Origin of the sequence: Reyranella sp. (assembly GCF_004296935.1) — a bacterium.
GTDB lineage: Bacteria > Pseudomonadota > Alphaproteobacteria > Reyranellales > Reyranellaceae > Reyranella.
Genome location: NZ_SCVH01000059.1, coordinates 1 through 55370, shown reverse-complemented (window position 1 = coordinate 55370; position 55370 = coordinate 1). Strand labels below are relative to the sequence as shown.

Here is a 55370-nt window from a genome sequence, read left to right as displayed (position 1 = left end):
GGAGGGGCTGCCGATGATCCGGGCGGCCAACACCGGCGTATCCGCCGTGATCGATGCCTATGGCCGGATTCTTGCGGCGCTGGACATGATGCAGGAGGGCATCATCGATCATCGTCTCCCCGAGGCGCGCGAGCCCACGCCCTACGGTCGTTGGGGTGACGGGATCCTGGTGGCCGTTCTGGCGTTGCTGGGATGTGGACTGTTGGTCGGCAGGACATCGAACGATCGACCTCGACGCTAAACTATTTCGCGATTTCAAAGCCCTGAGGTTCAGCTTGCATTCTGTGTAAGAGGGGCTAATGTCATATGCAGCTTAGGCGTGTAGATATGCATTTTTGCACTGGTTGCGTTGCCGGTCCCGCGCATTTTTGGACGTGTTTTCTACCTCTGCTTCTCCCTGACGAAATCGCATCTAGAGGAACCTGGACCGATGGCAAGATCACATCCGGTTGACGTCCATGTCGGAGCGCGGATGCGCCAGCGGCGCACGCTTCTCGGGATGAGTCAGGAAAAGCTCGGGACCGCTGTCGGGCTCACATTTCAACAGATTCAGAAATACGAGCGCGGGTCCAACCGCATCGGTTCGAGCAGACTGTACGAATTCGCCAAGGTCCTGGACGTGCCGGTGTCGTACTTCTTCGACGAGATGCCGGCCAATGCACTGGCCGGCCGGCCGATGTCGGGTCGCGGCCGCAAGGGCTTCGGCGAGACCGGTACGCCGTTCGAGCAGGAAAAGGACCCCCTGATCAAGCGCGAGACCCTCGAGCTGGTGCGCGCCTACTACAAGATCCGCGAGGCCCGGGTGCGCAAGCGCATCTTCGAGATGGTCAAGGCCGTGGGTGCGGCCAGCCACGCCGAAGCCCTGGGTGGCCGCAAGGGACGCTGAGGGAGAAGGGGCTCCGGGGCCGAGGCAGTTGGGCACAGGCTGCCCCGCCGCGAACCTCTTGATTTTCGTCGATAATTGGAGTTTTTAGCGGCGCGGCCTCGATGGTCGATGCCGCCGCGGACGGATTTGGACGACTTGCCACCGCGAAAACAAAGGCTAAGCCGGACGTTGGCGGCCCTGCTGCCCTGCCCGGAGTCCAGTGTGAACTGTGGGAGGGCATTGTGGCGCTCAAGGATTATCTTTTTACCAGTGAATCGGTTTCCGAAGGCCATCCGGACAAGGTCAGCGACCAGATCTCGGACGCCATTCTCGACGCGTTCATCGCCAATGACATCAAGCTCGGCATCGCCGACGAGAGCCACGCCAACACCCGCCTGGGCTGCGAGACGCTGGTCACTACCAACAAGATCGTGATCGCCGGCGAAGGTCGCGCCTCGGCGCCCTTCATGAAGAAGTACGGCAAGCAGACCATCGTTAACCGCGAAGCGCTGACCGAGATTGCGCGCGGCGTCGTACGCGACATCGGCTACGACCAGGACGGCTTCAGCTACCACGGCGCCGACGTCGAGGTGCTGCTGCACGGCCAGTCGCCCGACATTGCGATGGGCGTCGATGCCAAGAAGAAGGGTGGCAATCTCGGCGAGCAGGAAGGTGCGGGCGACCAGGGCCTGATGTTCGGCTTCGCCTGCCGCGACTCGGAAGAATACGAGAAGGGCTCGTTCATGCCGGCCCCGATTTTCTTCTCGCACAAGATCCTCGAAGTGCTTAGCAAGGCCCGCCGTTCGGGCGAGCTTGGCGACTTGCAGCCGGATGCCAAGAGCCAGGTGACGGTGCGTTACGTCAACGGCAAGGCTGTCGGCGCCACCAAGGTCGTGGTCTCGACGCAGCACCGCGAAGCCACGGCGAAGGGCAAGAAGTACAACTCGGGCATGATCCGCGAGATGATCACGTCCTATGTCGAGAAGTCTCTGCCCAAGGGCTGGATGCCCAAGAAGACCGCCGACTTCTTCTGCAATCCGACCGGCAACTTCGTCGTCGGCGGTCCCGACGGCGACTGCGGCCTGACGGGCCGCAAGATCATCGTCGACACCTACGGCGGCTACGCCCCCCACGGTGGCGGCGCCTTCTCGGGCAAGGACCCGACCAAGGTCGATCGCTCCGCCGCCTATGCCGCCCGCTATCTCGCCAAGAACGTGGTGGCCGCGGGCCTCGCCGATCGCTGCCTGATCCAGGTCGCCTATGCGATCGGCGTTGCCGATCCGATGTCGCTCTATGTCGACACCCAGGGCACCGGCAAGGTCGACGAGCGCAAGCTGGAGAAGGTCCTCGCGGATATCTTCCCGCTGCGGCCGACCAACATCCGCCGCGGCCTGCAGCTCAACAAGCCGATCTACCAACGCACCGCGTCTTACGGCCATTTCGGCCGCAAGCCCGAGCGCGATGGCGGCTTCTCGTGGGAGCGCACGGATCTGGTGACCGAACTGAAGCGGGCGTTCGGCGCACGCTAGGCCCGACAACCGTTCGATACGGAAAAGCGCGCGGCGTTGCTGCCGCGCGCTTTTTCATGTGAGGAAATCCTCCTAAATAATTGATTCTACGAGAATTTTGGATATTCTCGGGAGGGATGGCTCCTCTGGAGAATGGCGGCTTCCAGCAATCGGTGTGGGATGGCGAACGCCGCCAGCCGATCGATTCCCTCATGCGGGCGCTGCTCTACATCGCCCAACAAGTCGGCCGGCCGGTCAGCGAGGCCGACATACGACGGCTGGCCGCCGTTCCCGCCTCAGGGCTCGACGAGGGCGCGTTCCTCACGGCCGGCACGCGACTGGGGCTGGAGGCCTATGCCGTCGATCTCGCGGCAAGGCGGCTGGACGACCTTCCCACGCCGTTCGCCTTGGTCGGCGCGTCCGACCAGCCCGCCCCCCACCAGCCTGCCCCCCACCAGCCTGCCTACGTCGTGGTGGCCGGCGCGCGGGACCAGTGGACCGTGCTCGACGTCGTCGAAGGGCGCGTCTGGCGTCTGGCGACCGACGAGGTGATGGCGCTGGGCGCACGGGCGCTCGTGATGCGTGAAGCGGGCGCCCACGAGCGACGCCAGGAATGGTACGCGCCGCTGTGGGCCCGTGTCCGGCCGGTCGTCCTGAAGCTCGCGGCGATGTCGTTGCTGATCAATGTCCTCGGCCTCGCCACGCCGCTCTTCATGATGCTGGTGTTCAACGCCGTGATCGGCCGCGACGTGATCGGTCAGGACGGGCGGCCGGACGCCGCGGCGATCATGATCATGCTCTCCGTCGGCATGCTGATTGCCTACGCCCTCGACTTCGCGTTGCGCGTCGCTCGTGGCTGGCTGTCGGCACGCACCGGTGCCCGTCTCGACACGATGATGAGCGGTGAGGTGCTGCATCATCTGGTGCAGCTTCCCTACCGCCACTTCGAGCGCACGCCGTCCGGGGTCATTGCCGAGCGGCTGCGCCAGCTCGACGTGTTGCGCGGCTTCTTCACCGGCCAGATGCCGGTGCTCGCCATCGACATTGCCTTCGTCGTGCTTTTCCTGGCCGCCACCTTCGTCATCAGCACCACGCTGGGCATCGTCACGATGCTGGCCATCCCGATGGTGATCGGGGTGTCGCTGGCCACCCATCGTGCCCAGCGCCGACTCTCTGACGAGAATTTCCAGGCCCTGGCCGCCAAGAGTTCGACATTGACCGAGACGGTCGCCAATGCCGCCACCATCAAGGCGCTGGGGCTCGAGGCCGAGGTCGAAAAGCGCTGGCAGGCGCGGGTCGAGCAGTCGGCCTGGACCAGCTTCCGCGCGAACAATCTGGCCAACATCGCTGCCAGTGCCTCGGGCGCGCTCCAGCTCATGGCGTTGCTGGCGATCATCGTCATCGGCGTGCGCGAGATCGTCGATCATCGCCTGACGGTGGGGGCGCTGATCGCCGTCAACATGCTGGTCGCGCGCGCCCTGCAGCCGATGCGCCAGCTGGTGGTGGCCTGGCATCAGCTTCAGGCGGTCGCCGCGGCGTTCCGGCGAATCGACGGGCTGATGCATGAAGCCGTCGAGAGTCCCGCCGGCGCACTGGCGCCGATGCCGCCGCTCCTGGGTGACGTCACCCTGGAGCGCGTCACCTATCGCCCCGACGATCATGTGCCCGCGGTCCTGCAGGACGCCGACCTCGACATCGCCGCCGGCGAGATCCTGGGAATCGTCGGGCCATCGGGGTCGGGCAAGACGACGATCGCCAATCTCGTGCAGGGACTGTTCCGGCCGTCGGGCGGCCGGGTGCTGGTCGACGGCACCGACATCTCGCACATCTCGCCGGCCCAGCTGCGCGCCCAGATCGGCTGCGTGCCGCAGGAGCTCCAGCTCTTCACCGGCTCGGTGCGGGAAAACATCGCCATGGGCGTCACCAACAAGGATCCCGGCCGGGTCGTGGCGGTGGCCAAGTTCGTCGGCGCGCACGATTTCATCCAGCGCCTGCCGGAGGGCTACAACACCGTGCTGGGCGAGCGCGGCCAGGGCCTGTCGATGGGTCAGCGCCAGCTTCTCTGCATCGCCCGCGCCCTGATCCGCAATCCGCGCATCCTCATTCTCGACGAGGCAACCAGCGCCCTCGACCCCGCCACCGAGGAGCAGCTCCTGCGCCAGCTCAAGGCCAACACGCGCGGCCGCACCGTCATCATGATCACCCACCGGCTGGCGCCGCTCGCCATCGCCGACCGGGTGGCGCTGGTGATGGACGGCCGCATCGAGCGCGTCGGCCCGCCGACCGAGGTCATGGCCTATGCCCGTATCCGCATGGCTGAGGCGAGCCGGGGCCGCGGCGCGTCGGGCACGGCGTCGGCGCAGTCCGCCGCCCGGGCGATGATTATTTGAGGGCGTCGCAGAAATAGTTGACATTTCAGCAGGTTTTGGCCACTATTTCTGTCAGGCTGGCGGGGAGTGCGCCGGCCTCTTTCGTTCGTTCCGGCAAGACCTGCCCGCGGCCGTCCGCGGGTTCGCGCTTAGGCGCTTGGTGCAGCCGCCCTGGGTCCTGACCCAGGGGGTTAGAGCAATCCATCCAGGCCCAAAGGGCTTCGTGCCGGCCGTGCCGGCGCCAACAGGAAAAAGAGCCACGCTTCGAACCGTGGACAGGCAATCGCGCGCCACCCGGACATAGGGCCGGGCACGGATCCGGGCCCACATTCGGGCCCAACACGCCCACGTTTCAGGTGGGCCCGTTGAGCCGGGTAAAATCCCGGATTTGTTGGCTTTCCGGCGGTTTGGAGAGCCAATTTCTGACAGTCGAGTTGGGCCAACTTTGAAAAGTTGGGCCCGCTGAATTCGCCTCTAGCGGCGGAGATCGACGACCAAAAGATCGCCGCGCTCGTTGCCGACGGCGAGCCTAAATCCATCGGGCGACCAGGCGAGGCAGGTGATGGCCGAGCCGTCGGCCATTTTGAGGACCACCGAGCGTCGGGTCTTGATGTCGCCGAGCTGCAGCTCGCCGGAATCGTAGCCGCCGGCCACGAACTCGGCGGTGGGGTGGGCCGCCACGACGCTCAAGAGGCCCGCGCCTTCCTCGCCGAACTGAAGCGGCGGCTTGCCTTCCGGTCCCTTGCCGGAGAAGGGCCAGGCGGTGAACACCGGCTGAGAGGAGGTGTAGAGAAAGCGCGCGTCGGCGGTCCAGCTGAGCGACTTCACCTTGGCCGGGTAGCCCTGCATGCGCATGTCGGTGGCCTGCGCCATGCGCCAGACATGGATGTCGTTTTCCTGGGTGCCGGTGGCGATGAACTTGCCGTCGGTGCTCCAGCGCAGCGCCACGTGGCTGCCGCGCCAGGCGAAGCGGCGCGGCGGCAGCGTCGCCTGACCGAGGCTCCACACCGTGACGCCGCCGTAGTGGGCGCAGGCGATGCGGCTGCCGTCCTTGCTGAAATCGAGGTCGGCCACCGTGCTCTGGTGCGGGCCGAACTCGCGGACGTCGCCGTCCTTGTTGACGACGACCGCGGCCTTGCCGACGGAGGCGGCGACCGCGCCGGCGGCGCGGTGCGCGGCCAGGTGCTCCACCCATTTGCCCTTCTGGTTGAAGAGCTCGGTCGCCGTGCCGTCGAGGCCGAGGCGTAGAAGGCGGCCGTCGTCGCCGCCGCTCACGAAGCCGTCGCCGGCCGGATCGGCGACCAGGGAGAGCACGGCGCCGCCATGAACGGGCGGCGGTGCGGCGGGGGCCGGTGCGGCGATGTCGGCGGGCAGCAGGCGCACCGAGCCATCGCCCAGCGCGAAGGCAACGGTCGTGCCGTCACGGCTGAAGGCGCAGGCGGCAACTGGGGCATCAGCCGCGATGGAACGGGCCGGCGGCAGGGTCTGGCGCCAGGCCGGGTTGGTGAGGTCGATCTTCACGCGATTACTTCAGGCAGTCTTCGAAGCCGCGCTTCAGGTTGTCGCCATCGAGGTTGCGGCCGATGAAGACGAGCTTGCTGGAACGTTTTTCGCCCGTCTGCCACGGGGAGCCCCAGTCGCTGTCCATCATCATGTGGACGCCCTGGTAGACGTAGCGCTTGGGGGCGCCATCGATGGCGAGGATGCCCTTGCTGCGGAAGATGTCGCCGCCGCGCAACTGCAGCAGCGCGCCCATCCACTTCTGGAACTTCTCGGGGTCGACCGGCCGGTCCGAGGTGATGGACAGGCTCTTCACCTCGTCCTCGTGATTGTGGTCGTGGCCGTGCTCGAGGAAGTCGGGCTCGAATTCGAGGATGCGCTTCAGGTCAAACGCGCCCTTGTCGAGGACTGCGGCAAGGTCGATCCGGCTCTTCTCGGTCCTGTGGATGCGCGCATAGGGATTGATGCTGCGGATCTTGCCCTCGACCTTGGCGAGGTCGTCGGCACTTACGAGGTCGGTCTTGTTGAGCAGGATCACGTCGGCGAACGCCACCTGCTCCTCGGCTTCGGAGCCCTGCTCGAGCTGGCCCTGGAAGTGCTTGGCGTCGACCACCGTCACGATGGCGTCGAGGCGGGTCCGGGCCTTGACGTCATCATCGGTGAAGAAGGTCTGCGCCACCGGGCCGGGATCGGCGAGGCCGGTGGTCTCGACCAGGATGCCGTCGAACTTGTCCTTGCGCTTCATCAGGCCTTCGATGATGCGGATCAAATCGCCGCGCACGGTGCAGCAGATGCAGCCGTTGTTCATCTCGAAGACTTCCTCGTCGGCATTGACCACGAGGTCGTTGTCGATGCCGAGTTCGCCGAATTCATTCACGATGACGGCGTATTTCTTGCCGTGCTGCTCGGAGAGGATGCGGTTGAGCAGGGTGGTCTTGCCGGCGCCGAGATAGCCGGTCAGCACGGTTACGGGCACTTGTGCTTGAGACATGAAATTCCTCGAGAATTGGCCCCTGAGATAGGGCCGCCGACCCTGTGAGTCTAGGGTCGCCGCTCTAGGGTCTTTCGCCGCGGATCAGCTTGGGCAGGTCGCCGACCAGGCCCATGGCGTGGCGGACGAAGAAGCGGCGCAGCGCCGGCACGCGGTTGACGGCGGCGAGGCCAAGGTCGCGCGCGAGGCGCAGCGGCTTGCTGTCGTTGGAGAACAGCCAGACCAGGAGGTCGGTGCCGGCGACCATGGCGAAATTGTCGGTCCGCCGCCATTGGGCGTAGCGCTCGAGCGTGTCGGCGGCACCGATGTCGAGGCCGAGACGCTTGCTGTCGGCCAGCACCTCGACGAGGGCTGCTATGTCACGCACGCCGAGATTGTAGCCTTGGCCGGCAATGGGATGGATGCCGTGGGCGGCATCGCCGACCAGGACAAGTCGCGTATCGGTGTAGCGCTCGGCATGGACGAGGCTGAGCGGATACGACCAGCGCGGTCCAACCGGTTCGGCGTGGCCGAGATGGTCGCCGAACCGTCGGGCGAACTCGGCCTGGAAGCGTGCCGGGTCGAGCTCGAGCAGGCGGCGCACGAGATCGGCGCGCTCGGTCCAGACGATCGACGAGCGATGCTCGCCGGCCGGCCCGTCCGTCATGGGCAGGATGGCAAAGGGGCCGCCTGGCAGGAATTTCTCCTGTGCGATGCCGCGGTGCGGTCGTTCGTGCCGGGCGACCAGCACGATCGCGATCTGGCCGTACGACCAGGACCGTGCGCCGATCCCGGCATCCTCGCGCATCGAGCCGAAGCGACCCTCGGCCGATGCCACCAGCCGCGCCGTCAGGCGGCGGCCGCTCCTGAGCGATAGGTCGGCCTGGTCCGCAGTGCGGCTGGTTTCAATTACTTCATCCGGTGCAACCAGCTCAACCTGCGGGCAATCTGCCAACTGTCGCAGCAATGCTGTGCGCAGAAAACGGTTCTCCACGATCCAGCCCATCGGCGCCGGATCGCGGGAGTCCGGCGCCGCCTCGCGGTGATCGAAATGGAGATGGAGCGGGCTTGCCCGGCCGTCGTGGCCGGCGTCGGAAATCCGGATATCGCGGATCGGCTCGGCCTGGCCGGCGACATCTTCCCAGACGCCCAGCGCCGCGAAGAGGCGCTGGCTGGTATAGGCGATCGCCGTCGTGCGGCCGTCGAAGCCGGCCTCGGTCAGGGACGTGAGCGGCATCCGGTCGATCAGGACCGTGCTGAGGCCAGCGTCGCCGGCGGCCAGTGCCAGCAGGCTGCCGTTGAGGCCGGCGCCTACGACCGCGAGATCGAAATGGGGGCTATCCATGGACCATAGATGGCAGCCGCCCCGGCACGCGGCAAGCCGGGCGACAGCCCTCTATGGTGGCTGAGGAAGGGTCGCTCAGAAGGCCTTGGCGATGCCGACGATGATGCGTCCCTGGCAGTTCAGGGTGTTGAGGCAGCCCTGGATGTCGACGTTGGTGTCGGTATAGGCGGCGGAGATGTCGAAGCCATAGACCGAGACCACGGCGCCGAGCTGCCAATCCCAGTAGTTGTTGGTGGGAATGCCGTAGTTGGCGAAGCGCTCGACGTACTGGTTGCCGACGTTTCCAAAGACCTTGAAGGCGATGTTCTCGTTGATCTTGATGAACGGCAGCGGGACGGTGACCTGGGCCCACTTGTACCAGGCGATACCGGAATTGGCGAAGAAGTTGGGGCTGTAGCGCACGGCGGCGCTGAGCTGGGCGACACCGAAGTCATAGCCGCCGACCAGGCCGAACTCGTTGAAGTCGTAGAACAGGTTGGAGGCCGCGCCGAGATAGTTGTAGCGGATGTAGCCCAGGTCGAAGGTGAGCTTGTCCTGCATTGTCTTGTATCTGAGGCCGGTCAGCAGATCGATCTCGGCGATGGCGCCGGTGTTGGGGAAGTAGACGTTGCTGCCCCAGGCGCCGACATAGGCGCTGAGCGGGATGGCCTCGCTCACGGTCGGGGTCTCGTAGCCGACGTTGACCTGGGCGGCGACCTGAAGCTGGGTCTGCGAAATGCCGCGATACGAATAATCGTTGAGGAAGGCGAAGCCGGCGGTGAAGTTGCCACCGAACGGCGCCTTCCATGTCTCCTTCTCGGTGGCCGGCGGAGTCGCCGGATCCGGCGTGCCTTGGGCAAAGGCAGAACCCGATGCACAGATTGTGAGCAGCGCAAAACCCAAAGTGGCAAATTTCTTAAGCAACACAACCACCCCCGATACTAGAAAGCTTCATTTCGCCACAAAGGCAGCAAGACCCGTGCCAGACGGCGGGTGGTCGATCGAGGGGCATTGGCATGAAGTTTGCTGCCCCTCGATTGAACTTTGGGGGCGGGCCTTCCGCCCGGTGGAGGACAGCCGAAATGAAAATGGTCATGGCAATATTCAAGCCGTTCAAACTCGACGAGGTCCGGGATGCGCTGACTTCGCTCGGCATCCAGGGATTGACGGTGAGCGAGGTCAAGGGGTTCGGTCGGCAGAAAGGTCAGACCGAGATCTATCGCGGCGCCGAGTACGCCGTGAGCTTCCTGCCGAAGGTCAAGATCGAAGTGGTGATCGACGACACCATGGTCGAGCGCGCGGTCGAGACGATCCGCAAGGCGGCCGGTACCGGCAAGATCGGTGACGGCAAGATCTTCGTCCTGTCGATCGAGCAGGCGATCCGCATCCGCACCGGCGAGTCCGGCGCGGAAGCGCTGTGATCCCGCGCACCAACTCAAACAACTCAAGACCCGAGGGAAGAACGATGAGACTCAAGTTCAATACGGTGATTGCGGGCCTGGGGGCGGCCGGCACACTGCTCCTCCCGGCCCTGGTATTGGCCGCCGACGAAAAGCCCAAGCTCGATACCGGCGACACCGCCTGGATGCTGACCTCGACGGCGCTCGTGCTGATGATGACCATTCCGGGTCTCGCGTTGTTCTACGGCGGCATGGTGCGCAAGAAGAACGTGCTCGCCACGGTCATGCAGAGCTTCGCCATCACCTGCATGATCTCGGTGCTCTGGCTGATCGTGGGCTACAGTCTCGCCTTCACGTCGGGCAGCACCATCGTCGGCGGACTGAGCCGGGTCTTCCTGAGGGGACTGACGCTCGACGGTGTCCATGAGCTCGCCAAGACCATCCCGGAATCGGTGTTCATCTGCTTCCAGCTGACCTTCGCCATCATCACGCCGGCCCTGATCGCCGGTGCCTTCGCCGAGCGCATGAAGTTCTCGGCGATGATGTGGTTCATGGCGCTGTGGTCGCTGATCGTCTACGCGCCAGTCGCCCATTGGGTGTGGGGCGGCGGCTTCCTCGGCGACTGGGGCGTGCTCGACTATGCCGGCGGCACCGTCGTGCACATCAACGCCGGCGTCGCCGGTCTGGTGTGTGCTCTCGTCATCGGCAAGCGCAAGGGTTTCGGTACCGAGAACATGGCGCCGCACAACCTGGTCTACTCGGTGATCGGTGCCTCGCTGCTGTGGGTCGGCTGGTTCGGCTTCAATGCCGGCTCGGCGGTCGGCGCCAGCGGCAATGCCGGCATGGCGATGGCCGTGACGCAGTTCGCCACGGCGGCTGCGGCGCTCGCCTGGATGTTCGCCGAGTGGGTGACGCGCGGCAAGCCGTCGGTGCTCGGCATCATCTCCGGCGCGGTTGCCGGTCTGGTCGCCATCACCCCGGCCTCGGGCTTCGTCACGCCGATGGGCTCGCTGGTCATCGGCATCGTCGCCGGTCTGGTCTGCTTCTGGGGCGCCACCGGCCTCAAGAAGGCGATGGGCTATGACGACTCGCTCGACGCCTTCGGCGTTCACGGCATCGGCGGCTTCGTCGGCGCGATCCTGACCGGCGTCTTCGCCGTCGAGGTGATCGGCGGCGAGGGCAAGAAGGGCCTGATCGACGGCAACGCCGGCCAGGTCCTGACCCAGCTCTGGGGTACCCTGGTCGTCATCGCCTGGTGCGCGATCGGGACCTTCATCATCCTCAAGGTCGTTGACGCGCTGATCGGCCTGCGCGTGACCAACGAAGAGGAAATCGAGGGTCTCGACATCAATCTCCACGGAGAGACGGTCCACTAAGCCTCTCCAGCGATCGTCGGGAACCCGCCTCCTCCCTGGTTCCCTCTCTCCTGCCGCTCCGTGTCGCGGCAGGAACCTGAGGCCCGGCGACCAGTTCGCCGGGCCTCTTTTGTGCCCGAATTTGACGGCGCCGACGACAGACGCCAGTCTATGCGGACAAGCCGAAAAGGCAGGAGGGAAGCGTATGAAGCTCGTGTCCGCCATCATCAAGCCGTTCAAGCTCGACGAGGTGCGCGACGCCTTGACCGGCGTCGGCGTCTCAGGCCTGACGGTCAGCGAAGTGAAAGGTTTCGGCCGGCAGAAGGGCCAAACCGAGATTTATCGTGGCGCCGAGTATCTCGTGAGTTTTTTGCCCAAGGTCAAAGTCGAGATCGTGGTCGACGACGCCCAGGTCGAGCGGGCCATCGAGGCCATCCAGAAGGCCGCGCATACCGGCAAGATCGGCGATGGCAAGATATTCGTCACTGCGGTCGAACAGGCCCTGCGCATCCGCACGGGTGAATCGGGGTCCAACGCGCTCTAGGTTTCAAGCAAGACAACTCGCAAATAAAAAGACGACACGGGGGAAACGATGCTGAAGGCGATTGCGCGCACGAGTGCGCTGGCGATGCTTGTCGTGTCGGCAAGCACGGTGGCATGGGCCGCGGACAAGCCGCAAATCGATACCGGCGATACTGCCTGGCTGCTGGTGGCCACGGCGCTGGTGCTGATGATGAACATCCCGGGCCTGGCGCTGTTCTACGCCGGCATGGTGCGCAAGAAGAACGTGCTGGCGACGTCCGTGCAGGCCTTTGCCGTCGCCGCCCTGGTGACCGTGCTCTGGTTCATGGTCGGCTATTCGCTGGCCTTCACCGACGGCGGCGCCCTGAACGGCTTCATCGGATCGCTGTCGCGGGCCTTCGGCGCGGGGCTTCAGGGCAGCGTCCATGAACTTGCCAAGACGGTGCCGGAGAATGTTTTCCTGATGTACCAGGCGACTTTCGCCGTCATCACGCCGGCGATCATCGCCGGTGCCTTTGCCGAGCGCATGAAATTCTCGGCCATGCTGTGGTTCATGGCCCTGTGGTTGCTGTTCGTCTATGTCCCGGTGGCGCATTGGGTGTGGGGCGGTGGCTTTCTCGGGACCGCGGGCGTGCTCGATTTCGCCGGCGGCCTGGTGGTCCATCTCAACGCCGGCGTCGCCGGTCTCGTCTGCTGTATCGTGATCGGCAAGCGCCATGGTTACGGCACAGAATACATGGCGCCGCACAACCTGGTGCTCACCCTGGTCGGCACCTCGCTGCTCTGGGTCGGCTGGTTCGGCTTCAATGCCGGCTCGGCGTTGTCGTCGGGTGAACTGGCTGGCAGCGCCATGCTCAACACCCACATCTCCGCCGCCATGGCGGCGCTGGTCTGGATGGCGATCGAATGGGCGAGCCGTGGCAAGCCCTCGGTGCTGGGGATCCTGACGGGCGCCGTGGCCGGCCTCGGCACCATCACGCCTGCCGCGGGTTACGTCGAACCCTGGGCCGCCCTGGTAATCGGGGCCGCCGCCGGCGCGGTCTGCTACTGGGCCTCGGTGGTCCTCAAGACCCGGCTCGGCTACGACGATTCGCTCGACGTCTTTGGTGTGCACGGCGTCGGCGGCATCCTGGGCTCGATCCTGGTCGGCGTGTTCGCCACCCGGGCCATCAACGACGTTGCCAAGGGCCAGCCGGTCGGCCTCGTGGACGGGAACGCCAACCAGATCCTGACCCAGCTCTACGGTGTGGTAGCCGTCACCGTGTTCTGCGCGGTGGCCACCTGGGTGATCCTGAAGATCGTCGATGCCATGGTCGGGCTTCGGGTGACCCGTGACGAGGAAGTCGAGGGCCTCGACACCGCCTTGCATGGGGAGCGGGTGCAATAGCCGTCCCCTAGCGCTAGTAGCTTTGGCGGGGCCCGATCCCAACTCTTATGTTGTATGAGGAAAATGGCCTATTCCATTGTTGTTATTGGCTAATTTGTTTCATACAATGAGCCAATAGCAAGCCCGGCCGGACCCCCTCCGGCGGGCGGCGTTGCTTTGCTTCGGCCGGCTGCGGCCCAGTGGATGGCTAAGAATGTTCAATCCGCGCCTGACGGAGACGTTGACCGATTTTCCGTTCGCACGGCTGAACGCGCTGATCGCGCCCATTACACCCCCGGCGCACCTGTCGATGATCAACATGTCGGTCGGGGAGCCGCAGGGCGCCATGCCGGCCTTTGCCCGACAGATCGTGATGGACGAGGTCGATGGCTGGAACAGGTATCCGCCCAACCAGGGGCTGCCCGACCTCAATCTCGCGATTTGCGAGTGGCTGACGCGGCGCTACAAGCTGCCCAAGGGCCTGCTCAACCCCGATCTGCACGTCCATCCGACGGCCGGCAGCAAGGAAGGTGTTTACGTCATCGCCACCGTCGCCACGCCGCAGGAGAAGGGCGGCGGCAAGCCGGTCGTGGCGCTGCCCAACCCGTTCTACCAGGCCTATCTCGGCGGCGCGGTCCTCTCGGGTGGCGAGCCGCTGCTGGTCAACGCCAATGCCGAGAACGGCTTCCTGCCAGAGTTCGACAAGATCGATGAAGCGACGTGGAAGCGCATGTCGGTCGTATATCTCTGCTCGCCGGCCAATCCGCAGGGCGCCATCGCCAGCATGGACTACCTGCAGAAGCTGCTTCGGCTCTGCCGCAAGCATGACGCCGTTCTGGCGCTCGACGAGTGCTATGCCGAGATCTACACCGGCCAGCCGCCGGTGGGTGGCCTCGAGGCGGCGCTGGCGATGGATGAGACGGGGGGCAAGGATCCGTTTCGCAACCTCGCCGTCTTCCATTCTCTTTCCAAGCGATCCAACGCCGCCGGCCTGCGCTCGGGTTTCATGGCGGGCGATCCCAAGCTGGTCGCGATGATGCTGCGCTGGCGCACCTATGGCGGGCCGCAGATTCCCTTCGCCGTCCAGAAGGCATCGGCCGCGCTGTGGCGCGAGGAGACGCATCCCCTCGAAACGCGCGCGTGGTACGCCCGGAACTTCCGCGTCGCTGAGCAGATCCTGCACAACCGCTTCAGCTACTACACGCCGGGCGGCGGCTTCTTCCTGTGGCTCGATGTCGGAGACGGCGAGGAGGCCACGCGGAAATTGTGGGGCGAGGCGCACCTCAAGGTGCTGCCGGGCGCCTACGCCTGCCGCGAGACCAACGGCGTGAACACCGCGCACCGCTATATCCGCGTGGCGCTGGTGCATGACGAGAAGACGACGCGCGAGGGGATGACCCGCCTCGCCGCGGTACTGTAGGGAGTGCCAGCAGCGCGATGGCCATGATCGGCGTCACCTCCACGATGCCCCGCAAGACGGCGATCCTGCCGGAAGGCGGGCGTGACTTCCTGCGCCGCCGCATGATGGAACTGGTGGGCGCCGGCGTTGCGGCGTCGGGCGTCGTGCTGCTGCTGGCGTTGTTCACCTACAGCCCTGGCGATCCGTCGCTCAACCACGCCACCGGCCGCGCGCCGCACAATCTCGTGGGCGTGCCCGGCGCGTACATCTCGGACCTTCTGCTGCAGACCTTCGGCCTAGCCATCATCCTGGTGCCGGTGGCGCTGATCACGTGGGGCGTCCGGATGTTGCGTACCCACCATCTCGGCTTCTTCGGGTTGCGCCTGTCGCTGCTGCTGCTGGCACTGCTGATGATGAGCGTAGCCTGTGTCGGGCTGGGCGATGTCGGGGGTGCTGCCACGCACGCCGGGCCCGGCGGCCTGGTCGGGCTCGCCCTCGTCGGCCGTTTCCGCGAACTGGTCCTTACCCATTCAAGTGGCGGCAGCCTGGCCCTGATCGAGCCTGCCTGCGCGGCGCTTGCCTTCATTGCCATGGCGCCGGCGCTCGGCATGAACCGCACCGACCTGCCCCTGATCTTCCGCATCCTGCGGGCGCCCTTCCTGTGGTGCATGTGGCTGGTCCGGGCCGGGATCGCCTTGTGGCGCGGCAAACCGCAAGTGCTGGACGACAACGCCGACCTGCCGGCACCGCCGATCGGCTATGCCGAGATTCCGGGCGAGATCGACGCCAGCCAGTACGATCCCAGTCGGTTCGAGGCGCGCGTCGAGCAGATTCCCGACGAGGGTACGCCGATGCCACCGCGCGACTCACTGCTGGTCGACGCGCCCTACGCCCCGATCGAGCGGTCGGCGCCGGAGATTCCCGACTCGCCCGTACCACTCGATCCGCAGGCGCCGCATGTCGCCGGCGGCTCGGCCGACTCGGTGCGTGAGCGCACTTTGTTCGACCGGCTGGCCGGCTTGCGGATCGAGCCGTTCCTGGCCCGCCGCAATGTCCAGGCAACGGAGCCGGTCGAAACCGAGCCGCAGATCGGTGTGCCGCCGGAAGTCGTGGAGGTGGCGGCCCCGGCACCTGAGTACCAGCCGGTGGCGGGGTCGCCTGTCGATTCCATCGACGACGACAATCCCTTCACGCCCGACGCCTTGCCGGTGGAGCAGCCGCCTGCAGTGGCGGCCGCCCCCGGCGTAAAAATCGTCCCGCGCAAGGCGGGTGGCCTCACCCAGGGCAAGCGCGCCGCCAAGGCCGGCCAGCGCGAACTCGACCTCGCGGTCGGCGAATACAAGCTGCCACCGCTCGACATCCTGTCGCTGCCGTCGCGTGTCACCGCCCAGCCCAAGATCGACGAGGAGGCACTCGAGCAGAACGCGCGTTTGCTCGAGACGGTGCTCGATGATTTCGGCGTCAGGGGACAGATCGTGAAGGTGCGGCCGGGGCCGGTCGTGACGCTCTACGAACTCGAGCCGGCGCCGGGCACCAAGTCGAGCCGGGTCATTGGCCTGGCCGACGACATCGCCCGCTCGATGAGCGCCGTCTCCGCGCGCGTCGCCACCGTGCCGGGCCGCAACGTCATTGGCATCGAACTGCCCAACGCCAAGCGCGAGACGGTGTTCCTGCGCGAGCTGCTGTCGACCCGTCACTACGAGGACAACCGCCTCGGCCTGCCTTTGGCATTGGGCAAGGACATCGGTGGCGATCCCGTCATCGCCGACTTGGCCCGCATGCCGCATCTGCTGATCGGCGGCACCACCGGGTCGGGCAAGTCGGTGGCCGTCAACACCATGATCCTGTCGCTGCTCTACCGGCTGACGCCCAATCAGTGCCGCTTCATCATGATCGATCCCAAGATGCTGGAACTCAGCGTCTACCAGGACATCCCGCACTTGCTGACGCCTGTCGTCACCGAACCACGCAAGGCCATTGTCGCCCTGAAGTGGGTGGTGCGCGAGATGGAAGACCGCTACCGCGCCATGAGCGCGGTCGGCGTGCGCAACATCGCGGGCTACAACGAGAAACTGATCGAAACAGCGCGCAAGGGCACTTCGCTCACCCGCAAGGTCCAGACCGGCATCGATCCCGAGACGCGCAAGCCGACCTTCGAAGACGAGGAGATGGACCTCACGCCGCTGCCGTTCATCGTCGTCATCATCGACGAAATGGCCGACCTGATGCTGGTCGCCGGCAAGGAGATCGAGGCCACCGTGCAGCGCCTCGCCCAGATGGCGCGCGCCGCCGGCATCCACGTCGTCATGGCGACGCAGCGGCCGTCGGTCGACGTCATCACTGGCACCATCAAGGCCAACTTCCCCACCCGCATTTCCTTCCAGGTAACGTCCAAGATCGACAGCCGCACCATCCTGGGCGAGCAGGGCGGCGAGCAGCTGCTGGGCCAGGGCGACATGTTGTACATGGCGGGCGGCGGCAAGATTGCGCGCGTGCACGGGCCGTTCGTCAGTGATGGCGAAGTCGAGGAGGTGGTACGCCACCTGCGCGCCCAGGGGGCGCCGGCCTACATCGAGTCGGTGACCGACGATCCCGACGCCGACGCCGAGGGGTTGGGCCTGCCGGGTGACGGCGAAGAAGGCGAGAGCGATCAGCTCTACGACCAGGCGATCGCCCTCGTGGCGCGCGAGCGCAAGTGCAGCACCAGCTTCATCCAGCGCTACCTGCAGATCGGCTACAATCGTGCCGCCCGTATCGTCGAGCGCATGGAGCGCGAGGGTGTCGTGAGTTCGGCCAACCACGTCGGCAAGCGTGAGGTCCTGGCGCGCGACATCGACGATCAGGAACGTTGACGGCATGCCCGCCATCCTTGCCGCCTCGATCGCCTTCGCGCTGATCTTTGGCAGCACCTTGCTCGGCATGTTCCTGCGTTCGCGGGTGCCGGACCACCACCTGGCCGGCGATTCGAAGGACGTCATCAGGCTGGCAACGGCGCTGATCGCCACCATGTCCGCGGTCGTGCTGGCGCTGCTGTTCGCCTCGACGCGGGGATCGTTCGAGCAGACCAGTGCCACCGTTACCCGCCTGACCGCCGACATCATCGAGCTCGATCACGTCCTCGACGAATATGGCCCTGAGGCCCTCCCTCTCAGGAAGGCGTTGCGCGCCAGCATCGTCCCGACGATCGATTCGATCTGGCGTGAGACTGCCGGCAAGACGAAGGCGGAGCATCCCTACGCGGGCGGTCAGTCCGTTCTCTATGGCGTTCGCACGTTGGTGCCGCACAACCCCATCCAGACCTCGTTGCAGGCCCGGGCAATTCAGCTCAGCACCGACATATCGCAGATCCGCCTGATTCTATTCGCCCAGCCGGCCGATTCGATCTCAAGACCCTTCATGACGGCGCTCGTCCTGTGGCTCGCCTTCATCTTCGGCAGTTTCAGCATGTCGGCGGCGCCCAACCGCACGATGGTTACAATCCTGTTCATCTGCGGCCTGTCGGCTTCCACTGCGATCTTCCTGATTCTGGAACTGGGTCAGCCATTCGACGGCTTGATGCAGATCTCCAATGCGGGACTGCGTGAAGCCCTGGCACCGTTGCCCGCTCCGCGCTGACGGCAACGTGCCCGAATTCGCCGGAGCAGGCCGGGGCCGGCAGTTGCGGCAAGGCCGGAATCCATTACTTTCACGCAATATCGGCGGGAGATCGCCGCGGAACTGGGGACGATGACCGACCAAATTCAGCCGGCAAAGGTGCCAACGGCGGGTGTGCACAGCCGGCGCCGCATCCCGCTGGTCTGGATCGTTCCGATCCTCACCGGCCTGATTGCGGCGTGGCTCGCCTGGGACACGTTTTCCAAGCGCGGGCCGACGATCACCATCGCCTTCGAAACTGCGGCAGGCCTGACGGCCGGCCAGTCCCAGCTCAAGTACAGGAACGTTGTAATGGGGACGGTGAAGACCATCGCCGTTGCGCCTGATCTTTCCAGGGTGCTGGTGACGGTGGAAACCGTTCGCGAGGCCGAGGAACTGCTGACCGACAAGACGATCTTCTGGGTGGTGAAGCCGCAGCTCTTCGCCGGCAACGTCACCGGCCTCGACACGCTGCTGTCGGGCTCCTACATCGGCATGCGACCGACGACCGAGAAGGGCAAGCCGCAGCGCAGCTTCGTCGGCAATCACGACCCGCCGGTCCTCCAGGCCTCGGCCAAAGGCACCACGTTCAAGCTCGCGACCAAGCGGCTCGGTTCGATCAGCCTGGGTTCGCCGATTTTCTTCCGCGACCTCGAGGCCGGCACCGTGCTCGGCTGGGATGTCGGTGACCTCGCCAGCGACGTCGTCATCCATGCCTTCGTGCGCGACCCCTATGACAAGTACGTGCATGAGGATTCGTCCTTCTGGAACGCCTCGGGCCTACAGGTCAAGCTCACCGCCAGCGGCCTCGACGTGCAGTTCGAATCGCTCAGGGCCCTGTTGCTGGGCGGCATCGCCTTCGATACGCCGACCCACCCGAAATCCCCGGTCGCGGCGTCGCATTACCGCTTCCCGCTCTACGCCAGCATGGAAGTGGCGAAGTCGGCGGGCTTCGGCCGGCAGCTACAGATGGTGTCGAATTTCGAGGGCTCCGTCGCCGGGCTGGCGGTCGGCGCCGACGTGACGCTGTACGGGCTCAAGATTGGCGAAGTCACCGACGTCCGCCTCGTTTACGAACCCAAGAAGGATCGCATCGTGGCTCCGGTGCACTATCGCGTCGAGGCCGACCGCGTCATCGGCATCTCGGCCACTCAAGGGATGCCGCCGGGCGTGCTCGCCGAGGAAATGGTCAAGCGCGGGCTGCGGGCGACGCTGCAGGCACCCAGCCTGATCACCGGCCAGAAGATCGTCGCCCTCGAGATGATGCCGGACGCACCGCCGGCGGACCTCGGCCGCGACGGCGACGTCTACATCGTACCGGCCTACGAGGTCGGCGGTTTCGACAGCATCACCCGCTCGGCCAACGAACTCCTGTCAAAGATCAACCGCATCGACTTCGACCGCATTGGCCGCAGCATCTCGGGCGCCGCCCAGGGCCTCGACGACACGATCAACGGGCCGCAGCTCAAGAAGACGCTGGCGGCGCTGGAGGCAGCGATGATCGATGTCCAGGACATCGCGCGCAAACTCGACAAGGATGCGTCGCCCGCCCTCAAGCGTCTGCCGGAGATCGCTGCCCAATTCCAGGATGCGATCACCAAGGCCAACCGCCTGATCGGCTCGGTCGACCAGGGCTATGGCGGCAGCTCCAAGTTCCACCGCGACCTCGACCGCCTGATCCCGCAGCTCACCGATACGGCGCGCTCGATCCGCGCGCTCGCCGACCTGCTGTCACGTCACCCCGAAGCCCTGATCAAGGGCCGCACCAACACGGGCAAGGAATGAAATCGATCGGACTCGGCCGCCGCCGCCTCGGTGTTCTGGCACTCCCAGCCCTCGGGCTTCCTGTCCTGGCGGCCTGCGGCGCGTCGCCCGAGCCCAGTCTCTACACGCTCGCCGTGCGCTCCGGTCCAAGCCTGCCCAAAGGTCCGCGCGTCGTTCAGCTCCGCGACATCGGCCTGCCGGGCTATCTCGACCGCAAGGAGATCGTGCGCTCCTCGGAAGACTACAAGCTCGACGTCCGCGCCAATGCCTGGTGGGGCGAGCCGATGGGCGCCATGCTGGGCCGCGTGCTGGTCATCGAGCTCTCGCAGCGCCTGCCCAACTCCAAGGTCTACAGCGAGAGCGGCGCGATCACGAGCGATCCCAACGCCGTAGTCGGCGTCGACATCCAGCGCCTCGATGCCGACAAGGCAGGCGCCGTCATCCTGCTGGCCCAGGTCGCGGTGCAGTTCAACCGCCCGACCCGTTCGGTGGCCCGCAACTTCGCCATCACCAAGTCCGTCCCGACACCCGACAATGCGGGTCATGTGGCCGCCACCAGCGACGCCGTCGCCGAGCTCGCCGACGGGATCGCGGCACTGCTGCAGACCTAGATGGCTGCGGTCCAGAAGGATGGACCGGTGACCCGGCCGCAGCTCCGCGAGTGCCCGGGCTGCGGCCTGTTCCAGATCGTGCCGGCGCTCGGCCCGGACTTGCGCTCGACCTGTGGCCGGTGCGGCACGCTGCTGCGTGCGACCCGGGCGGCTCCGCTGGACCATTGCCTGGCCCTCACGGCAGCGGCCCTGGTGCTGCTCGCGGTCCTGTGGCTCGCCATGCTGATGCAAGTCTCGACGGCCGGAATCGTCCACGAGACGACACTGAATTCCGGACCGCTCGAGCTCATCGAGCGCGGCCTGTGGCCGTTGGCGCTGGCCGTTGCCTTTACCACCGCCTTTGCCCCCCTGGTCCGACTCACCAGCATCCTCTACGTGCTGATCGGCCTCAAGCTGCCGACGCCGCCGCCCAACCTGCGCGGCATCTTCCGGGTTGCCCGCTACCTCAAGACCTGGGCGATGCTCGAAGTGCTGCTGTTGGGCGTGTTCGTCGCCTACACCAAGCTGGGCGACCTGGTTCACATCGAGGTCGGCCCGGCGGTCTACGCGCTCGGGCTCTACTCCATCGTCATCGTCTGGGCCGAGACGACGCTCGATCCCGATGCCGTGTGGGAGCAGATCGAGCGCCGCGGCCAGACCCACGCGCCGATGCCGGCCCCGGTCGCCGAAGCGGCGCTCCTCGACTTCCGGCCGGGCGCCATCGGTTGCCATAGCTGCGGCCTGGTCTCGGTCCCAGCGGATCATGACCGCCGCTGTCCACGCTGCGGTGCGGCCCTGCACGAGCGCAAGCCGAACAGCCTCAACCGCACCTGGGCCCTGGTGATCGCCAGCGCGGTGCTCTACTTCCCGGCCAACATCTATCCCGTGCTCACTGTGATGCAGGGCGGCGGTGGCCAGCCCAGCACCATCCTGGGCGGCGTCGAGGAGCTGTTCGACTCCAGGATGTACCCGCTGGCGCTGCTGGTCTTCTTCGCCAGCATCCTGGTACCGATGTTCAAGCTGATCGGCCTCGCGGTCATGCTGGGTGCCACCATGATCGTGACGACTGAGGCCGGTGCGGCCGTGCTGCTGCGCCAGCGCACGGCCCTCTACCACGTCGTCGCCTGGATCGGGCGCTGGTCGATGGTCGACATCTTCATGGAGTCGCTGCTGGGCGCTCTGGTCCAGTTCGGCCGGGTGGTCACCATCGAGCCCGGCATGGGCGCGCTCGCCTTCTGCGCCGTGGTCTTTCTCACCATCTTCGCCGCCGAAGCCTTCGATCCACGCCTGATGTGGGACGCGGCCCAACGCAACGCCCATCGTCCCTACGCCTTGCGGCGGGCAACTGCGCTATGGCCTCCGGTGAAAGACAAGGTCCTCAGTTGAGTCTGTAGGCGAGGCCGAGCCGGATCTGGTGGACGTTGCGGAACGTGCCGTACTGTTCGTAGGTGTCCAGCTCGTAGCCGGCCGACATCTTGAGATGCTCGGTGATCGGTCGGCCGAAGCCGACATAGGTCTTGTTCTGGCGCAGGCCAGCCTCGCGCCCGGTGCCGTCGACCTTGAGGTTGATGTAAATCTCGTCCGAGAAAGCGAACTCCCACGGCGACTCGCCGATCGGAATGCGAATGCCCGCGAGCACCCGCGTCCGGACCAGCAAGGCGGTGTTCTCGAAGAACAGTTCCTCGCCGCGCAGGCGGCCGGCGAAGGCGATCTTGCCGAAGTGGTTACGGTACAGGAGATCCTGGAACGGGCCGCGCAGTGTGCGCAGCTGCGCCGGATAGCGCTGATACTGCACATAGCCCGCCGCGGCGGCCCAATTGGGTGAGAACGCATACTCGAAGCCCGGTCTTACCTCCAAGGTGCGTAGGCGGCTGATGTCGCGGTCGATCTTCAGTTCCGTATTGAGATGGAACGACCATTGCGGGTCGATCTGATATTCGACGCTGACCGCATTGGTGAGCCAGAGGTCGTTGTTGGGTGTCGTCTGTACCGGTTGATGCTGCCGATGCTGCGCCACGGCGGGAGCCGCGAATGCCAGGGCGGCCAGCAGCGCCGCCAGGAAGCAGTTTGGTCTTGGTCCCACGGCGATACTATAGCCGACACCGCCGGCCGCGGGTGTGGTCGCTCAGTGCAACCGCATGCGGCGGATGACCCGGGAGAAGGCGACGACATGTTCGTCGAAGGCCTGGGGTGTCACGATCAGCCGCAGTGCGGGCAACTGCGCGATGCGGCTGCGGCCCAGCTGGGTCATCACGATGCCGCTGCGCCGTTCCTCGACCAGCAGAAGTGACTTCAGGCGGTCGATGTCGTCGGGCCGGAGACTGTCGAGATTGGTGACGCCGTAGGCGATGCGCCGTAAGGTGATCGCTTCGTTGGGGCTGAGTTCGACCGGTCGATTTTCCATGGCCAACTCCATGCTCCGTGGGTATCCATCAGGTCATGCCGGTTGCTGGCGCGCAAGCCCCCGGCGATCACCAGAAATTCAGCTCAATGCAGGGAACCTTTTCGTCATGTCGCGAATTCCGGCGCTTCTGATCTCTCTGCTGGTTCTCGTGCCGGCGCCTGCGACGCAGGCCCAGGGCAAGCCCTTTGGCGGCTATCCCAACGCCGACATGCAGTACTGCGCCCGGCTGAGCGAGCTTTATATCCGCTATGTCGGACGTTCCGAGGCCGGCCCCCGCACGCCCGTGACGCCCGATGCCGTCGGCGGCACCGCCCTTGCCCAGTGCAAGCACGAAGGCACCGTTGCAGAGGCCATCCCGGTGCTCGAGCGCAAGCTGCTCAACGCCAGGTTCACGTTGCCGCCGCGGAACTAGGGCGCCTCAGGGCTTCCAGCGCAGGAAGTTCGCGATCAGGCGCAGGCCGGTCGCCTGGCTCTTCTCGGGATGGAACTGCGTGCCGGCGAGATTGTCACGGCCGACCATGGCGGTGACCGGCCCGCCGTAGTCGACGACCGCCAGCACCGTCTCGGGCCGGCTCGCCTGGAGCTGGAAGGAATGCACGAAATAGGCATGGTCGCGTTCGGCGATCCCTTGCAGCAGCGGGTGCTCCTTGAGTTCGCGCAGCTCGTTCCAGCCCATGTGCGGGATTTTCAGATGATCCTTGCCCCCTTGCCCCTTGGGCTCGATGCGCACGACGTCGCCCGCGATCCAGTCGAGGCCGGCATGCACGCCATATTCCACGCCGCGCGTGGCCATCAGCTGCATGCCGACGCAGATGCCGAGGAAGGGTTTGGCGCGCTCGATCACTTCACGCTGCAGCGCCTCGACCATGCCCGGCACGGCGTAGAGACCGGCGCGGCAGTCGGCGAAAGCGCCGACGCCCGGCAGCACGATGCGGTCGGCCTCGGTCACATCGCGCGGGTTCGACGTCACCAGCACGCGCTCGTGCGTGCCGGCCTCGCGGGCGGCGCGCTCGAAGGCTTTGGCGGCGGAGCGGAGATTGCCCGAACCGTAATCGACGATGGCGACGGTCATGGTTGTCGCCTAGAGGACGCCCTTGGTGCTGGGCACCGCTGTCGCCTGCCGCGGGTCGATCTCGACGGCAACGCGCAGTGCCCGGGCGATGCCCTTGAAACAGCTCTCGACGATGTGGTGGTTGTTGTCGCCGTAGTGGTTCCACACATGCAGCGTGAGGCCGCCCAGCTGGGCGAAGGCCTGGAACCACTCCTTGAACAGCTCGGTGTCCATGGTGCCGAGCTTGGGCTTGGAGAAATTCACCTTCCAGATCAGGTACGGCCGGTTCGAGGCATCGAGCGCCACCTCGGTCAGCGTCTCGTCCATCGGGATTACGGCGCTGCCGTAGCGGCGGATGCCGGCGCGGTCGCCCAGCGCCTTGGCCAGGCACTCGCCCAGCACGATGCCCGAATCCTCGGTCGTGTGGTGATAGTCGATGTGCAGGTCGCCTTCGGCGCGCAGCGTGATGTCGATCAGGCTGTGGCGCGAGAGCTGCTCCAGCATGTGATCGAGAAAGCCGATGCCGGTCTTGATGTCGTACTTGCCGGTGCCGTCGAGATTGATGGCGGCGGAGATCCGGGTCTCCTTGGTGGCACGGCTGACGGACGCGCGCCGCCCGCCGCTGCCGGGTGTCTTCAGGGTTTCGAGGGTCGAGGCCATATAAAGGTCATACAGGAAGGCGGGCGGCGCGGTCGAGCGCGACGCGCGTCAGAATGACGCCCGCCAGCACGATCAGGCCGCCCAGCACACGGGCTGCGGTCAGCGGATCGCCGAAAAACGCCGCCGACAGGCCCACCCCGGCCACCGGGATCAGGTACATGTAGACCATGACCCGGCTCACCCCGAGGCGCTCGAGCCCGGCCGTCAGGCCCAGGAAGGCCACCCCCACCGGGAAGATGGCGGTGTAGAGCCAGAAACCCAGCAGCCGGTCGTCCAGCCGCCCGAACTCGCCCAGCGAGTCGAAAGCGAGCGAAATCGGCAGCAGCACCAGCGAGCCGAACAGGGTCGTCCAGGCCATCACGCGAAGTGCGCCCAGCCGGAGGTTGTAGGGCGCGCACTGCTCGACATAGAGGGCCCAGGCGAAGGCCGAGAGCATCCAGAGCAGCGTGCCGTCGAGGCTGCCGAAGGAGAGGGTAAAGGCCGAGAGCGAATTGTTCACCACCAGCACGACGCCCGCGAAGGCGAGCACGATGCCGGCCCAGCCCAGCACCGGGAGCCGCCGCCCGCCGAACCAGGCCAGGATGGCGGCGAAGGCTGTCGTCGTCGTCATCACGATCGAGCCGACGCTGGGCGCGCTACGCGCCATGGCTAGCCCCCAGCAGGCCTGGAACAGTGTGACGCCCACCAGCGACAGCAGCAGCATCGACAGCCAGTCGCGCCGCGGCAGCGCCATGGGCTTGCGCATCAGCGCCATGACCGCAAACAGGAACAGGGCCGCGACCAGGTAGCGTGAGGCGCTGTAGAGAAGCGGGCTCATCACCTGCAGCACGTCCTTGGCGAAGGGATAGCTCGATCCCATCAGCATGGCCGTGCCGAACATCAGGACGTCGCCAGTGGTGCGTGATCCCCTCACTGCTTCGGCGCGGTAGAAGCCTTTTGCGCGCCCCAGAAGCCGAACAGCGTGCCGGCGACACGGCGGATCTGGATCTCCTCCGAGCCCTCGGTGATGCGGTAGCGGCGGTGGTGGCGGTAGATGTGCTCGAACGGCGTGTGGCGCGAATAGCCGATGCCGCCATGCACCTGCATGGCGCGGTCGGCGGCGTCGCACACGAGGCGATTGGCGCGGTAGTTCGACATCGCCACCCATTCCGAGACGCTCATATGGTGCTCTCGGTCGAGATGCCACGCCGTCTTGCGGACGAGCCCGCGCGTCATCTCGGCCTCGGTGTGCAGCTCCGCCAGCGGAAACTGGATCGCCTGGTTGGTCGCCAGCGCCTTGCCGAACACCTTGCGGTTCTTGGCGTAAGCCACCGACATGTCGATGCAGTATTGCGCCGCGCCGAGGCTCGAGGCGGCCTGGCGGATGCGGTTCTCGTGCACGAAGGTCTGCGCCACGTCGAGGCCGCGGCCTTCCTCGCCCAGCATGGTCGAACCCGGCACCGTCACGTCGGTGAGCGAGACCTCGGCATGGTCCGACGGCATGTTGAAGGTCCACCACATGTATTCGATCTTGAAGCCCGGCGTCTTCACCGGCACCAGGAACGCCGAGATGCCGCGCGCATCGCCCGCCTTGCCCGAGGTGCGGGCAAACACCAGGTCGACCGTGGCGGTGTGCATGCCGGTGTTGAACCGCTTCATGCCGTTGATCGTCCAGTCGCTGCCCTTCCTGACCGCCACCGTTTCCATGAAGGTGGCGTCGGAGCCGTGCAGCGGCTCGGTGAGGCCGAAGCCGATGCGCTCCGTACCCTTGAACATGCCTTCGATGTAGCGGTCCTTCTGCTCCTGCGTGCCGAAGCGGTGCAGCAGCAGCGCCACCGGGAAGTTGCCGACGATCGAGCTCTCGTTCTGCAGGTCGTTGTGCAGCCCCAGCCCCTTGTGCGCGAGATGCTCGCGGATCAGTGCCATGGCGAGGTTCGACCCGTCCTTGCCGCCCAGCGCCTTGGGCAGCCCGAAGCGCAGGTGCCCGGCCTTATCGGCGCGGCGCTTCATCTCGGCCAGAAGCTCTTCCCACTCGTGGCGCGGCTGGCCGTCATTGTCCCAGTCGGTGCGGGCATGCTCGCGGCGATGGTCGAAGAAGCGGATGTTGTCGTCCTGCTGCTCGAGCGGCCGGATCTCGCGCTCGATGAAGGTGTCGAGTTCGGCGATGTAGGCCGCGATGTCGGCGGGAATATTGAAATCCATGGCGCGCTTCCTCGGTAAACGGTCATTCACCGGCCACCATAAAGCGTTCTTTCCCTCGGACAATGGCAGCTGTCCGCCGGACGCGGGGGGTCAAAACTAGCGTCGAGGCCCGACGCGGGCCCTCAAGCCGACGGCGGAGGCATGGTCGGCTGAACTCGCGGCAGCATCCAAGCCCCGCCGCAGTTCCACCTCGGGCGAGTAAACGCGGTCGTCGTCGGCCGGCCTTTCGCCGGCGCGGCCGGCCCGCCAGCGCCGCAGTCTCGCGGCACCCTCCCAGGCGAGGAGGCTCCCGAGCAGGGCAAGGAACATCCAGACCAGGATCGACATCGTTTGGGCTCCCCCGCTTCCGGCCAGCATAACAGCTCGCCGGCAGCCTGTGCGATAAAGGCGGATGGACATCGACCCGGCGATCGCAAAGTCCCTCGGCTTCCCCAAGCCGGCCTACACGGTGGTCGAGCGCGAGCGCCGCTGGCTCTGCCGCGAGGTGCCGTTTGAGCGGATCGTGCGGACCGAGACCATCGTCGATCTGTACGTGACCGGCACACGGTTGCGTCTTCGGGAGGCGCGTCCCCACAACGGCGATCCGGCAATGCTGCGGTTCAGTCGAAAGGCCGACGTCGATCCGAAGACAAGGCTGATCACCTCGATCTACCTGCCAGAGCACGAGTTCGCTGTCCTCGCTGCAGCACTTCCGGGCCTCAGGATCAGGAAGCTGCGCCACCGATTGAAAGCGCCTCGCGGGGTCGTGCTGTCGGTCGACGAGTTCCAGGGTGCACTCGCGGGGCTCAGGATGGTCGAAGCCGAATTCGATACGCCAGAGCGGATGGCCTCATTCCCCATGCCCGACTTTGCCATCCGCGAAGTGACGGACGATCCGCGCTTCAGTGGCGGCCACCTCGTCGAACATGGCCTGCCCGAGGATTTGTAGCCGGGCGAGGGGCCTTACGCCGCCGGCAGATCCACTCGGAACCTGCTCCCGCCACCCTCCGCCGCGAGGCACACCGCATCGCCGCCGTGGCGGCGCGCGATGTCGAGCACCAGGGCGAGGCCGAGGCCGCTGCCGCGGCCGGACTCGGCGCCGCCGGCCAGGCGATAGAAGGGCTCGAAGATGCGCTGCCGCTCGGCCTCGGGCACGCCGGGGCCGTGGTCGGTGACGTTCAGCACCGCGCGGCTGCCTTCGTGAGCGACGGACACCGAGATCGGACCTCTGCCGTCCTCGCTGCCGCCGTAGCGCCGGGCGTTCTCGACCAGGTTGCGCACCAGCCGGCGCAGCAGGGTGCGGTCGCCCGACACGATGACGGACTCGCCGGTCGCCTCGAGGTCGTAATGCGAGGCCTCCTCGGCCGCCAGCGCCAGCAGATCGACCGGCTCGCGGCGTTCCAGGGTGGGCAGGGCTTCGAGCCGGCTCGCCAGCAGGATCTGCTCGATCAGCTGGTCGAGCTCAGCCACGTCCTGTTTGAGCGAGTCGCGCGTCTTGGGATCGGCATTCTCGCCCAGCAGCGCGGCGGCGACGGCGATGCGGGCAAGCGGCGTGCGCAGCTCGTGGCTGGCGTTGGCCAGCAGCAGGCGGTGCGCCGCCACCAGCTCCTCGATGCGCTGGGCGGAGCGGTTGAAGCTTTCGGCCAGGGCGGCCACCTCGTCGCGGCCCTCGACCTTGACGCGGGCGCCGAGGTCGCCCCCACCCAGCTGCTCGACGCCGGCGCGCAGGCGTTCGAGGCGGCGCCCCAGCCCGCGCACGACGGGGAAGGCGCCGACGGCGACGGCGATGGCGACCAGCGCCAGGGCGGCGGCGATCCAGAAGGTCGGGTTGGGCCGCTCACGGACCTGGCGCGCCACCAGCCAGCGGCCGTCGGGAAGTTGCAGCGTGAAGTTCGGCCCGCCGGGGCCGCGCCGCCAGCCGGCGCGGGCGCGTTCGATGCTGAAGCGCGGCGGCACCTTGCCGGCCATGGCGATCATCTCGCCGTCGGCGCGGTAGAGCGCGATGTCGAAGCGGAGCTTGCGGTGCAGCGCCTCGACGGCCTTCTGCTGCTCGGCCTTGGCGGCATCGGCGTCCGGCAGCAGCGCGCCGGTGAGCTCGGCCGCGACGTCGAGATACTGCGGCGTGCGGTTGTCGTCGTCGGCCAGCCGCCACAACAGCGCCGCCGCGCCCACGAACACCGCCAGCACGACCAGGATGGTGACGTAGAACTGGAGGTAGAGGCGGTTCATGGAATTAGCGAGCCCGCCGCCAATGAGACGTAAGACCATGACCCCCTTCGCCCCCTCCGGAGGCACTTCCCCCGCTTCGCGGGGGCAGAGAAGAATCAAACTCCTCCCCCGCTTGCGGGGGAGGTGCCGCGTCATACGCGGCGGAGGGGGTCATGACCCTCATCGATCCTGGTCCTTCGCGAACACATACCCGGTGCCGCGCAAGGTCAAAATCCGGCGTGGCTTCTTTGGGTCGTCCTCGATGGCGGCGCGAATGCGGCTGATGTGGACGTCGACGGATCGGTCGAAGGCTTCGAGCTTCTCGCCTTTCAGGAGGTCCATCAGCGCGTCGCGCGACAGCACCCGGCCAGCGCGTTCGGCCAGCACCAGCAGGATGGTGAACTGGTACGAGGTGATCGTGCGTTCCTCGCCGTCGACCCGCACGACGCGGGCGCCCTTGTCGATCTCCAGGCGCCCGAAGCGCAAGGTCTCGGACGGCGCTCCGCCCGTGCCCTTGCGGCGCAGGATGGCGCGCAGCCGGGCCTGCAGCTCGCGCGGCTCGAACGGCTTGGCAAGATAATCGTCGGCGCCGATTTCCAGGCCCACGACCTTGTCCATGGGCTCGCCGCGCGCCGTCAGCATCAGGATGGGCACGTCGCTCGACGCGCGCAGCTTGCGGCAGAGGTCGAGGCCGTCGGCGTCGGGCAGCATGAGGTCGAGGATGACGGCGTCGAAGGTCTCGCGCTTCAGGAGCGCCTCGCCCTCGCGGCCGGTGCCGGCGACTGTCACACGAAAGCCCGCTCCGCCGAGATAGTCGGAGACCATCCCGGCGAGGCGGTTGTCGTCGTCGATCATCAGGATGCGCTCGGCCATCGCTTCAGTATCGGTCGGTCGCGGCCCTGATGTCACTCCTTAGCCCTTGCCCATTAGCCCTTACGAGGGCCGTGGCTGCGCTCGTTCCACTTCTTGAAGAAGGCCTGGCGCTGCTCGGCGTTCAGCACGTTGCCGGCGTCGATCAGGGCTTTGGTAAAGCGCCTGGAACCGTCGTCCATCAGCTTGATCTGCTGGGCGCGGATCTGCTCGACCTTGGCGGCGTCGATGGTAGGGGCGCTCATGGCCTCGGTCAGGGCCTTGCGGACTTCGGCGCGCTGCGTGTGCATGCCCTTCATGTCGCCGAACGCCGCCTGGAGGATCTCTGTGATCTTCTTCTTCTGGTCGGCGGTGGCGGTGGTGCCGTCGAGCGCCTTGTCCACGCGCTTCTCGATGCGCTGCTGGAACTTGGCCGGATCCATGCCCGCGCCGTCGGCGCGGGCGAAGGCGGTGCCGCCGGCGGTCATCGCGAGGCTGCCGGCGACGAGGGCCACCATCGCCGTCTTGATGCTGAGGGTCGTCATGTCTGTCTCCATCTGTTTCGGGTCACGTCCCCGTTCCAGCGATATGGCGGGCCACGGTTTCGCCGTCGTCTCGCCGCCGTAAAGTTGTGTAAAGTTGGCGGCCATGACGATTCTGATGACCGAGCGGCTCGCCTTGCGGCCGCTGCTGCCGGACGATGCCGAGGCCTATCTCGCGATCCGCCATCATCCCGAGGTGGTGAAATGGGTGCCGAAGCCCCTGCCGGGCGTGATCGAGCGTTTCGCGGTCTCGTGGGAGGAACGCCGCTACGCGCCGTGGGGTGTCTTCGAGGGCGGCCGGCTGATCGGCCATGGCGGGCTGAATTACGTGCCCGAATTCGGCGAGACCGAGGTGCTGTGGGCGCTCCATCCCGACGCCTGGGGCAAGGGCTATGCGACCGAGGTGGCGCGGGCGTCGCTCGACTACGGCTTCGAGACGCTGGGGCTGGGGCTGATCTTCGCCATCGCCCTGCCCGACAATGTGGCGTCGCAGGCGGTGATGAAGCGCATCGGCCTCACCTATCGCAAGCGCGTGGCCTACCGGGGGTTCAAGGACATCGTCTGGTACGACAAGTCCCGCGATTAGTGGACAGTCGGATTAGTGGACAGTCCGGCCGGTTTCAGGTGTCCAGAATTCCCATCGATTCGGCATGCACTTTCGCATCGCCCGCCGCCAAAACCGAGCCGTCGGAATTCATGTCCAGTTCCTTGCCGCGCCAGTCGGTGATCAGCCCGCCAGCCCCCTTGATGACGGGCACGAGCGCGGCGAAATCGTAAAGCTTCAGGCTCGCCTCGACCACCAGGTCGACATGGCCGGACGCCAGCAGCCCGTAGGCGTAGCAATCGCCGCCCCAGCGGAAGAGCTTCACCTTCTTCGTGAGCTTCTCGTGCGGCGCCTCGTAGGCGCCGGGAAACATGATCGGCGCGGTCGAATACATGTAGGCGCGGTCGAGGGACGGGCAGACACGGACGGAGATCGGCTGGCCGTTGAAGGTCGAGCGCTGGCCATCGACGCCCAGCCAGCGCTCCTTCAGGATCGGCTGGTCGATGATGCCCAGCACGGGCTTGCCGCGATGGAGCAGCGCCACCAGCGTGCCGAAGATCGGCAGGCCGGTGATGAAGGCCTTGGTGCCGTCGATCGGATCCAGCACCCAGACATATTCGGCGTCGGTCCTGACGGCGCCATGCTCCTCGCCGAACACGCCGTGCTCGGGCACGTGGCGCTGGAGCAGATCGCGCATCGCCGTCTCGGCCTCGCGGTCGGCAATGGTGACCGGACTGTTGTCGGTCTTGTCGTCGATCGCGACAGGGGTGCGGAAATAGCGGGCCGCGATCGGCCGCGCGGCGTCGGCCAGGGCGTTGGCCAGTTGGACGAAGCGGGGCTCGACCACCTAGGCCAACGACTTAGGGCAGCGGCTTGGGTGTGTCGGCCATGGTGCGCAGGTAGGCGATTACGTCGGCCCGCTCCTGCTCCTTGGGAAGGCCGGCGAAGGCCATCTTGGTGCCCTTCACGTAGGCGGTGGGCTTGAGGATCATGCGGTTGATGTCCTCGTAGCTCCAGTCACCGCCCTTGGCCTGCAGGGCCGAGGAGTAGCTGAAGCCCGCATGGCTCGCCACCTTGCGGCCGACGATGTCCCACAGGTTCGGGCCCACCTTGTTGGCGCCGCCCTTGTCGGTGGTGTGGCAGGTGAAGCACTGCTTCATGAAGATCGCCTTGCCCGCGTCGACATTGGCGCCGGCGAGCTTGGGACCGATCGGGCTGACTTCGACCGGGGCGGCCGCCGCTGTCTGGGTCGGCGCTTCGTCGACGACGGCGAGCGCCGGCTTGTCGAGCTTGTGCGGATGAACCACGGCGTTGGAAACCTTGCCAACCACCATCGCGAAGAGGGCGGAGGCCAGAATGCAGCCCGCAACCGTGTTGAAATTGGCCATAGTCGGATCCCGGAACGGCAGTTTTTACGGACGTTGCTGTAGCATGCCCGCAGCGTCGTCAGTAGTATCCGATCGCCGCATCGGGCTCGCGCGGCGGAACGTCGCAAGTCTCGGATTTTGCGAGGTTTTTCGCCTGTCGGCGGGCGGTGGATCGGGACTAATCGGAACATTGAGGGAGAGTTCGGGACATGGCGAAGGCGCGGAGCAGCAAGGGCAGGGCCAGCAACATCATCGCCTTCCAGGGCGAGCCGGGGGCGAACTCGGACATGGCCTGCCGCGCGGCCTTTCCCTACATGACGACCCTGCCCTGTCCGACCTTCGAGACCGCCATGGCGGCGGTCCAGGCCGGCCGGGCGGAACTGGCCATTATCCCGGTCGAGAACTCGATCGCCGGTCGGGTCGCCGACCTGCACAGCCTGCTGCCACACACCCGGCTCAAGATCGTGGCCGAGCATTTCCAGCGGGTCGAGCATTGTCTGGTGGCCCTGCCGGGCGCCTCGCTCAAGACCATCCGCACGGTCAAAAGCCACGTTCAGGCCTTGGCCCAATGCCGCAATTTCCTGAAGAAGCACCGCTTTCAGCCACTGGTCCATGCCGATACGGCGGGGGCCGCGCGCGAGATCGCCGAAATCGGCGACAAGAGCGTCGGCGCCATCGCGTCCTCGCTGGCGGCTCGCATCTATAATCTCAAGGTTCTGGCCAAGAACATCGAGGACGCCGATCACAACACCACGCGCATGCTGGTGTTCTCGCGCGAGGAGGCCACTCCCGACTGGCGCACCGTGCACTGCATGACCGCCTTCCTGTTCCGGGTGAAGAGTGTGCCGGCCGCGCTCTACAAGGCGCTGGGCGGCTTCGCCACCAACGGCGTCAATATCGTGAAGCTGGAGAGCTATCTCTCGGGTGCGCGCTTCGAGCAGGCGGAGTTCTATGCCGAGGTCGAAGGCCATCCCGAGCAGCGCAGCCTGCAGCTCGCCTTCGAGGAACTCGGGTTCTTCTCCGAGGAGTTCAAGCCGCTGGGCACGTTTCCGGTCAATCCGTTCCGGCGCAAAGGCTGGGAAGCCCCCACGCGTCCCGGCACCTGAACGAGGCAATCCATGTCGCAGCAGTCCGTCCGCATCGCTCCGTCCATCCTCAGCGCCGACTTCGCCGCGCTCGGCGCCGAGATCGCCGCGGTGAGCGCGGCCGGGGCCGACTGGATCCATGTCGACGTGATGGACGGCCACTTCGTTCCCAACATCACCATCGGCCCGATGGTCGTGAAGGCGCTCCGCAAGCACAGCAAGCTGCCGTTCGACGTGCATCTCATGATCTCGCCGGTCGATCCGATGGTGCCGGCCTATGTCGATGCCGGGGCCGATGTGATCTCGTTCCACCCCGAGGCCGGGGCGCACGTCCATCGCACCATCCAGCTCATCAAGAGCCACGGCAAGAAAGCCGGCTGCGTGCTCAATCCCGCGACGCCGCTTTCGACCATCGAGCATGTGCTGGGCGATCTCGATCTCGTGCTGGTGATGAGCGTCAATCCCGGCTTCGGTGGCCAGGCTTTCATCGACAGCCAGCTCGCGAAGATCGCGGCGCTGCGCAAGGCGATCGATACGCTGGGCAAACCGATCGATCTCGAAGTCGACGGTGGCGTCAATCCCGAGACGGCCAGGCGCTGCATCAAGGCAGGCGCCGACGTCCTCGTGGCCGGCACCGCGGTCTTCAGCGGCGGGCCGGACCGCTATGCCGCCAACATCAAGGCGCTGCGCTCATGACCGACATCATCCTGCATCACTACGCCCTGTCGCCTTTTGCGGAGAAGGTGCGCATTGGCCTCGGCCTCAAGCAGGCGGCGTGGAAGTCTGTCGACATTCCCAACGTCATGCCCAAGCCTGACCTGATGCCGCTCACCGGCGGCTATCGCAAGACGCCGGTGATGCAGATCGGCGCCGACATCTACTGCGACACCCAGCTCATCATGCTGGAACTCGACAGGCGCCTGCCGTCACCCGCGTTCCAGCCCAAGGGCCGCGAAGGCGAGGCACGAGCGATCACCATGTGGGCGGATCGGCTGATCTTCTCGCCGGCGGTCGGCGTGGTCATGAGCCAGGTCGCCGACAAGTTCGGCGAGGCTTTCAAGAAGGACCGCAGCGAATTTTCCGGCCGCTTGTTCGACCCCGAAAGGATGCGCGCGGCGCTGCCGTTCGTGCGTGACCAGACGTATGCGCTGCTGTCGCTGGCCGAGACGATGTTGGCCGACGGCCGCACGTTCCTGCTGGGTGGCGAGCCGAGCCTGGCGGATTGCGCGCTCTACAATCCGGTGTGGTTCATCCGCCAGCATCTCGGCCCGGCGGCCGCACCGCTTGACCGGCTTCCGAAGATCGCCACCTGGATGGAACACATGGGCGTGCTGGGCCATGGCAAGCGCGCTGACATCGAGGCAAGCGACGCCCTCGAAATCGCCAAGGCGGCGACTCCCGGCAAGACGAGTGTCGACGGCAGCGATCCCAGCGGGCTGAAGGCCGGTCAGAAACTGTCGGTGACGCCGGATGACACGGGCAAGGTGCCGGTTGCGGGAACGCTGGTCGGGCTCGCGGCCGACCGTATTTCGCTCGCGCGCCATGACGAGCGCGTGGGTGACGTCGTCGTCCATTTCCCGCGAGCAGGCTTCATCGTCCAGGCGCTATAGCGAAACCTCGCCCTTCAGCACCGGCACGCAGCCGCCACCCACGGCAGCCCGGATGCCATCGGCTGCCCGATGCGCCGAGGCACGCAGCAGGCTGGGTCGGCCCATTTCGACGCCTTGTACGATGTCGTAGCGTCGCGCCTGTTCATCGGTCAGGGACAGCAGCAGGGCGGCAAGCGGCGTCGCGGCACTTCCCGTGGCGGCGTCTTCGACAGTGCCCGACAGCGGCGAGAACATGCGGGCGCGCAGGCGCGTTTTATTTTTGGCCTGGCCGTCATGTGCGTAGAGATAGAGTGGCAGGCGCCGCGGTCCGAGTGCGGGAAACGCCGCGTGGGCGTCGCGAAAGCGCGCGAGATCGGGAGCCGCGCGGGTGAGCCCATCGGGCGTCACCTCCGCCACAACGAAGGAGTTTCCGACCGACGCCATGACCGGCCGATGCGTGGCGAGGAGAATCTCCTCAGGTGCCAGGCCGACGCAACCAGCCAGCAGGCCAGCCGGCATTTCGGGTCCGAGCGTCAAGGGCTGAGGCGCCGCAATCGTCACGATATCGCTCTCGACCTTGACCTCGACCAGTCCGGCGATTTCCTCGAAGCGCAGCACGCCTTCCTTGGCCCGGCCACGGCCGGCCAGGACCCAGCCGGTGCCGACATTGGGATGGCCGGCGAACGGCATTTCGGCGCTGCGGTTGAAGATGCGCACGCGCGCCGTGTTGGCCGGATCGGCCGGGGGCAGGACGAAGGTCGTCTCGCTCAGATTGAACTCGGTGGCGAGCGACTGCATCTCGCCGTCCGACAGGCCCTGCGCGTCGGGAAAGACGGCGAGCGGATTGCCGCCGAAGCGCCGGTCGGTGAAGACGTCGACCGTGACGTACTCGTAGGTCTTCATCGCTAGACGACCTCGACGCCGATCTCACCCGCAATGCGGCGCAAGGCGGCAACGGAGCGCGCGGTGGCGTTGCGGCCGTCGTCGGGGCAATGCGTCTCGATGCTGGCGAGCACTTCGGGGACTTCCACGCCGCGCAGCAGTCGCCTGAGCTCGTCGGCCCAGGGAATGTCCCCGTCACCCAGCGGGACCGTTCTTTTCGCCGTCATGTCGCGGTCCTTGAGATGGATGGCATCGACATGCACGGCAAGCGGCGCGATGTCGGCGTCGCTCGGCGGCAAGCCCATCGACCAGCCGTTGGCGATGTCGACCAGGGGCTTGATGACCCTCGGCATCGGTGCCGGGAAATCGCTGAAGAAGGTGGCAAGTTCGGCCACCGAACCGACGTTGCAGACGGGCTCGTTCTCGATTTCCAGGTCGACGCTGTAGTTGCCGGCAAGGTCGGCCAGGCGTTCGAACCGGGCCACGAGATCGGAAGGCCGGTAGCCCGGATAGCGCAGATGCGTGAACACGCGCAGCTTGCGCGCCTTGAGCACGATCGCCACGTCGAAGGCGTGGACCAGCGGATCGTCGCCTGGGCAGGTCGCGGGGTCGAAGGCGAAGTCGACCTTGCCGTTGGCGGCTTCCTTGCCGGGCATGGGCCATTTCAGCAGCGGCGAGACGAAGGTCGGGACGCTGAGGCCCGCCTGCTCGATGGTTCGGGCGACCGCTGCGACCTCGGCCAGCGTCATGCCCATGAGGCTGCGGCCGCCGAGCGTCCGCATGTCGAGCCGGCGGACGTCGTTCTCGGCACAGAACGAGAGCATTTCGTCGAGGGTGGGGCCGATTTCATCGCCGATCACGGCAAGCGCAAGACGGGGCAAGGTCATGCCGCCACCCTACTATCGGGCGCCGTCTTTGGCTAAGGTCCTGTTGGCGATCGAGGGAGGCGGCATGAGCGACGAAGCGGCGATTTTCGTGGGCGCGAGCGATGCCGATCAGTATCTCCTGCTGAAGTACGGCAACCGGCATGGGCTGATTGCCGGCGCGACCGGCACCGGCAAGACCGTGACCCTGCAGACCATCGCCGAGGGCTTCTCCGCCTATGGGGTGCCGGTGTTCATGGCCGACGTGAAGGGCGATCTGTCCGGCGTCAGCCAGCCGGGCGGCGATAATCCGCGGGCGGTCGAGCGCGCCAGGCAGATGCAGATCGAGGGCTATGCCGGCCGTGCCTTCCCGACGGCCTACTGGGACCTGTTCGGCGAGAAGGGCCATCCGATCCGCACGACGGTGAGCGAGGTCGGACCGGTGCTGATGGCGCGCCTGCTTCAGCTCAACGAAACCCAGGAAGGCGTGCTCAACATCGCCTTCAAGGTCGCCGACGAACAAGGCCTGCTGCTGCTCGACTTCAAGGACCTTCAGGCCCTGCTGCAATGGCTGGCGGAGAATGCCGGCCAGCTCACCAACGAGTTCGGCAATGTGAGCAGGCAGTCGGTCGGCACCATCCAGCGCCAGCTCCTGATGCTCGACCAGCAGGGCGGCGAGGGCTTCTTCGGCGAGCCGGCACTCGATCTCACCGACATGATCCGCTGCGATGCCGCGGGCCTCGGCACGATCAACATCCTGGCCGCCGACAGGCTGATGCAGAGCCCGCGGCTCTACGGCACGTTTCTGCTCTGGCTCCTCTCCGAGCTGTTCGAGGCGTTGCCCGAGGTGGGGGACCTCGACAAGCCCAGGTTCGTTTTCTTCTTCGACGAGGCCCATCTGCTGTTCGACGACGCGCCCAAGGCCCTGCTCGAGCGCATCGAGCAGGTGGTGCGGCTGATCCGGTCCAAGGGGGTCGGCATCTATTTCATCACCCAGAACCCGCTCGATATCCCTGAGTCGGTGCTGGGCCAGCTCGGCAACCGCGTGCAGCATGCATTGCGCGCCTTCACGCCCCGGGACCAGAAGGCGGTGAAGGTCGCGGCCGAGACCTTCCGCCCGAACCGGAAGTTCGACGTCGCCCAGGCGATCACCGAACTGGGCGTCGGCGAGGCGCTGCTGTCGTTCCTCGATACCAAGGGCGTGCCGACCCCGGTCGAGCGCTGCCTGATCGCGCCGCCCCAGGGCCGCATCGGACCGGCAAAGGACGCCGAGCGGATGGCGGTCATGTCGGCGAGCCCCCTTGCCGGCAAGTACGACAAGGCCATCGACCGGGCGTCTGCCTACGAGGTGCTGACCGGCCGCGTCTCCGGCATCCAGACCACACCGGCGGCCCCGGCCAACGGTACGCCCCGCCGGCGCGGCCAGTACGGCTCCGTGCCTCAAACGGCGCCGGCGCCATCGCCATCGCCATCGCCGTCTGGTCCATGGGGTGGTCGCCCGGAGGCGCCGCCGCCGGATCCCGAGGCACCGCGCGTAGAACCCCGGCTCAAGAAAGCGCAATCGCCGGCACCCCCTCCGGCGCCGAAGGCTCCCGCCGGGCGTCAGCGCGACTCCATCGGCGTGACCGTGGCCAAGGCCGCCAGTCGCAGCATGGCCACCATCGCCGCGCGCGAAGCCGCCAAGGCGGTGTTCGGCAAGGGCAAGGCCGCCAGCATCGGCGCCAGCGTCGGTGGCGCCGTGTTGCGGGGCGTCCTGGGCTCGATCCTGCGGTAGAAGTCTCAGACCAGCCGGTCGAGTTCCTTGACGATGGCGTCGCCCATTTCCTGGGTGCCGACCTTCTTGATGCCGTCGGTCTTGCCGCCGACCAGCAGGTCGCCGGTGCGGTAACCCGCCGCCAGCACGTTCTCGACCGCCTTCTCGACAATATCGGCATCCTTGCCGAGGTCGAAGGAGTAGCGAAGCATCATGGCGTAGCTGAGCGTCTGCGCGATCGGATTGGCGAGGCCCTTGCCCGCGATGTCGGGCGCGCTGCCATGAATGGGTTCGTAGAGCGCCTTGCGCCGTCCCGTCGCATCGGGTGCACCAAGCGAGGCCGACGGCAGAAGGCCGAGCGACCCGGTCAGCATCGACGCTTCGTCCGAGAGAATGTCGCCGAACAGGTTGTCGGTGACGATGACGTCGAAGTCCTTGGGCGCGCGCAGGAGCTGCATGGCGAGCGCGTCGGCATACATGTGGCTGAGCGCTACGTCGCTATAGCTTTCCTTGTGGAGCTTGGTCGCTTCCTCGCGCCACAGCACGCCGGTGTACATCACGTTGGCTTTCTCGGCCGAGAGCACCTTGTTCTTGCGCTTGCGCGCCAGCTCGAAGGCGACGGCGCAGACGCGGCGGATTTCGGGGGCCGTGTAGCGCTGGGTGTCGAAGGCCTCGACCTCGCCCTGGGCGTTGGTGTGGCGGCCGCGTGGCTCGCCGAAATACACGCCGCTCGTCAGCTCGCGGATGATCATGATGTCGAGACCTTTGACGATCTCGGGCTTGAGCGAACTGGCATCGACCAGCGCATCGAACACCTTGGCCGGGCGCAGGTTGGCGAACAGGTCCATTTCCTTGCGCAGGCGCAAGAGGCCACGCTCGGGTTTCTTGCTGAAGTCGGCCGTGTCCCACTTCGGGCCGCCGACTGAGCCGAACAGCACGGCATCGGCCTCGAGTGCCGACTTCATGGCGTCGTCACTGAGCGGCACGCCATGCTTGTCGAGAGCGGCGCCGCCCACCAGGTCTTCCTTGATGTCGAAACCAACCGCACGCTTCTTGCCCATCCAGGCGATGATCTTGCGGACTTCGTTCATCACTTCCGGACCGATGCCGTCACCGGGCAGCACCAGCAGATTGCGATTGGACGCCATGTTGTCAGGTCTTCCGATCAGGTTTGGAGTGGTCAATCAAAACAAAGCCTCATCCTGAGGAGCGCCGTCTTCGGCGCGTCTCGAAGGAGGGGCAACAAACGCGGTGCTCGTGCCCATCCTTCGAGACGGCCGCTGCGCGGCCTCCTCAGGATGAGGTGGAATTCTTCAGGCCGCGGCGTGGAGCCAGGGCTGGGAGTCCTTCTGGCGGCTTTCGAAGTCGTCGATCGACGACTTCTTCTCCAGCGTGAGGCCGATGTCGTCGAGGCCTTCCATCAGGCACTTCTTGCGGAAGGCGTCGATCTCGAAATGGACCGTGCCGCCGTCCGGGCCCTTGATCTCCTGCTTCTCGAGGTCGACCTCGATGATGGCGTTCGAGCCGCGGCTCGCATCGTCCATCAGCTTGGCGATGATCTCTTTGGAGACCTTGATCGGCAGGATGCCGTTCTTGAAGCAGTTGTTGTAGAAGATGTCGGCGAAGTCCTCGGAGATGATGCAGCGGATGCCGAAGTCGAGCAGCGCCCAGGGGGCATGCTCGCGGCTCGAGCCGCAGCCGAAGTTGGGGCCGGCCACGAGGATCTTGGCGTTCTGGTAGGCCGGCTGGTCGAGGATGAAGTCCTTCTTCTGGCCGTCGGCCGTCCAGCGCATCTCGTAGAACAGCCCTTCCTTCAGGCCGGTGCGCTTGATGGTCTTCAGGAACTGCTTGGGGATGATCATGTCGGTGTCGACATTGACCATCGGCAGTGGTGCTGCAACGCCGCGGAGCGTCGTGAATTTTTCCATAAGTCCCTCTTGCGGAAACGCCGAAATAAACGGGCTTTCGGGGAGGCCGTCAAGCACGGCGGGGCTATCCCATATAGCCTTCCTCTGCCCCCGCGTAGCGGGGGAAGTGCCCTCGCAGGGGGCGAAGGGGGTCAGAAGCATCACCTCTGAACGCCCCCTCCGGCCTACGGCCACCTCCCCCGCAAGCGGGGGAGGAGAAGAGGGTCAGCGGGTTTTGATGACCAAAGTGCCGGCGATCATGTCGTGCAGGCCGCGCTTGCGGTCGGTGAAGGCGATCATGATGAAGCCGATGCACAGGATGATGGCCGAGATGATCTTGGCGAAGTAGCGGCCGGTCGCGTTCAGGAAGCTCAGCCGCTGGCCCTGGTCGGTCACGACGCGGAGGCCCATTGCCATCTTGCCCACGGTGGCACCGCGCTCGGAGCTCTCGAGCAGGGCGAAGTAGAGCCAACCGATGACAAGGGAAACGAGGTTGGCCACAGGATTGTAGCTCTCCATGTCCGTCGCGAAGACATTGAAGCCAACGACGCTGCCCACGACGCCCATGGCGAGGCTGAGCAGGATGGCGTCGATGATGTAGGCGACGAGGCGGATCCAGAAGCCGCCGTAGCCCACCTGGACGGAGCCTGCCGGACGGGCGTCCCAGACGGGCGGCGGTGGGGCGGCGGGACCTGAATTCGGAACGCTCATGACGTTTCTCCCTGGAGGTGGGCGGACCAATCCTACCACAGGGACTTTGCCGCTTCCTGCCCCGAAAAGAAATCGGGCGGTGCATTGCTGCACCGCCCGCGATCTTGCAGAGGCGCCGACGTCTACTGGAAGTCGCGCACGTCGGCCAAGGTTCCCTTGATGGCCGCTGCCGCCGCCATTGCCGGGCTCACCAGATGCGTGCGGCCACCGCGGCCCTGACGGCCTTCGAAGTTGCGGTTCGAGGTCGAGGCGCAGCGCTGGCCGGGATCGAGCCGGTCGGCGTTCATGGCCAGGCACATCGAGCAGCCCTGGATGCGCCACTCGAAGCCTGCCTCGAGGAAGATCTTGTCGAGGCCTTCCTTCTCGGCCTCGGCCTTCACCAGACCGGAGCCAGGCACCACCATGGCCGAAACATTCGACGCGACCTTGCGGCCGCGGGCGATCTCGGCGGCGGCACGCAGGTCTTCGATGCGGCCGTTGGTGCACGAGCCGATGAACACGCGGTCGATCGGCACGTCGACGAGCTTGGTGCCCGGAGTCAGGCCCATGTAGGCGAGCGAGCGCGCCCAGGCCTCGCGGCGGTTCTCGTCCGGTGCATTGGCCGGATCGGGCACCATGTCGGTGATCGGCAACGCGTCCTGCGGGCTGGTGCCCCAGGTGACCATCGGCGGGATATCCGAGGCGAGCAGGTCGAGCTGGCTATCGAACACCGCATTCTTGTCGGAGGGCAGACGACGCCACTGGCCCAGCGCCAGGTCCCACGCACCGCCCTTGGGCGCGTACGGCCGGCCGTAGAGGTACTTGAAGGTCGTTTCGTCCGGCGCGATCAGCCCGGCGCGCGCGCCCGCCTCGATCGACATGTTGCAGACCGTCATGCGGCCTTCCATCGTGAGTTCACGGATGGCGCGGCCGGCATATTCGATCACGTAGCCGGTGCCACCGGCGGTGCCGAGGCGGCCGATGATGGCAAGGATCGCGTCCTTCGCCGTGACGCCGAGCGGCAGGCTGCCCTCGATGGCGACGCGCATGTTCTTGGCGGGCTTCTGGATCAGCGTTTGCGTCGCCAGCACATGCTCGACTTCCGATGTGCCGATGCCGAAGGCCAGCGCGCCGAAGGCGCCGTGGGTCGAGGTGTGGCTGTCGCCGCACACGATGGTCATGCCGGGCAAGGTCAGGCCCTGCTCCGGGCCGATCACATGCACGATGCCGCGACGCGGATCATTCATGCCGAAATAGGGCACGTGGAACTCGGCGACATTCTGCTCGAGCGTCTCGATCTGGATTCGCGATTCCTCATCCACATCGCCTGCACTGACCGGCAGGGTCGACGTGTTGTGGTCGGCCACGGCGACCGTGGCGTCGGGCCGGCGCACGGACCGGCCGGTCATCCGCAGGCCCTCGAAGGCCTGCGGGCTGGTCACTTCGTGCACCAGGTGCCGGTCGACATAGATCACGCAGGTGCCGTCGTCCTGGCGATCGACGACATGGCCATCCCAGATCTTCTCGAACAGGGTGCGCGGCTTGGGCGGCTCAGGTGGCGGCGTGGCCGCCTTCTTGCGGAACGCCATGCTGCACCTACTTCTTGCCGCCGCCCTTGGCGGCACGGACGTTGCCTTCGGACTTGGGCTTTTCCTTCTTGATCCTCTCGCGGCGCGGACGCTTGATCGCCTCCTCGGCCTGGACGGCCAGCAGTTCGCGCTGGGCCTCGGTGTCCTCGGCGATGCGGCTCGCCTTGCCGCGCAGATCGCGCAGGTAATAGAGCTTGGCGCGACGCACGACGCCCTTGCGGACGACCTCGATCTCCCAGATGCCCGGCCCATAGAGCGGGAACACGCGCTCCACGCCTTCGCCGAAGCTGATCTTGCGCACCGTGAACGAGGAGTTCACGCCGGCATTCTTGCGCCCGATGCACAGGCCTTCATAGACCTGGATGCGCTCGCGGTTGCCTTCCTGCACCTTGACGTGCACCTTGAGCGTATCGCCCGGCTCGAAGCGCGGCACCGGCCGCTCGGCCTGCACCTTGTCCATCGTCGTCTGGCCGACCATATCGAGAATGTTCATCGCATCCATCCTTTCGTCACTTCTCTTCAGTTTCCGTCGCGGTCCGGCGCCGGGCCCATAAATCGGGCCGCCGCCGCCGCGTAATCTCTCGTCGTTCCTTCATCCGCCACTCGGCGACCTTGCCGTGGTGGCCCGAGACCAGGATCTCCGGCACCTGCCGTTCGATCCCATCGGGCCCGGTCCACGAGGCCGGCCTTGTGTAGTGCGGGTATTCCAGCAGTCCGTCCTCGAAACTCTCCTCGTTCGCCGATGCCGGCTCGCCCATCACCCCGGGCAGCAGCCGCACGCAGCAATCCAACACCGCCATGGCCGCGATCTCGCCGCCCGAAAGCACGAAATCTCCGACCGAAATCTCCTCCAGCGCGTGGCCCTCGATGACGCGCTCATCCACGCCTTCGAACCGTCCACACACCAGCAGCACGCCCGGACCCGCCGCCAGTTCCCGCCCGCGCGCCTGGTTGAACGGCGCGCCCCTGGGCGAGAGCAGTATCTTCGGCACTCCCGGAACGGCGACCGCCTCGATCGCCGCCGACAGCACGTCGGGCTTCATCACCATGCCGGCGCCGCCCCCGAAGGGCGCATCGTCGACAGTACGATGGCGGTCCTTGGCGAACCGCCGGATATCGACGGCCGACAAGTCCCACACGCCGTCGCTCAACGCCTTGCCCGCCAGGCTTTCACCCAGGGGTCCCGGAAACATCTCCGGGAAGAGCGAGAGCGCCGTCGCGCGCCACACGTTCCTCTACGCCTCCTTCGCTTCACCGCCCGGCAGCACGCCTGCCGGCGGATCGACCACAACCTTGCCGCCCTCGACGTCGACCTCGGGCACCGCCTCGGCGGTGAAGGGCAGCATCACCGAACTCCGCGATGCGCTGCCTCCCGAGACCTCCATCGTCCGCCCGGCGCCGAAATCGTGGAAGGCGATCACCTTGCCCCAATCCCGACCATCCTGGCCGACGGCCGCGAGGCCTATGATGTCGGCCTCGTACCACTCCCGCTCGTCCGTGGCGGGCAGGCGCTCGCGCTCCACATAGAGCCGCAAACCCCGCAATGCCTCGGCCGCCGTCCGATCGGCTACGCCCTCGATCCGGGCCAGCACCGCGTCCTTCACGGTGCTCAAAGCCTCGACCCGGTACTGCTTCCGTCCCGTCTCGTCCGACAGCGGGCCATAGGAGGCGATCGCCATCGGGTCGTCCGTGTAACTTCTGATGCGTACCAGGCCGCGCACACCGTGCGGCGCCGCGACGACGCCCAACAGGATGCGGCCCTTGGTCATCAGAAGATCCTCATCAGGTGGCCGCGGCCTCCTTGGCGGGCTCGGCCGGTGCCGCGGCGGCAGTCGCTGCTGCTGCGGCCTTCATGCGCTCCTGCGTCTTGGCGCGGGGCTGCGGCTTCTTGCTCTGCTCGCGGCGCTCGCGCGGCTTCATCAGCTCGGCGGTCGCCAGGAAGCGGGCGACGCGGTCCGACGGCTGGGCGCCGACCTTGAGCCAATGGGCAATGCGCTCCTGGTCGAGCGTGATGCGCTGCTCGTGCTCGCGCGGCAGCAGCGGATTGTAGGTCCCGAGCTTCTCGATGAAGCGGCCGTCACGCGGGCTGCGCGAGTCGGCGACCACGATGTGGAAGAACGGCCGCTTCTTGGCGCCGTGCCGGGTCATGCGAATGGCTAGCATACTTTCGATCCTCTCTTTCGATACGTCCGAGTCACTTGTTCCTTGATAGCTTCAGCGCGGAAAGCCCGGGGGCTGCATCATGCCCCCGAGTCCGCGCATGAATTCTTTTTCGCCGAGCTTGTTGACGCGCTTCATCATCTTCAGCATGTCGGCGTGCTGCTTGAGCAGCTTGTTGACGTCCTGCACCTGCACGCCGGATCCCTTGGCGATGCGCTTCTTGCGCGAGGCATGGATGACGTCCGGGTTGCGGCGTTCCTTGGGCGTCATCGACAGAATGACAGCCTCCTGGCGCTTGAGCTGGCCCTCGTCGATCTTGGCCTTGGACATCGCGGCCTTGGCCTGCATGGCGCCCGGCAGCATGCCCATCAGCCCCGACAACCCGCCCATCTTGCGCAGCTGGCGCAGCTGGTTGAGCAGGTCGTCCATGTCGAACTGGCCCTTGCGGACGCGGGCGGCGAGCTTCTCGGCGTCTTCCTTGTCGATCGTCTCGGCGGCGCGCTCGACCAGCGAGACGATGTCGCCCATGCCGAGGATGCGGCTGGCGATGCGGTCGGGATGGAACGGTTCCAGCGCATCGAACTTTTCGCCGACGCCGATCAGCTTGACCGGCCGGCCGGTGACCGCGCGCATGGAGAGTGCCGCACCGCCGCGGGCATCGCCGTCGACGCGGGTCAGCACGATGCCGGTGACGGCCAGCCGTTCGTTGAAGGCCTTGGCGACGTTGACGGCATCCTGGCCGGTCATGGCGTCGGCGACGAGCAGCGTCTCCTTGGGTTTCGCAAGCGCGCTGATGTCGGCCACTTCCTTCATCAACTCTTCGTCGATGGAGAGGCGGCCGGCGGTGTCGAGGATCAGGACGTCGAAGCCTTCGCGCCGCGCCGTCTCGAGCGCGCGCCGGGTGATGGCCAGCGGCATCTCGAGCGGCACGATCGGCAGCGTCGGCACGCCGGTCTGCTCGCCCAGCACCTTGAGCTGCTGCTGGGCGGCCGGGCGGCGGGTGTCGAGCGAGGCCATCATGACCCGGCGCTTGACCGAGAAGGAGCCGCCGAATTCGGCGGCCATGCCCTGCGGGCCCTGGCTGAGGCGGTAGCCGATCTTGGCGCTGGAGGTCGTCTTGCCCGAGCCCTGCAGGCCCACCATCAGGATGACGACCGGGGGGATGGCATTGAGGTCGAGGTCGGCCACTGTGCCGCCCAGCATCTCGACCAGGTGATCGTTGACGATCTTGATGACCATCTGGCCCGGCGTGACCGAGCGGATGACATCGGCGCCGACGGCCTTGGGACGGACCGAATCGATGAAGTCCCGGACGACGGGCAGCGCCACGTCGGCTTCGAGCAGGGCGGTGCGAACCTCGCGCAGGGCCGCGTCGACATCGGCCTCGGAGAGCGCACCACGCCCCCGCAGCTTGTCGAATACGTCGCCCAGACGTTTGCTCAGACCTTCAAACATGCCCGTCCCAGAACTCCTTTTGCCCAAACGACAATCGCGCCGATGCGCGAACCTTCGCGGATCAGCGGAGCTCCCCTCTCAGGCAACCAAGGTGGGGGAACCGGTAGAAATCGGCACGACCGATTGAGCGGCCGGGGTATAAGGCCTGCCGGCCGAGGAGTCAAAAGACTTGCCGACTGACCCTAACTCATTGATTTATAACACTTCCGGGTCGATCGGCGGCCGCGAGATCCTGCTCTTCCTGGCGGCCCTGCCTCTGTTTGGGGGCCCCGTGCTCTGGCTGCTGCCCGATCGCAGCCTGTTGCCGCTGATCGGAGCCTTCTTCGGCGTCGGCCTCGCCGCCGTGCTGGTGGCGGTGGCGCCGCTCGGACGGGCCGCCCTGCCGGCGCTGGGCTTTCGGAGGGTTGGCTGGCGGCCGGTGGTCTTCGGCACGCTCGGCACCACGGCTTTGTCGGTCGCCGTCAGCCAGTTCGGGCTCGAACCCCAGGGCGTTAAACAGGCGATGAAGATCGCCCAGGAGCCGGCGGCGTTCCTGCTCAGCCTCGCCTTGCTCGCCGGCCTGGCGCCGCTGGTCGAGGAACTCGTCTTCCGCGGCCTGCTCTATGGCTGGCTCGCAAGCCGCTGGGGAGCGGGTATCGCCTTCACCGTGAGTTCTCTGGTCTTCGCCGCGGCCCATGTCGAGCCCGCGCATGCCCTCCTGGTGCTGCCGCTCGGCCTGCTGTTCGGCTGGCTGCGCTGGCGTACCGCCTCGCTGTGGCCATCGCTGGCGGCGCATATGGCGAACAACGGGCTGGCGGTCGCCGCCGCCGCCTATCTCCAGGCTTGAGGAAATGAGAGTTGACATTTCAGCAGGTTTTAGCCTATATTTCTGACAGGCTGGCGGGGATTGCGCCGGCCTCTTTCGTTCGTTCCGGCAAGACCTGCCCGCGGCCGCCCGCGGGTTCGCGCTAAAGCGCTTGGTGCAGCCGCCGCGGGTCCTGACCCGCGGACCCATCAACCTCTGACCCCCCTCCGTCCCCTCCGGGGACACCTCCCCCGCAGACGGGGGAGGAGTTTGTGTCACCCCTTCTTCTCCTCCCCCGTCTGCGGGGGAGGTGCCCCGTCTTTCGGGGCGGAGGGGGCGGACTCCGGGCCCAACTTCGGGCCCAACACTCCCACGTTTCAGGTGGGCCCGCCGGGACGGGTAAAATCCCGTATTCATTGGCTTTCCGGCGCGCGGAGAGCCGATATTCTGTCGGTCGAGTTGGGCCAGTTTTGAAAAGTTGGGCCAGCAGGGACGAGGCTAGGACGCGAGCTTGCGGTCGACGAAATCGAGCCGGTCCTGGCCCCAGAAGATCTCGCCGTCGATGACGAACGAGGGTGCGCCGAAGACGTTCTCGGCGATCGCGTGCCTGGTGTAGGCCTCGCGCTTCTCGGCCATCTCGGGCGCCTCGCTCGCCTTGATCACCGCATCGGCATCGAGGCCGCAGCCGGCGATGATCTGCTTCAGGGTTGCGGGATCGCCGGGGTTCTTCTCCTCGGCCCAGATCGCGGCCATCACCGCGTGCGCGACCTTGATCGCGTCGGCCATGCGGCCCTGCTCGCGCAAGGCGATGACGCATTTGGCCGCCGGCACCTCGTTGCAGGGAAAGAACTTGGGCTCGAGCGTGAGCTTGACGCCGCTCTGCTCGCGCCACCGCTTCAGCTCCATCATGCGATAGGCTTGGCGCTGCGGCGCGCGCTTGGGCAGCGGCAGGCCGCCCGATACGGAAAACACCGACCCGAAATCGACCGGCCAGATCGTGATGCTGGCACCGTACTTCTTGGCCATCGCCTCGAAGCGCTTGGACCCGAGATAGGTCCAGGGTGAATTGAGCGAGACGTAGTAGTCGACATGCTTGGCCATGGAAATTCCTCCGCCGGCCGACTGTGGCGCAATGGCAGGCGACAGCAAAGTCCCGATGCGCCATCCTGATCACGTGTCGGAACGAGCCATCGCGATCACCGGCGGCGACGCTGCCTACTTCGGCCTCATGAGCGAGTGCATCGGCTCGCTGCGGGCGACGGCCGAGGGCCGCGCGCTGGCTCTCGGCGTCCTCGATTGCGGCCTGACCGAGGAGCAGCGGGACTGGTGCCGCGGGCAGGGCGCCGAGCTCGTCGTGCCGCAATGGGATTTCGATTTTCCCGGCCGCGACGGGCTCAAGGACGGCTACAAGGCGCTGACCGCACGGCCGTTCCTGCCGCGCTATTTCCCGGGCTTCGATCTCTATCTCTGGATCGACGGCGATTGCTGGGTCCAGCAGGGCGACGCCATCGCGCTGTTCCTGGCCGCCGCGCGCACCGGCAAGCTCGCCGTGGCGCCGGAGATCCATCGCTCCATGCGGCACTATCGCCACGCCTGGAAGGAATTCTCGACGATCAACGGCGCGGCCTTCGAATCCTGCTTCGACCGGGAGACAGCGGACAGGCTGGTGCGCTATCCGCTGATCAATGCCGGCGTCTTTGCGCTGCCCGCCGATGCGCCACATTGGCGGGGGTGGGCTGACCTGCTGGGCGAGGCGTTGCAGCGCTCCACCGACATGACCGACCAGATCACGCTCAACGTGCTGGTCTACGACAGGGGCTTCGACTGCGAGCCGCTGCCGAGCCGCTGCAACTGGCCGGTCCATCATGCCACCCCGGCCTGGGATGCCGGGCGCGGCCTGTTTGTCGAACCGGCCATGCCCTACGAGGCGCTCGGCATCCTGCATCTGACGATCTACACCAAGCGCCTGGCCACGCTGGACGTGCGCGAGATCGGCGGACCCCATGCCGGGCAGGTCCGGCCGCGCTCGTTGCGCTGGCCCGGTCGAACGGCCATATAGCGGCGCATGAGCAGGCTGCCGTTCTTGAAGATGCACGGGCTGGGCAACGACTTCGTGGTGCTCGACGCACGCACGACGCCGCTCGACCTGTCGCTGCAGCGCCGGCGCGCCATCGCCGACCGGCGCCTGGGCGTGGGCTGTGACCAACTCATCGTGCTGGAAGCGCCGACCGAGGATGACGCCGACGTCTTCATGCGCATCTTCAATCCCGACGGCGGCGAGGCCGGCGCCTGCGGCAACGCCACGCGCTGCGTCGCCTCCGTCGTGATGGACGAGCGCAAGACCGACCAGGTCACGGTGCAGACGATCTCCGGCCTGCTCGAATCGCAGAAGACCGGGATGGGGAGCAACGGGTTGCCGGTGATCTCCGTCGACATGGGCCTGGCCCGGCTCGACTGGCGCGAGATCCCGGTACGCGAAGCCTGCGACACCAATCACATGCCGGTGGGCCTGGGGCCGCTGCAGGACCCCGTCGGCACCAACATGGGCAACCCGCACGCCACCTTCTTCGTCGACGACCTCGCCGAGATTCCGATCACCGAACTCGGCCCCAAGCTCGAGCACGACCGCTTCTTCCCCGAGCGCGCCAACATCGGCGTCGTTCAGCCCCTGGGCGAGGGCAGGTTGCGGTTGCGCGTCTGGGAACGCGGCGCCGGCCTCACGCTCGCCTGCGGGTCGGGCGCCTGCGCCGCTGTCGTCGCCGCCAGCCGCCGCGGCCTGGTGGACCGCAAGGCAGAGGTGATCGTCGATGGTGGCACGCTCACCATGGAATGGCTGCGCGATGGCCACGTGCTCATGACCGGCGGTATCGCGGTCGCCTTCAAGGGCGAGCTCGACGCCTCGCTGCTCGCCTGAGGGACCATCGTGAGCGATACGATGGAAACCGAAAAGAAGGGTTGGCTCTCGCGCCTGCGTTCCGGGCTTTCCAAGTCGACCAAGCGCGTCACCGAAAGCATCACCGGCCTCTTCACCAAGAAGAAGCTGGATCAGGAGACCCTGAACGAACTCGAGGACGCGTTGATCCAGGCCGATCTCGGCGTCAGCGTCGCCGCCCGCCTGGTCGGGAAGCTCGGCAAGGAGCGCTTCGGCAAGGAAGTGACCGACGAGGAAGTGCGCGCGGCCTTCGCCGACGACATCGCCGAGATCCTGCAGCCGGTCGCGACGTCGCTGGTCATCGACGTCGCGCGCAAGCCGCATGTCGTGCTGGTGGTCGGCGTCAACGGCAGCGGCAAGACCACGACCATTGCCAAGCTCGCCAACCTCTACAAGCGCGAGGGGCACAAGGTCATGCTGGCGGCGGGCGACACGTTCCGCGCCGCTGCCGTCGAGCAACTCAAGGTGTGGGGCGAGCGCGCCGGTGTGCCGGTGATCGCCAAGGACACCGGCGCCGACGCGGCGGGCCTTGCTTTCGAGGCGCTGGAGCGCGCGAAGGCCGAGGGCTGCGACGTGCTGCTGATCGACACCGCCGGCCGTCTGCACAACAAGACCAACCTGATGGACGAGCTCGCCAAGATCGTGCGCGTGATCCGCAAGCTCGATGCCGAGGCGCCGCATTCCTGCCTGCTGGTGCTCGATGCCACCACCGGCCAGAACGCCCATGCCCAGGTCGAGACCTTCAAGACCCTGTCGCCGGTCGATGCGCTGGTGGTGACCAAGCTCGACGGCAGCGCCAAGGGCGGCGTCCTCGTGGCGCTGGCCGAGAAGTTCAAGTTGCCCGTCGTTGCCATCGGCGTCGGCGAGGGCATCGACGATCTCAGGCCATTCGAGGCGCGGGCCTTTGCGCGCGGATTGATGGGGCTGCCGGCATGACCGAGAAGACGGAAGAGCAGGACGGCATGCGGCGGCTCTACGCCACCGCGCTGGAACTGGGGCCGCTGGTGCTGTTCTTCGCCGCCAACGGCCGCTGGGGCATCTATTGGGGCACCGGCATCTTCATCATGGCGACGGCGATCGCGCTGCCCTGCTATCGCTGGCTGGAGAAGCGCTGGCCGGTCATGCCTCTGGTCGGTGGTTTCTTCGTGCTGGTGTTCGGCGGCCTTACGATCTGGTTGCAGGACGACACCTTCATCAAGCTGAAGCCCACCATCGTGAACTGCCTGTTCGGAACGATCCTGGGCGGCGGTCTGCTGCTGTTTCGCCGGCCGCTTCTGAAGCCGCTGTTCGGCACGGCCTTCCGCCTCACCGACGAAGGCTGGCGCAAGCTCACGCTGCGCTGGACGCTGTTCTTCTTCGTGCTGGCGGCGGTCAACGAGGTGATGTGGCGCGGCTTCACGACCGACACCTGGATCGCCAGCAAGATGTTTCTGAGTTTCCCGCTGACGCTGGTCTTCGCCTTCCTGCAGGTCCCCTTGCTCAAGCGCTATTGGGACGGCGCCGACAATCCCTTCGCGCGCGGGAGCTGAGCTCAGTCGATCTCCGGCTCCGCCCGCTGCGCCTTCCTGAGGCTGGAGAGCGGCGGCAGTTTGTTCGTGAGCAGCGCGACGCAATCCAGGATACCGGTATCGGTCGGGCCCTTGCGTGTCGGCACGCCGTTGCCGGCGAGCGCCTGCTTGTGCTTGCGCAGCATCGCGCGAAACGCCTCGACGCGCTGCCAGCCGACGTAGCCCTCTGCGTCCAGCTGCGTACCGTGCTTGCGCAACCACATCGCCGCTGCGCCCGCGACATGGACGGTGGCGTAGGACGTGCCGTCGCCGGCGCCCGCAACGTCCTTGAACGGTTCGGGCAGCCCGAACACCGAGTTCGGCCGGCAGATATCGTCGGCCGGCGCCCAGGCGTCGACGAACGGACGGCCGATCTCGTAGTCGAAGCAGACCTTCATCTCGTCATTGATGCCGCCGGCCATGATAGTGCGCGAGTAACGGCCGGGATAGACCGTGGCGCCGACGAGCTGCGGCGCGTCGTCGGTCTGGCCGGCTGCGCAGACGATGATGACACCGCGTTCGTAGGCATGGTCGACGGCGCGGCCCAGCGCATGCATCTGCTTGACGTTGCCGACGATCGACTGGACGCCGAGGCTGATCGAGATCACGTCGGCCAGGTTGCGGTCGACGGCGTCCATGATGGCGTTGGCGGCATTCAGGATGGTCTGGCCGGTCAGCATCACGCCGTTGGTGACGCGGTAGGGCACGACCGGCACGGTCGGGCAGACGCCGATGTAGATGCCGGGCAGGTTGCCGCACAGCGCGCCCAGCGTGCGCGTGCCGTGACCCGGCGTGACCACCAACCCGCCGCCGCCGTTCAGCGGATCGCGGGGCTCGGCCACGCCGCTATCGACATAGTTGATGCCGCGATCGACCAGCAGGGCGGGCCTGTCGCTCGCAAGGTTGAAGACGATGTGGTTGGTGAAGCCCGTGTCGAGATGGGCAATCAGGATGCTGTTCCAGTCGAGATCGGCGCCGAACTCGTCGGCGAGCAGACGCATCGCCTCGCGCGAGCGGACGGCGCCGGTGTTCCAGTTGCTGATGGGCATGATGGTCTCCCCCTCTGGGGAGGACTCTCATGAGGCAGATGGGCCGTCACAAGGCCCTCGGGCGCATATCTTGCCGTCAGACACCCTCGGGTTTGCGCGGCGGCCACATGCGGGCAAGGTCGCCGGTCGGGTTGGAATAGGTCGCGAAATCGGCCTTGCCGCGCGATTCGTGGAAATGCGCCAACGCCCACACGACCGTCGGGAAGGCGAGCTGCTCCCAGGGGATGTCGGCCCAGTCGACCAGCGCCACCTCTTCGCTCTCGACGCCGGCGGCGATGTCGGCGCTCACTAGCCTGGCGCGATACATGATCTGCACCTGGCCGATGCGCGCCACGCTGTACATGGCCAGCAACCGCTCGATCTCGATGGTGGCGCAGGCCTCTTCCCTGGCCTCGCGCGCCGCCGCCTGTTCGGTCGTCTCGCCCAGTTCCATGTAGCCCGCCGGCAAGGTCCAGAAGCCTTTGCGCGGTTCGATCGCTCGCTTGGCCAAAAGGATTTTGTCGCCCCAGGTACAGACAGCGCCCGCCACGATCTTGGGATTCTGGTAATGGATGAATTCGCAGCGGCCACAGATCAACCGCTCGCGATTGTCACCCTCCGGGACGCGCTTCTCGAAATGTTCGGGCGGATCCCACGGGAGCCGCGGACGTTCTGGCAGGGTCGGGGCGCTCATGCCCCGAGTCTTAAGCTGCCCGGATGAGCGCCGCAACGCCGGGCAGGGTCTTGCCTTCCATCCATTCGAGGAAGGCGCCGCCTGCCGTCGAGACATAGGAGAACTGCTCCTCGACGCCCGCTGCGGCCAGCGCCGCCACCGTGTCGCCGCCGCCCGCGACCGACAACAGCCGCTTCGTGCCCGTCAGCTGACCGACGGTGCGCGCCAGCGCCATCGTGCCGGCATCGAACGGCGGGATCTCGAAGGCGCCGAGCGGGCCGTTCCACACCAGTGTCGCGCACTCGCGCACTTCCTTCTCGTAGAGCGCGGTCGAGCGCGGCCCGACATCGAGGATCATCTGGTCATCGGGGCAGGCGTTGGCATCCACCACCGTGCTCGCGGCGCCGGCCTTGAACTCGCCCGCCACCACGACGTCGATCGGCAGCAGCACCGTGCATTTGGCGGCCTTGGCCTTCTCGAGGATTTCCAGCGCCGTCGGCGCCAGGTCCTTCTCGCACAACGACTTGCCGACCCTGATCCCTTGCGCATGCATGAAAGTATTGGCCATGCCGCCGCCGATGATCAGTCTGTCGACCTTGCCGACGAGGTTGCCCAGCAGGTCGAGCTTGGTCGACACCTTGGCACCACCGACCACGGCACAGACCGGCCGCTTCGGATTGCCGAGCGCCTTGTCGAGCGCCTCGAGCTCGGCCTGCATCAGACGGCCCGCCGCCGCCGGCAGGCGGTTGGCGATGCCCTCGGTCGAGGCATGCGCGCGATGCGCGGTCGAGAAGGCGTCGTTCACGTAGAGGTCGCCCAGCACCGAGAGCTTGTCGATGAAGGCCGCATCGTTCTTCTCCTCCTCCTTGTGGAAGCGGAGATTTTCCAGCAGCAGCACTTCGCCGGGTTTCATCGCCCGCACCGCATCCTCGGCCAGCGGGCCGATGCAGTCCTCGGCGAAGGCGACCGGCTTGCCGAGCGCATTCGACAGTGGCTCGACCAGCGCTTTGAGCGACATCTCCGGCACGGGCTTGCCGTCGGGCCGGCCGAAGTGGCTCAGCACCACGACCCTGGCGCCCTTGGCCGCGAGCTCGGCGATCGTCGGCGCGGCGCGCTCGATGCGCGTGGCGTCGGTGACCTTGCCGTTCTTCATCGGCACGTTGAGATCGACGCGCACCAGCACGCGCTTGCCGGCAACGTCGGCGGTGTCGATCGTCTTGAAGGTGACCTGGGGCATGAACTCTCTCTGGAGGATTGACGCCTTGGTCCCTAGCGTTTCCGGATGACGAAGACCAGTGTCTCGCCGTCGCGCGTGCTCGACACCAGCTCATGGCCAGTCTGGCGGCAATAGGCGGGGAAGTCCTGCTCGGCGGCGGGGTCGGTGGCCCGCACCGTCAGCAGCCCGCCGCTCGCGAGCTCGCGCAGCTTGCGGTTGGCCCGCAGCACTGGCAGCGGGCAGAGCAGCCCCGAGGCGTCGTATTCGAGCGTGTCAGTCACGGGGACGATAATACTTCATGGCTTCGTTCACCCAGCCTCGGATGTCGTTGATTCGCGTCGTGTCGGCGGGATGGGTGCTCAACCACTCCGCCTGGTTTTTGCGGCCGGCATTGGCGGCGCGCATGCGCTCCCACAGGCCGATCGCCTCGCGCGGGTCGTAGCCGGCCAGCGCCATCAGCACCAGCCCGATGCGGTCGGCTTCCGATTCCTGCGCCCGCGACATCGGCAGGATGAACCCCACCGTGGCGCCGGCACCGACCGCCGCCATCATCCCCGGCAGGTACGTGCGGCTGCTGCCGCTCACGGTGCTCGCCAGCGCCGCCCCTGCGGCTGCGGCGCCGACCGACGCCACCATCTGGTTGCTCATGCGCTCGGCGCCGTGACGTGCCAGCGCATGTGCCACCTCGTGGGCGATCACCACGGCGAGGCCGGCCTCGGTCCGGGTGATCGGCAGCAGGCCGGTATAGACGAACACCTTGCCGCCCGGCAGGCAGAAGGCGTTGGGCTCGTTCTTGTCGATGGTCTTGAATTCCCAGCGGAACCGCGGGGCGCGCCACATCTCGGCCGGCGGCCGTTCGGCCGCCGG

At 66.5% G+C, this 55370-nt stretch carries 59 protein-coding genes (1 of these 59 running past the window's edge); 26 read left to right on the top strand and 33 right to left on the bottom strand.

The genetic code is table 11. The features are described 5' to 3' along the window. From lnt to EPO55_RS07860, 4 genes are all read left to right on the top strand, one after another. A protein-coding gene (gene lnt, locus EPO55_RS07875) for an apolipoprotein N-acyltransferase (RefSeq protein ID WP_296336058.1) crosses the window boundary here: on the top strand, positions 1-241 show its final stretch. The gene continues 1268 nt to the left of window position 1, outside the view; the window shows 241 of its 1509 coding nt (coding positions 1269-1509); the start codon falls outside the window, past its left edge; it ends in the stop codon at positions 239-241. Between the two features lie 189 nt (positions 242-430). After that, positions 431-886 carry a helix-turn-helix transcriptional regulator gene (locus EPO55_RS07870; RefSeq protein ID WP_296336056.1) on the top strand — a complete coding sequence of 152 codons (456 nt, stop codon included), beginning with the start codon at positions 431-433 and terminating at the stop codon, positions 884-886. A gap of 221 nt (positions 887-1107) precedes the next feature. Continuing rightward, positions 1108-2394 (top strand): methionine adenosyltransferase, encoded by a 1287-nt coding sequence (gene metK, locus EPO55_RS07865; protein WP_296336054.1) that lies wholly within the window; start codon positions 1108-1110, stop codon positions 2392-2394. Positions 2395-2510: 116 nt separating this feature from the next. Continuing rightward, on the top strand, positions 2511-4763 hold the full coding sequence (locus EPO55_RS07860; protein WP_296336053.1) for a peptidase domain-containing ABC transporter: 2253 nt from the start codon (positions 2511-2513) through the stop codon (positions 4761-4763). Between the two features lie 453 nt (positions 4764-5216). Here the strand turns inward: EPO55_RS07860 and EPO55_RS07855 are convergent, their stop codons facing one another. The 4 genes from EPO55_RS07855 to EPO55_RS07840 all read right to left on the bottom strand — a co-directional run bounded on the left by EPO55_RS07855 (position 5217) and on the right by EPO55_RS07840 (position 9463). Beyond that, on the bottom strand, positions 5217-6263 hold the full coding sequence (locus tag EPO55_RS07855; RefSeq protein WP_296336052.1) for a WD40 repeat domain-containing protein: 1047 nt from the start codon (positions 6261-6263) through the stop codon (positions 5217-5219). A gap of 4 nt (positions 6264-6267) precedes the next feature. Continuing rightward, on the bottom strand, positions 6268-7233 hold the full coding sequence (locus tag EPO55_RS07850; RefSeq protein ID WP_296336051.1) for a GTP-binding protein: 966 nt from the start codon (positions 7231-7233) through the stop codon (positions 6268-6270). A gap of 64 nt (positions 7234-7297) precedes the next feature. Next, positions 7298-8557, bottom strand: a complete 1260-nt coding sequence (locus EPO55_RS07845; protein ID WP_296336050.1) for a UbiH/UbiF/VisC/COQ6 family ubiquinone biosynthesis hydroxylase — start codon at positions 8555-8557, stop codon at positions 7298-7300. 75 nt (positions 8558-8632) lie between these two features. After that, complete coding sequence (locus tag EPO55_RS07840) at positions 8633-9463, bottom strand: TorF family putative porin (RefSeq protein ID WP_296336049.1); 831 nt, start codon at positions 9461-9463, stop codon at positions 8633-8635. A gap of 155 nt (positions 9464-9618) precedes the next feature. On the opposite strand from EPO55_RS07840, the gene EPO55_RS07835 reads away from it, so the two are divergent. From EPO55_RS07835 to EPO55_RS07790, 10 genes are all read left to right on the top strand, one after another. Then, on the top strand, positions 9619-9957 hold the full coding sequence (locus tag EPO55_RS07835; protein WP_296336048.1) for a P-II family nitrogen regulator: 339 nt from the start codon (positions 9619-9621) through the stop codon (positions 9955-9957). 164 nt (positions 9958-10121) lie between these two features. After that, positions 10122-11312: an ammonium transporter gene (locus tag EPO55_RS07830; RefSeq protein ID WP_296336084.1), complete on the top strand. Its 1191-nt coding sequence runs from the start codon at positions 10122-10124 to the stop codon at positions 11310-11312. Between the two features lie 184 nt (positions 11313-11496). After that, positions 11497-11835, top strand: coding sequence for a P-II family nitrogen regulator (locus tag EPO55_RS07825; protein ID WP_296336047.1), 339 nt, complete (start codon positions 11497-11499; stop codon positions 11833-11835). Between the two features lie 84 nt (positions 11836-11919). Continuing rightward, positions 11920-13200, top strand: coding sequence for an ammonium transporter (locus tag EPO55_RS07820; protein WP_296336083.1), 1281 nt, complete (start codon positions 11920-11922; stop codon positions 13198-13200). Positions 13201-13393: 193 nt separating this feature from the next. Then, positions 13394-14599: an aminotransferase class I/II-fold pyridoxal phosphate-dependent enzyme gene (locus EPO55_RS07815; protein ID WP_296336046.1), complete on the top strand. Its 1206-nt coding sequence runs from the start codon at positions 13394-13396 to the stop codon at positions 14597-14599. Between the two features lie 17 nt (positions 14600-14616). After that, on the top strand, positions 14617-17430 hold the full coding sequence (locus EPO55_RS07810; protein WP_296336045.1) for a DNA translocase FtsK: 2814 nt from the start codon (positions 14617-14619) through the stop codon (positions 17428-17430). Between the two features lie 4 nt (positions 17431-17434). Next, positions 17435-18193: a hypothetical protein gene (locus tag EPO55_RS07805; protein WP_296336044.1), complete on the top strand. Its 759-nt coding sequence runs from the start codon at positions 17435-17437 to the stop codon at positions 18191-18193. A gap of 111 nt (positions 18194-18304) precedes the next feature. Continuing rightward, the gene (locus EPO55_RS07800; RefSeq protein WP_296336043.1) at positions 18305-19996 is read left to right on the top strand and encodes an MlaD family protein; all 1692 of its coding nucleotides are present in this window, start codon (positions 18305-18307) and stop codon (positions 19994-19996) included. Then, on the top strand, positions 19993-20586 hold the full coding sequence (locus EPO55_RS07795; protein WP_296336042.1) for a PqiC family protein: 594 nt from the start codon (positions 19993-19995) through the stop codon (positions 20584-20586). Before EPO55_RS07800 ends, EPO55_RS07795 begins: the two co-directional genes overlap by 4 nt. After that, positions 20587-21951 carry a paraquat-inducible protein A gene (locus tag EPO55_RS07790; RefSeq protein WP_296336041.1) on the top strand — a complete coding sequence of 455 codons (1365 nt, stop codon included), beginning with the start codon at positions 20587-20589 and terminating at the stop codon, positions 21949-21951. Here the strand turns inward: EPO55_RS07790 and EPO55_RS07785 are convergent. After that, positions 21944-22648: a DUF2490 domain-containing protein gene (locus EPO55_RS07785; RefSeq protein WP_296336040.1), complete on the bottom strand. Its 705-nt coding sequence runs from the start codon at positions 22646-22648 to the stop codon at positions 21944-21946. The two genes, EPO55_RS07790 and EPO55_RS07785, sit on opposite strands and share 8 nt — an antisense overlap. A gap of 42 nt (positions 22649-22690) precedes the next feature. Further along, positions 22691-22969, bottom strand: a complete 279-nt coding sequence (locus tag EPO55_RS07780) for a hypothetical protein (RefSeq protein WP_296336039.1) — start codon at positions 22967-22969, stop codon at positions 22691-22693. Positions 22970-23075: 106 nt separating this feature from the next. Here EPO55_RS07780 and EPO55_RS07775 point away from each other — a divergent pair, with 106 nt between their 5' ends. Next, complete coding sequence (locus tag EPO55_RS07775; protein WP_296336038.1) at positions 23076-23381, top strand: hypothetical protein; 306 nt, start codon at positions 23076-23078, stop codon at positions 23379-23381. Between the two features lie 6 nt (positions 23382-23387). Here EPO55_RS07775 and hisH read toward each other — a convergent pair whose 3' ends face one another. The 5 genes from hisH to EPO55_RS07750 form a co-directional block, all read right to left on the bottom strand. Further along, positions 23388-24041 carry an imidazole glycerol phosphate synthase subunit HisH gene (gene hisH / locus EPO55_RS07770; protein ID WP_296336037.1) on the bottom strand — a complete coding sequence of 218 codons (654 nt, stop codon included), beginning with the start codon at positions 24039-24041 and terminating at the stop codon, positions 23388-23390. Between the two features lie 9 nt (positions 24042-24050). Then, positions 24051-24680, bottom strand: a complete 630-nt coding sequence (gene hisB / locus EPO55_RS07765) for an imidazoleglycerol-phosphate dehydratase HisB (protein ID WP_296336036.1) — start codon at positions 24678-24680, stop codon at positions 24051-24053. Positions 24681-24687: 7 nt separating this feature from the next. Beyond that, entirely contained in the window at positions 24688-25593 is a 906-nt protein-coding gene (locus EPO55_RS07760) for a DMT family transporter (RefSeq protein WP_296336035.1), read from the bottom strand. Continuing rightward, positions 25590-26861 (bottom strand): acyl-CoA dehydrogenase family protein, encoded by a 1272-nt coding sequence (locus EPO55_RS07755; RefSeq protein ID WP_296336034.1) that lies wholly within the window; start codon positions 26859-26861, stop codon positions 25590-25592. The genes EPO55_RS07760 and EPO55_RS07755 overlap by 4 nt, the downstream gene beginning before the upstream one ends. Positions 26862-26957: 96 nt before the next feature. Next, on the bottom strand, positions 26958-27188 hold the full coding sequence (locus tag EPO55_RS07750) for a hypothetical protein (RefSeq protein WP_296336033.1): 231 nt from the start codon (positions 27186-27188) through the stop codon (positions 26958-26960). A 64-nt stretch (positions 27189-27252) separates the two neighbouring features. Between EPO55_RS07750 and EPO55_RS07745 the strand changes: the two genes are divergently transcribed. Next, positions 27253-27789: a hypothetical protein gene (locus EPO55_RS07745; RefSeq protein ID WP_296336032.1), complete on the top strand. Its 537-nt coding sequence runs from the start codon at positions 27253-27255 to the stop codon at positions 27787-27789. Between the two features lie 14 nt (positions 27790-27803). Here EPO55_RS07745 and EPO55_RS07740 read toward each other — a convergent pair whose 3' ends face one another. The 3 genes from EPO55_RS07740 to EPO55_RS07730 all read right to left on the bottom strand — a co-directional run bounded on the left by EPO55_RS07740 (position 27804) and on the right by EPO55_RS07730 (position 30442). Next, a complete protein-coding gene (locus tag EPO55_RS07740; RefSeq protein ID WP_296336031.1) occupies positions 27804-29069 on the bottom strand; it encodes a HAMP domain-containing sensor histidine kinase in 1266 nt (421 codons plus the stop codon). Between the two features lie 159 nt (positions 29070-29228). Further along, complete coding sequence (locus tag EPO55_RS07735; RefSeq protein WP_296336029.1) at positions 29229-29921, bottom strand: response regulator; 693 nt, start codon at positions 29919-29921, stop codon at positions 29229-29231. 53 nt (positions 29922-29974) lie between these two features. Then, a complete protein-coding gene (locus tag EPO55_RS07730) occupies positions 29975-30442 on the bottom strand; it encodes a periplasmic heavy metal sensor (RefSeq protein ID WP_296336028.1) in 468 nt (155 codons plus the stop codon). Positions 30443-30545: 103 nt separating this feature from the next. On the opposite strand from EPO55_RS07730, the gene EPO55_RS07725 reads away from it, so the two are divergent. Then, entirely contained in the window at positions 30546-31025 is a 480-nt protein-coding gene (locus EPO55_RS07725; protein WP_296336027.1) for a GNAT family N-acetyltransferase, read from the top strand. A gap of 34 nt (positions 31026-31059) precedes the next feature. Here EPO55_RS07725 and hisN read toward each other — a convergent pair whose 3' ends face one another. Both hisN and EPO55_RS07715 read right to left on the bottom strand, forming a co-directional pair. Beyond that, the gene (gene hisN / locus EPO55_RS07720) at positions 31060-31830 is read right to left on the bottom strand and encodes a histidinol-phosphatase (RefSeq protein WP_296336025.1); all 771 of its coding nucleotides are present in this window, start codon (positions 31828-31830) and stop codon (positions 31060-31062) included. A 13-nt stretch (positions 31831-31843) separates the two neighbouring features. Further along, the gene (locus tag EPO55_RS07715) at positions 31844-32371 is read right to left on the bottom strand and encodes a cytochrome c family protein (RefSeq protein WP_296336023.1); all 528 of its coding nucleotides are present in this window, start codon (positions 32369-32371) and stop codon (positions 31844-31846) included. 188 nt (positions 32372-32559) lie between these two features. On the opposite strand from EPO55_RS07715, the gene EPO55_RS07710 reads away from it, so the two are divergent. Genes EPO55_RS07710 through EPO55_RS07700 form a run of 3 tightly spaced genes read left to right on the top strand, consistent with a single transcriptional unit; the run spans position 32560 to position 35045 of the window. Then, positions 32560-33456, top strand: coding sequence for a prephenate dehydratase (locus EPO55_RS07710; RefSeq protein ID WP_296336022.1), 897 nt, complete (start codon positions 32560-32562; stop codon positions 33454-33456). 12 nt (positions 33457-33468) lie between these two features. After that, the gene (gene rpe, locus EPO55_RS07705; protein WP_296336021.1) at positions 33469-34131 is read left to right on the top strand and encodes a ribulose-phosphate 3-epimerase; all 663 of its coding nucleotides are present in this window, start codon (positions 33469-33471) and stop codon (positions 34129-34131) included. Further along, positions 34128-35045 (top strand): glutathione S-transferase family protein, encoded by a 918-nt coding sequence (locus tag EPO55_RS07700; RefSeq protein WP_296336020.1) that lies wholly within the window; start codon positions 34128-34130, stop codon positions 35043-35045. Before rpe ends, EPO55_RS07700 begins: the two co-directional genes overlap by 4 nt. Here EPO55_RS07700 and EPO55_RS07695 read toward each other — a convergent pair. Together EPO55_RS07695 and EPO55_RS07690 are read right to left on the bottom strand one after the other, a co-directional pair. Further along, positions 35040-35927: a PhzF family phenazine biosynthesis protein gene (locus tag EPO55_RS07695; protein WP_296336019.1), complete on the bottom strand. Its 888-nt coding sequence runs from the start codon at positions 35925-35927 to the stop codon at positions 35040-35042. The genes EPO55_RS07700 and EPO55_RS07695 overlap by 6 nt on opposite strands. Before the next feature lie 2 nt (positions 35928-35929). Beyond that, positions 35930-36793 carry a TIM barrel protein gene (locus EPO55_RS07690; protein WP_296336018.1) on the bottom strand — a complete coding sequence of 288 codons (864 nt, stop codon included), beginning with the start codon at positions 36791-36793 and terminating at the stop codon, positions 35930-35932. Positions 36794-36857: 64 nt separating this feature from the next. Between EPO55_RS07690 and EPO55_RS07685 the strand changes: the two genes are divergently transcribed. Next, on the top strand, positions 36858-38543 hold the full coding sequence (locus EPO55_RS07685) for a helicase HerA-like domain-containing protein (RefSeq protein ID WP_296336016.1): 1686 nt from the start codon (positions 36858-36860) through the stop codon (positions 38541-38543). A gap of 5 nt (positions 38544-38548) precedes the next feature. Here the strand turns inward: EPO55_RS07685 and leuB are convergent, their stop codons facing one another. From leuB to ffh, 9 genes are all read right to left on the bottom strand, one after another. Beyond that, entirely contained in the window at positions 38549-39670 is a 1122-nt protein-coding gene (gene leuB / locus EPO55_RS07680) for a 3-isopropylmalate dehydrogenase (protein WP_296336015.1), read from the bottom strand. Positions 39671-39835: 165 nt separating this feature from the next. Then, the gene (gene leuD / locus EPO55_RS07675) at positions 39836-40450 is read right to left on the bottom strand and encodes a 3-isopropylmalate dehydratase small subunit (RefSeq protein ID WP_296336014.1); all 615 of its coding nucleotides are present in this window, start codon (positions 40448-40450) and stop codon (positions 39836-39838) included. 204 nt (positions 40451-40654) lie between these two features. Beyond that, positions 40655-41140 carry an RDD family protein gene (locus tag EPO55_RS07670; RefSeq protein ID WP_296336013.1) on the bottom strand — a complete coding sequence of 162 codons (486 nt, stop codon included), beginning with the start codon at positions 41138-41140 and terminating at the stop codon, positions 40655-40657. A 122-nt stretch (positions 41141-41262) separates the two neighbouring features. Further along, positions 41263-42708, bottom strand: coding sequence for a 3-isopropylmalate dehydratase large subunit (leuC, locus tag EPO55_RS07665; RefSeq protein ID WP_296336012.1), 1446 nt, complete (start codon positions 42706-42708; stop codon positions 41263-41265). Positions 42709-42715: 7 nt separating this feature from the next. Next, positions 42716-43201: a 50S ribosomal protein L19 gene (gene rplS, locus EPO55_RS07660; protein ID WP_296336011.1), complete on the bottom strand. Its 486-nt coding sequence runs from the start codon at positions 43199-43201 to the stop codon at positions 42716-42718. Positions 43202-43217: 16 nt separating this feature from the next. Beyond that, positions 43218-43937, bottom strand: a complete 720-nt coding sequence (gene trmD / locus EPO55_RS07655; RefSeq protein ID WP_296336010.1) for a tRNA (guanosine(37)-N1)-methyltransferase TrmD — start codon at positions 43935-43937, stop codon at positions 43218-43220. A gap of 6 nt (positions 43938-43943) precedes the next feature. Then, complete coding sequence (rimM, locus tag EPO55_RS07650) at positions 43944-44477, bottom strand: ribosome maturation factor RimM (protein WP_296336009.1); 534 nt, start codon at positions 44475-44477, stop codon at positions 43944-43946. Between the two features lie 13 nt (positions 44478-44490). Further along, complete coding sequence (rpsP, locus tag EPO55_RS07645) at positions 44491-44871, bottom strand: 30S ribosomal protein S16 (RefSeq protein ID WP_296336008.1); 381 nt, start codon at positions 44869-44871, stop codon at positions 44491-44493. Positions 44872-44922: 51 nt separating this feature from the next. After that, positions 44923-46323, bottom strand: a complete 1401-nt coding sequence (ffh, locus tag EPO55_RS07640) for a signal recognition particle protein (RefSeq protein ID WP_296336006.1) — start codon at positions 46321-46323, stop codon at positions 44923-44925. Between the two features lie 169 nt (positions 46324-46492). On the opposite strand from ffh, the gene EPO55_RS07635 reads away from it, so the two are divergent. Next, entirely contained in the window at positions 46493-47149 is a 657-nt protein-coding gene (locus EPO55_RS07635; protein WP_296336005.1) for a type II CAAX endopeptidase family protein, read from the top strand. 456 nt (positions 47150-47605) lie between these two features. Here the strand turns inward: EPO55_RS07635 and EPO55_RS07630 are convergent, their stop codons facing one another. Then, positions 47606-48208, bottom strand: a complete 603-nt coding sequence (locus EPO55_RS07630) for a 2-hydroxychromene-2-carboxylate isomerase (RefSeq protein ID WP_296336004.1) — start codon at positions 48206-48208, stop codon at positions 47606-47608. Positions 48209-48263: 55 nt separating this feature from the next. Here EPO55_RS07630 and EPO55_RS07625 point away from each other — a divergent pair, with 55 nt between their 5' ends. The 4 genes from EPO55_RS07625 to EPO55_RS07610 are packed head-to-tail and all read left to right on the top strand — an operon-like array spanning position 48264 to position 51568. Continuing rightward, positions 48264-49166 carry a hypothetical protein gene (locus EPO55_RS07625; RefSeq protein WP_296336003.1) on the top strand — a complete coding sequence of 301 codons (903 nt, stop codon included), beginning with the start codon at positions 48264-48266 and terminating at the stop codon, positions 49164-49166. Positions 49167-49172: 6 nt separating this feature from the next. Further along, on the top strand, positions 49173-50021 hold the full coding sequence (dapF, locus tag EPO55_RS07620; RefSeq protein WP_296336002.1) for a diaminopimelate epimerase: 849 nt from the start codon (positions 49173-49175) through the stop codon (positions 50019-50021). A gap of 9 nt (positions 50022-50030) precedes the next feature. Continuing rightward, positions 50031-50975: a signal recognition particle-docking protein FtsY gene (gene ftsY, locus EPO55_RS07615; protein ID WP_363718708.1), complete on the top strand. Its 945-nt coding sequence runs from the start codon at positions 50031-50033 to the stop codon at positions 50973-50975. Continuing rightward, the gene (locus EPO55_RS07610; RefSeq protein WP_296336000.1) at positions 50972-51568 is read left to right on the top strand and encodes a septation protein A; all 597 of its coding nucleotides are present in this window, start codon (positions 50972-50974) and stop codon (positions 51566-51568) included. The genes ftsY and EPO55_RS07610 overlap by 4 nt, the downstream gene beginning before the upstream one ends. A gap of 2 nt (positions 51569-51570) precedes the next feature. On the opposite strand, the gene EPO55_RS07605 is transcribed toward EPO55_RS07610, so the two are convergent. The 5 genes from EPO55_RS07605 to EPO55_RS07585 form a co-directional block, all read right to left on the bottom strand. Next, on the bottom strand, positions 51571-52635 hold the full coding sequence (locus EPO55_RS07605; protein ID WP_296335999.1) for a S8/S53 family peptidase: 1065 nt from the start codon (positions 52633-52635) through the stop codon (positions 51571-51573). A gap of 76 nt (positions 52636-52711) precedes the next feature. Further along, positions 52712-53308 (bottom strand): NUDIX hydrolase, encoded by a 597-nt coding sequence (locus EPO55_RS07600; protein WP_296335998.1) that lies wholly within the window; start codon positions 53306-53308, stop codon positions 52712-52714. A gap of 10 nt (positions 53309-53318) precedes the next feature. Further along, positions 53319-54524 (bottom strand): phosphoglycerate kinase, encoded by a 1206-nt coding sequence (locus EPO55_RS07595; RefSeq protein WP_296335997.1) that lies wholly within the window; start codon positions 54522-54524, stop codon positions 53319-53321. Positions 54525-54556: 32 nt separating this feature from the next. Further along, the gene (locus tag EPO55_RS07590) at positions 54557-54784 is read right to left on the bottom strand and encodes a sulfurtransferase TusA family protein (protein WP_296335996.1); all 228 of its coding nucleotides are present in this window, start codon (positions 54782-54784) and stop codon (positions 54557-54559) included. Continuing rightward, on the bottom strand, positions 54777-55370 hold a 594-nt coding region (locus EPO55_RS07585), incomplete at its 5' end, for a M48 family metallopeptidase (RefSeq protein ID WP_296335995.1). The genes EPO55_RS07585 and EPO55_RS07590, both read right to left, overlap by 8 nt.

Coding starts and splice junctions, on each gene's coding strand:
- EPO55_RS07870 (WP_296336056.1), top strand. CDS start 431: ATGGCAAGATCACATCCGGTTGACGTCCATGTCGGAGCGCGGATGCGC.
- EPO55_RS07860 (WP_296336053.1), top strand. CDS start 2,511: ATGGCTCCTCTGGAGAATGGCGGCTTCCAGCAATCGGTGTGGGATGGC.
- EPO55_RS07850 (WP_296336051.1), bottom strand. CDS start 7,233: ATGTCTCAAGCACAAGTGCCCGTAACCGTGCTGACCGGCTATCTCGGC.
- EPO55_RS07845 (WP_296336050.1), bottom strand. CDS start 8,557: ATGGATAGCCCCCATTTCGATCTCGCGGTCGTAGGCGCCGGCCTCAAC.
- EPO55_RS07835 (WP_296336048.1), top strand. CDS start 9,619: ATGAAAATGGTCATGGCAATATTCAAGCCGTTCAAACTCGACGAGGTC.
- EPO55_RS07830 (WP_296336084.1), top strand. CDS start 10,122: ATGCTGACCTCGACGGCGCTCGTGCTGATGATGACCATTCCGGGTCTC.
- EPO55_RS07825 (WP_296336047.1), top strand. CDS start 11,497: ATGAAGCTCGTGTCCGCCATCATCAAGCCGTTCAAGCTCGACGAGGTG.
- EPO55_RS07820 (WP_296336083.1), top strand. CDS start 11,920: ATGCTTGTCGTGTCGGCAAGCACGGTGGCATGGGCCGCGGACAAGCCG.
- EPO55_RS07815 (WP_296336046.1), top strand. CDS start 13,394: ATGTTCAATCCGCGCCTGACGGAGACGTTGACCGATTTTCCGTTCGCA.
- EPO55_RS07810 (WP_296336045.1), top strand. CDS start 14,617: ATGGCCATGATCGGCGTCACCTCCACGATGCCCCGCAAGACGGCGATC.
- EPO55_RS07805 (WP_296336044.1), top strand. CDS start 17,435: ATGCCCGCCATCCTTGCCGCCTCGATCGCCTTCGCGCTGATCTTTGGC.
- EPO55_RS07800 (WP_296336043.1), top strand. CDS start 18,305: ATGACCGACCAAATTCAGCCGGCAAAGGTGCCAACGGCGGGTGTGCAC.
- EPO55_RS07795 (WP_296336042.1), top strand. CDS start 19,993: ATGAAATCGATCGGACTCGGCCGCCGCCGCCTCGGTGTTCTGGCACTC.
- EPO55_RS07790 (WP_296336041.1), top strand. CDS start 20,587: ATGGCTGCGGTCCAGAAGGATGGACCGGTGACCCGGCCGCAGCTCCGC.
- EPO55_RS07780 (WP_296336039.1), bottom strand. CDS start 22,969: ATGGAAAATCGACCGGTCGAACTCAGCCCCAACGAAGCGATCACCTTA.
- EPO55_RS07775 (WP_296336038.1), top strand. CDS start 23,076: ATGTCGCGAATTCCGGCGCTTCTGATCTCTCTGCTGGTTCTCGTGCCG.
- hisH (WP_296336037.1), bottom strand. CDS start 24,041: ATGACCGTCGCCATCGTCGATTACGGTTCGGGCAATCTCCGCTCCGCC.
- hisB (WP_296336036.1), bottom strand. CDS start 24,680: ATGGCCTCGACCCTCGAAACCCTGAAGACACCCGGCAGCGGCGGGCGG.
- EPO55_RS07755 (WP_296336034.1), bottom strand. CDS start 26,861: ATGGATTTCAATATTCCCGCCGACATCGCGGCCTACATCGCCGAACTC.
- EPO55_RS07750 (WP_296336033.1), bottom strand. CDS start 27,188: ATGTCGATCCTGGTCTGGATGTTCCTTGCCCTGCTCGGGAGCCTCCTC.
- EPO55_RS07745 (WP_296336032.1), top strand. CDS start 27,253: ATGGACATCGACCCGGCGATCGCAAAGTCCCTCGGCTTCCCCAAGCCG.
- EPO55_RS07740 (WP_296336031.1), bottom strand. CDS start 29,069: ATGAACCGCCTCTACCTCCAGTTCTACGTCACCATCCTGGTCGTGCTG.
- EPO55_RS07735 (WP_296336029.1), bottom strand. CDS start 29,921: ATGGCCGAGCGCATCCTGATGATCGACGACGACAACCGCCTCGCCGGG.
- EPO55_RS07730 (WP_296336028.1), bottom strand. CDS start 30,442: ATGACGACCCTCAGCATCAAGACGGCGATGGTGGCCCTCGTCGCCGGC.
- EPO55_RS07725 (WP_296336027.1), top strand. CDS start 30,546: ATGACGATTCTGATGACCGAGCGGCTCGCCTTGCGGCCGCTGCTGCCG.
- EPO55_RS07715 (WP_296336023.1), bottom strand. CDS start 32,371: ATGGCCAATTTCAACACGGTTGCGGGCTGCATTCTGGCCTCCGCCCTC.
- EPO55_RS07710 (WP_296336022.1), top strand. CDS start 32,560: ATGGCGAAGGCGCGGAGCAGCAAGGGCAGGGCCAGCAACATCATCGCC.
- rpe (WP_296336021.1), top strand. CDS start 33,469: ATGTCGCAGCAGTCCGTCCGCATCGCTCCGTCCATCCTCAGCGCCGAC.
- EPO55_RS07700 (WP_296336020.1), top strand. CDS start 34,128: ATGACCGACATCATCCTGCATCACTACGCCCTGTCGCCTTTTGCGGAG.
- EPO55_RS07695 (WP_296336019.1), bottom strand. CDS start 35,927: ATGAAGACCTACGAGTACGTCACGGTCGACGTCTTCACCGACCGGCGC.
- EPO55_RS07690 (WP_296336018.1), bottom strand. CDS start 36,793: ATGACCTTGCCCCGTCTTGCGCTTGCCGTGATCGGCGATGAAATCGGC.
- EPO55_RS07685 (WP_296336016.1), top strand. CDS start 36,858: ATGAGCGACGAAGCGGCGATTTTCGTGGGCGCGAGCGATGCCGATCAG.
- leuB (WP_296336015.1), bottom strand. CDS start 39,670: ATGGCGTCCAATCGCAATCTGCTGGTGCTGCCCGGTGACGGCATCGGT.
- leuD (WP_296336014.1), bottom strand. CDS start 40,450: ATGGAAAAATTCACGACGCTCCGCGGCGTTGCAGCACCACTGCCGATG.
- EPO55_RS07670 (WP_296336013.1), bottom strand. CDS start 41,140: ATGAGCGTTCCGAATTCAGGTCCCGCCGCCCCACCGCCGCCCGTCTGG.
- leuC (WP_296336012.1), bottom strand. CDS start 42,708: ATGGCGTTCCGCAAGAAGGCGGCCACGCCGCCACCTGAGCCGCCCAAG.
- rplS (WP_296336011.1), bottom strand. CDS start 43,201: ATGAACATTCTCGATATGGTCGGCCAGACGACGATGGACAAGGTGCAG.
- rimM (WP_296336009.1), bottom strand. CDS start 44,477: ATGACCAAGGGCCGCATCCTGTTGGGCGTCGTCGCGGCGCCGCACGGT.
- rpsP (WP_296336008.1), bottom strand. CDS start 44,871: ATGCTAGCCATTCGCATGACCCGGCACGGCGCCAAGAAGCGGCCGTTC.
- ffh (WP_296336006.1), bottom strand. CDS start 46,323: ATGTTTGAAGGTCTGAGCAAACGTCTGGGCGACGTATTCGACAAGCTG.
- EPO55_RS07630 (WP_296336004.1), bottom strand. CDS start 48,208: ATGGCCAAGCATGTCGACTACTACGTCTCGCTCAATTCACCCTGGACC.
- EPO55_RS07625 (WP_296336003.1), top strand. CDS start 48,264: ATGCGCCATCCTGATCACGTGTCGGAACGAGCCATCGCGATCACCGGC.
- dapF (WP_296336002.1), top strand. CDS start 49,173: ATGAGCAGGCTGCCGTTCTTGAAGATGCACGGGCTGGGCAACGACTTC.
- EPO55_RS07610 (WP_296336000.1), top strand. CDS start 50,972: ATGACCGAGAAGACGGAAGAGCAGGACGGCATGCGGCGGCTCTACGCC.
- EPO55_RS07605 (WP_296335999.1), bottom strand. CDS start 52,635: ATGCCCATCAGCAACTGGAACACCGGCGCCGTCCGCTCGCGCGAGGCG.
- EPO55_RS07600 (WP_296335998.1), bottom strand. CDS start 53,308: ATGAGCGCCCCGACCCTGCCAGAACGTCCGCGGCTCCCGTGGGATCCG.
- EPO55_RS07595 (WP_296335997.1), bottom strand. CDS start 54,524: ATGCCCCAGGTCACCTTCAAGACGATCGACACCGCCGACGTTGCCGGC.